We start from the raw sequence: 55450 nt of genomic DNA, 5'->3' as shown, positions 1-55450 counted from the left end.
GGGCCACAGGGCGGCCTCCCACCGCTCGCGGACGTCCTCCGCCAGCTCCACCGCGTCCAGCAGGCCGACCGCGCCGATCCCCGCGGCGGCCAGCGCCCGCAGCTGCGCGGGCGCGCTGCTCTCGCCCGCCTCCGCCTCGGCCAGCGACCGCTCGGCGCGCGCCACCGCGCCCCGCGCCATCCCGAACTCCTGCTGCGCCTCGTCGCGGCGCGCCTCGGCGTGGGCCAGCTCCGCGCGCGCGGTCTCGCCGTCGCGTCCGTCCGCCTCCCGCCGCCGCTCCTCCAGCGCCGACACCCGCCGGCGCAGCTCGTCGAGGCGGTTGCGGGCCACCGCCTTGTCCGCGCCCAGCTCGTCCGCCTGGCCCTTGAGGTCGGCGAGCGCCGCGTCCGCCTCGCCGACACGGGCGTCCAGGGCGCCGCCGGTGAGCTGCTCGATCTCCCGGTCGGCCGCCTTCGCCGCGGCCGCCAGCTCCTCGCCCTCGGCGCGCAGCCGCTCCTGCGCGGCGGCGTGCGCGGCGTCGGCGTCCGCCGCGTCCACCAGCAGCCGCGCCTGCCGCGTCCGCCAGTGCCGCAGCGCCGCCGCGACCTCGTCGCGGGCCCGGTCGCGCCGGTCGAACGTCTTCAGCAGCGCCGCCGCCTCGCGCTCCCACCCCGCCAGCCGCTCGGCGGCCTCCACCGCCTTGGCCCGCTCGCGGTGCTCCTCCGCGCGGGACCTGCGCTCGGCCTCCAGCTCCCGGTCCAGCCCGGTCAGCGCCGCGATGGCACTGAAGATCCGCTCGGGGCCGATCTCGTTCAGCGGCTGGGACAGCAGGTTCGTCGCGACCTTGGACCGCACCGACGTCGACAGGAACGACACGCACCGCACCTGCCCCCCGTACAGGACGCGGCCGAGGTCCTTGGCGACCAGGTCCCTGCGTCCCGCGCTGCGCGGCAGTCCCGCCCACAGCCGGTCGGCGAGCGCGACCCGTCCAGCCTCGGACGGGGCGGACGCCAGCCACACGCCCTGCCGCCACCGGATCTCCAGGTGCGGCGCGTCCACGTTCACCCGGAGCCACACCGTGACGGCGGTGTCGCCGTCCTCCCCGGTGTCGGCCTCGCCGTCCTGGGGCTCGTGCTCGGCATCGGAGCCCTCTTTTTCGGGGCCCGCCTTCTCCGGGTCCTTGTCAGCGCCCTTCTCCAGGCGGTCCTCGCCGTTGGGCTCGGCGTAGTCGAAGACGCCGACGATGTAGCCGTGGTCGGCGCTCGCCCACCGGCTGTCCCCCTGCGCCGCCAGCTCGGCGTTGAACAGCAGCTCCGCCACGGCCCGCGCGCCGGACGCGAACCGCCACTGCTCGTCACCGAGGAGCGCGGTGATGGCCGCGATGAACGACGACTTGCCCGCGCCGTTGGAGTCCTTCGGGCCCTGCCCGGCGACCACGATCAGCGTCCCCGGCACGGTCGGCACCGGATGCGTGGACAACCGCGAGATGTTCACCGCCTGGACGGCCACGAGCGTCCGGCCGCCGACGATGTTCTCCGCGTCGCGCGCGGGACCCGGCACCAGCGGTTCGAGGACGGCCGTCATCTGTTCTCCCCCTGATCGCGTTCCCGTCCCCGGCGGCGCGCCCGGATCGCCGCGGCCAGCGGCGAGTCCGGTCCCGCGGCGAGGATCAGCTCCTCCTGCAGGCGGCGCCGCGCCCCGGCCGTCAGCCGGTGGAACTGCGGCCCCGGGACGAACCCGCCCGCGTCGTCGGCACCCGCCTTGACCTGCGACACCAGGCCCGCCAGCCGCAGCCGCCGCAGCGCCGCCTCCAGCTCCCCGACCGGCAGCTGCGTGCGGCGGCGCAGCTCGTCCAGCGGTGTCGGATGCGGCGACAGCCACGAGTCGTCCGCCAGCAGGCCCGCCGCGCGCGGGATCGCCACCGAGTGGATCAGCACCAGGGCCAGCACCGCCCGCTCCCGGACCGGCGGGACGCACCCGGGCTCGCGGGCCAGCTCCGCCGCGACGTCGTCGCGGTAGCCGGAGATCCACCGCGTCTGGTCCGAGCGGACGAGGGTCCGCCCTCCGAGCGCGAGCATCTCCTCGACGGCGCGCCTCAGCGCGGGCTCGCGCAGCGCCGCGAACCGCACCTCCGGAACCGGCTCGGCGGCGTGCTCCACCGCCATGTAGGCGGCGACGACCTCCGCCCGCCGCCGCTCGTCGAAGGACCGCAGCAGGGGCTCGAACACCTCACTCATCCAGCGCCTCCGGCGGGTTATCCACAGGTGCCGAAGTCGGGGCGGCGGGTGCGGGGAGGGCGGCAGACTCGTCTTCGGAAGCGGGATCCGATACCGGGGGAGGCGTCGATGCGGGTGGTTCGGGAAGACGGCGGAGCAGGTCGCGCAGAGACGCGAGCGACTGGTCGGCCCACAGGGCGACACGGGGTCCGGCGCGCAGCGTGCCCGACGGCTCGTCCAAAAGCAGCCAGCCGGTGTCGGCGAGGCGGCGGAGCTCGCCGGTGGCCCATCGGCGGGCGAGATCGGCGTCACCGCGCGACATGCCCGCGTAGACCTCCAGGACGTCTGCGACCCTGGCCGGCGTTCCCGGCCAGGGCGCGTCGTCCAGACGCGTCCAGCAGCAGCGGAGCGCGGCGGCGAGAACGCGGCGGGCCTGTCCTGCGCGGTCCAGCGGCATCGGCGCCGTCTCGTACTCCTCCAGGAGGGCCGGGGTGGCGCCGTCCGGCCAGATGGGCAGCAGCCATACGCGCGTGCCGTCCGACACGCCGTTGGCACCGGCGGGGACGGGCTCCGACACCGCCATCACCGGCGTTCCCAGAACCCGGGCGCGGGCACGGGCCAGAACCTGCGGGTCAACGCTCACGGGGCCGTCCTCTCGAACCAGCCGGGCGACATCCACGTGGGCGAGCCTCCCGGCCGGACGGCCAGGCCGTCCGACCAGACGAGCCTGTACGGCAGCTCGGGATGCAGGTGCGCGGACGCCAGGTCCGCCAGCACGCGGCGCGCCGTCTCCCAGTCCCGCTCAAGGACGTCCTCCACCGCGATCCGGTCACGGCCGCGGAGGACCTGCTCGGCGATCTCGCGGAGCCGTTCCATGGCGGCGCCGTCCGAGCCGGCGTCGTCCGACAGCCCCGAGTCGGGGACGGACGGACGCGGCGGTGCGGGCCGGGCAGGGGTGGCGCGCGGGCCGTCCTCGACGGCCGTCACCACCGCCGACGGCTCGTGCCAGGGCGCCGCCGCGTCGAACACGAACCCCTCCAGCACGGCCGCGAGGTCCTCGCGGGAGGCGGTGCGCGCGAACGTGCGCCACGTCTCCGGCGGCAGGAGGGTCAGGTTGCGGGTCGTGCCCGCCGAGTCCGACAGCCGCGCCGCCGCCCTGCGGGACGCGTCGCCGTAGGAGTAGATCGCGGCGCGCAGATCGGTGCAGGTGCGGTCGAGCTGCGGCCAGCGGCGCAGGATCGCGCCGTGCAGCCGCTCGGCGCGCACCAGGATCTCCTCGGTGCCCCACAGCTTCGGCGCCTGCTCGCGCAGCTCCTCGATCGTCCCGTTGGCCAGGGTGACCAGCTCGACGCTCCACAGCCGGAACGCGCGGGCGAGGCCGTCCGCCCCGTCGCGCGCCTGCTCCGGCGTCATGCGCGGGTCGGCCACGTTGAGCTGCTCCAGCGCCAGGAGCCGGTGCATCTCGCTCTGCCCGCCGTCCAGCATCATCCGCCGGACGAACATGAGCCCGACCACGCTGGTGAACGACGCCCGGTAGCGCAGCTGGTTCGGCTTCGGGAACACCTCGCGGACCGCGCCGAGCCCCTTCAGCACCCGCAGCCGGTTCTCGAACACCTCGGGTGGATAGCGGCGGCACACGTACCGCATCTGCTCGCGGCCCAGCCCCTCCTCGCCCGCGTCCGCGAACGCGGCGAGCAGCGTCTCGGCGACGTCCACCAGCTCGGGATCGTCCACGACGGCGCCGCTGTCGCGGGCCAGCGCCGCGAACATCTGCCGGTACACGCCCAGCACCGCCTCGCCGACCAGCGCGTCGTCCAGGCTGGCGGCCGCACCGGAGCCGTTCTCGGAGGTGGGGGACACGGCGCACTACGGTACGGCCCCGTGGCCGCCGGAGGGGAATCGGCGGGCGCGGACCGGCGACCGAACACCGCCAAACGGCGGACGCGACACGCACAGCGATGCGACACTCACGCTCGAGAGCCATACGGGACGTCGCAGGCCCCGCGAGGTGCACCCGGATACGAACGCACCAGGCCGGGCCCTTCGGACACGGCAGGGAGCATGACGACGCTGAACACTCCCGCGAGGACCAACCTCCCGGCCGAACCCAACGCGTTCGTCGGCCGCGACCGCGACGTGGGCGACCTCCGCCGTCTGCTGGAGGACATGCGGGCCGTCACCCTCTGCGGCCCCGGCGGCATCGGCAAGACCAGGCTGGCGCTGCACGTCGCCCACGCGATGGTCTCCGTCCACCCCGAGGGCGTGTGGTTCGTGGAGCTGGCCGACGTCCGTCCCGACGGGACGCCCGAGCCGATCGCCCGGCGCGTCGCCGCCGTCCTGGACATCGCCGAGGAGGACGACCGCCCGCTCGCGGAGACGCTCATGGACGCCCTGGACGGGCCGTCGGTGCTGCTCGTCCTGGACAACTGCGAGCACGTCGTCGACGAGTGCGCCGCCCTGACCGGGATGCTGCTCGCGCGCTGCCGCCGGCTCCGCGTCCTCGCCACCAGCCGCGAGCCGCTGCGGCTGCCCTGCGAGAACGTCTGGCGGGTGCCGCCCCTGGAACCGGACGAGGCGGCCCGCCTGTTCGTCGAGCGGGCCCGGGCCGCGCGCCCGGGATTCGACCGCACGCGCGCCGTCGAGGAGGTCACCCGGGCCCTGGACGGCGTGCCGCTGGCTCTGGAGCTGGCAGCCGCCCGCGTGCGCGTCCTGTCGGTCGAGCAGATCGCGCGGCGCCTCGCCGACCGTTTCCGGCTGCTGAGCGCGGGCGACCGGTCGGCCCCGATCCGCCAGCGCACGCTGCGCGCCGCGATCGACTGGAGCCACGACCTCCTCGACGGCCCGGAGAGGACGCTGCTGCGCCGCCTGTCGGTCTTCGCGGGCTGGACCCTCGACCAGGCCGAGCAGGTCTGCGGCGACGACGTCCTCGACACCGGCGAGGTCCTCGACCTCCTCACCGCCCTGGTCGACAAGTCCCTCGTCACCGTCACGGGGGAGGCCGCGGGCGAGGTCCGGTTCCGGCTGCTCGACAGCATCCGCGAGTACGCGGCCGAGCGGCTGGAAGCGGCGGGGGAGGACGCGCAATTCCGGCTCCGGCACCGCGACGCGGTCCTGGAGGCCGCCGAACGGCACGGCGAGATCGCCGTCGCGGAGATCCCCGGATCCTGGCAGGAGCGGGTCGCGCTCTTCCGCCTGTACGACGCGGAGCTCGGCAACGTCCGCGCCGCGCTCTCCTGGTCGCTGGAACGCGGCGACATCGAGGAAGGCCTGCGGATCTGCACCGCGCTGCGGTCGTACTGGATCGTCCGGGGCCGGGTCGCCGAATGGGCCGAGTGGACCGACAGGTTCCTGGCCCGGGGCCCGGCGCTCCCCGCCGGCGTCCTCGGCGCCGGACTCGCCGGGCGGGCGCAGCTCGCCGCCGGCGTCCGCGACTTCACGCAGGCGCAGCGGTACGCCGAGGAGGCGCTCGGCCCCTGCCGCGCGTCCGGCGACGACTTCATGACCGCGTCCTCGCTGATCACGATCGCCGAGGCGCTCACCCGCGCGGGCCGCACGGCCGACGCCGTCGCCCGGCTCGACGAGGCCGACGCCATCGCCGCCGCACCCGGCCAGGAATGGAACCGCGCCTACGCCCTCGCCACCCGCGGCTACCTGCTGATCCGCGGGTCGCGCCTCCGCGAGGCCCGCGACCGCCTCGCCGCGGCCGCCGCGATCATGCGGGACATCGGTCAGCTCTGGGGCGCCTCGCACGCCATGATCGGCCTCGGCCGCCTGGCGGAGCTGCGCGGCGACCACGACGCCGCCCGCGGCCACTACGCCGAGGTCCTCCCGATCCTCGCCGAGATCGGCGCCCGCCCGGAGATGGCCCGCGCCCTGGCGGGCCTCGGCCGCGTCGCCCTGGAACGCGGGGACGCCCCGGGCGCGCGCGAAGCCCTGGCGCAGAGCCTCACGCTGAGCCGCTCGTCCGGCATCCGGCTGGACGTGGCCCGCGCACTGGACGCGTTCACCGGCCTCCTCGCCCACGAGGGCGACGCCCGCGGCGCGGTCCTGCTGGCCGGAGCCGCGTCCGCCCTCCGCGAGGCCGCCGGCCGCCACCCCGGCGCGGGCGCCCGCCAGGAACGCACCCTCGCCCCGATCCGCCGCACGCTGGGCGATCCCCTAGTCACCCAGTTCTGGGCCGAAGGCCGCGCCATGCCCGCCGACGACGCGGCCGCCTACGCCCTCAACCCCGCCCCCCAACAAAGTCCGGGAGGCCAGTTGCCCCCCGCAAGCGACACCACCCTCCCGCCAGGAACACCACCGACCCGACCCACCACAGACGCCACCCTCCCGCGCGGGGCGCCACCGCCCGAGCCCGCGGGTGACGCTGCCTTCCCGCCTGGGGGGCCACCGGCCCGGCCCAGCACCGACGCCGCTTCCAGTGCCCCGAAGGTGCCGCCTCCACGCGAGCCGACCCCGTCCAAGCAACCCCCCTCCGTGCCACCGGCCAGGCCGGGAACGGGATTCCTCACCCCCCGCGAGCAGGAGGTCGTCGCACTGGTGGCGCGGGGTCTTAGCAATCGCGGGATCGCGGATGAGCTGGTGATCAGTCCTGCGACCGTCGCGCGGCATGTCACGAATATTCTCACCAAGCTGGGTTTCGCCTCGCGCGCTCAGATAGCCGTTTGGGCTGTTGGGAACGACCGGGCGAGCGACTCCTGAGACGCCGCCCCACCCACGCCGGGAACGGGGTTCTCATCCCTCGCGAGTGGCAGGTTGTCAGGCTGGTGGCGCGGGGTCTTAGCAATCGCGGGATCGCGGACGAGCTGGTGATCAGTCCTGCGACCGTCGCGCGGCATGTCACGAATATTCTCACCAAGCTGGGTTTCGCCTCGCGCGCTCAGATAGCCGTCTGGGCGGTGGGCAACGACCGGGCGAACGACTCCTGAGACGCCGCCCCACCCTCGCCGGGGCTGATCTGGTGTGTACGCAGGGGGCGGGTCGCGGATACGACGTTGGTTGCTTGGTTCGGAGCATGTCTTGAACGGGTGGCGGATCTAGCGTCAGCGCAATGATCTCTCACGATTCCGGTGCGGCCTATCCCGCGGTGACGGTGACGGAGGCGGTTCTGCGTCCCGGACGCGCTGTTCACGGAAAGCGGCGCGCGGTGGTGGACGCGGTGTCCGGGCGTTCCATCACCCATGCGGCGCTCGCCGCGGAGGTGGCGCCGGCGTCGGCGGCGCTGGCGGGGGAGGGGGTCGAGCCGGGTGATGTGGTGGGACTGCACCTGGCGGACGGCCCCGAGTTCGCCATCGCCCTGCACGCGGTGCTGGCGGCGGGTGCGGTGCCGCTGCCGCTTCGCGCCTCGGATCCGGCCGGGCTGCTGGACGCCGCGCGGGTGCGGACGGTGATCGCGGGGGCGGCGCCAAGCGGCCGGTTCCTGAGGGCGGTCAAGGCGGCGGGGGTGGAGAGGGTGCTCGGGCTCGGCGGCCGGGCGGGCGGCCGGGCCGCCGCGCCGGAGGTGCGGGCCGATCCCGCACGCGACACCGCCCTGGCCGTCGGCGTGGGGGGCGGGCCCCCGCGTCTGGTGCGGCTGACGCACGCGGAGGTCGTCGCGGGGCTGGTCCGCGTGGCCGACGCGGGGCTGATCGGTGGCGCCGACACCGTGCTGACCGCGCTGCCGTTCACAGGCGCGCTCGGGTTGAACGGCGTCCTCAACCCGGTGCTGCGGCTCGGTGCCACCGTCGTCGCCCTGCCGGACGCGGGCCGCCACGACCTGCTGCGCGCCGTCCAGGACCATCGGGCGACGGTGGCCGTGCTGCCGCCGGCGCTTGTCGAGGCGCTCGCCCGTGAACGCGGCGCCACCCACTTCGACCTGGGTTCCCTGCGCACGGTCGTCGCCGCCGGGGGGCCGCTCGCCGCCGACGACGCCCGCGCGGCGGCGGCGCGGGTCGGGTGCCCCGTCCGCAGGGCGTACGGGATGGCCGAGGCCGCCGGGCTCACCCACCTCAACCTGTGGGCCGCCGAGGAGGGCGCGCTGGACTCGGTCGGGCGCGGGCTGCCCGGGGTGTCCTGGCGGATCGTCCACCCGCGGACGCGTGCCGTCCAGGCGTCCTACCATCGGGGCGAGCTGTGCGTGCGGGTCCCGGATACGGCGCGGTGGATTCCCACCGGTGACGCGGCCTTCGCCGACGACCACGGCCGCGTGTTCATCCTCGGGCGACTCGGTCCGCGGCCGTGAGCTGCACACGTACGTACACACTTCTTCGGATGTGGCGCGCCGGGCGCGGGGCGTACCGTCTGCGCATGCCCGACGGAGACACCGCCGCCCCGCCGACCGTTTCCGGGACCACGGTGACCCGCGCAGTGCTGGGCGCCGCGGCCGACAACGCCGCCCGGTACGGCGACCGGCGCGCCCTCGCCGACCCGGAGCGGGAGATCGGCTACGCGCGGTTCGCCGCGTCGGTCCCGGCCGCCGCGTGCGGCCTGCGGCGCCACGGCGTCCGGCCCGGCGACGTCGGCGCCGTCCACGTGACCGGCGTCTGCGACCTCGCCCTGGCCGTCCACGCCGTCACCGCCGCAGGGGCCGTGCCCGCCCCGCTGCGGGCCGGCGCGCCCGTCGCCGAGCTCGCCGCGATGATGAACGAGTGCGGCGCCCGGTTCCTGCTGGTCGGCGCGGAGGGCGCCCCGCCTGCCATGGCCGCCGCGGAGCGCTCCTACGTCCGGCAGGTCTTCGCGTTCGGGGACGTGCCGGGTGCGACGGCGTTCGGCCGCCTCATGGACGGGGGTTCCGGCGAGCCGTTCCCCGTCCCGCCTCCCGACCCGCTCCGCGACCCCGCGCTGCGGCTGTGGGGGCCGTCCGAGGAGATGTCCCACGCCGACCGGCTCGCCGACCTGGACCGGCTGGCGGGCGTGGCCGGGGTCGGTGACGGCGACGTGCTGGCCGTGTGCGGGCGGGACGTCCCCATGCCGACGTGGATCGGGCTCGCCGACCTGTGTCTCACCCAGGGAGCGTTGCTGGTCGGTGTCCCCGGCGGCGGCGCCCGCGCGCTGCTCGACGCGATCCTGCGGCATCGTGCGACGGCCGCGGTGGTGACACCCGCCGACCTCCGCGCCATCGCGTTCGACCACGACGCGGTGCCGGTGCCGGGCGTCCGCCTGCTGGTCACGGGCGCCGCGTCCGCGGAGGCGGTGCGAGGCTGCCGCGACCGCCACGGCTGGACGGTGTCGCCGCTGCGCTGACCCCGGCCGGGGGAGTCCGGGGCATCCCGGCGGGAGCCTGCCGCAATCCTGTGTTCGGGGTTGGACGGCGATCTTTTGGGGCGGGCTTGCGGGCGGTTCCGGCTTGCGGGGTGGTGGGGAGAACCACCCCGGTCGCAGCGAGGGCCGGTGGTCAGAGCAGGTGGGTGTTGGGTTCGCGGGCGCGGTCGGCGAGCTCCGGCAGCTCGACCGCCTCGACGCCCGCCGCGGTGAGGATCTCCGCGCCCGTACCCGACGTGAACAGGGCCGGTTCCCGCCAGGCGAACACGACGCGGGCGGCGCCGGACGCGACGATCAGTTCCGCGCACGGGCGGGGGCGTGAGGCGCGGTCACCGCACGGTTCCAGCGAGCTGTAGACGGTCGCGCCCTCCAGGTCCCCGCGGCCCCCGGCGAGGGCGCCCGCCTTGGCGAGCGCGGCCTCCTCGGCGTGGTCGTGGGGGTCGCCCTCGCGGGAGAAGCCCCGCGCGAGCTCCCGCCCGTCCGCGTCCACGATGACGGCGCCGACCGAGAACGCCGTCGCCGACGGCGGGCACAGGCGCGCCAGGTCACAGGCCAGGGCGAGCCAGCCGAGGTCATCCACGACCGGCCCCGGTGAGGAAGCGCAGCAGCGCCAGGTTGCCGATGCGGGTGATCTCCTCCAGGCGCATCGGGCGGTCCGGGGACTGGGGGAACACGCCGGAGCCGACGAACCTCGGCGCGGACGGGTCGCCGATGAAGAACGGCGCCACGACGAGCTGGAGCTCGTCCACCGCCCCGGCGGTCAGGAACAGCGTGTGGATCCCGCCGCCGCCCTCCACCATCAGCCGCCGGACGCCGCGCGCCGCGAGGTCGCCGAGGACGGTGTCGAGGGTGAGCGGCTCGCCCGCGTCGATGACCTCGGCGAGGCCGTCCAGCCGCCCGGCGAGGCCGCCCGCGGTGTCCGCCGGGGCGTAGACGAGCTTCGGGGAGGCGCCCGTGGTGAAGAACCGCGCGGCCGGGTCCAGGTCCCCGCTCCAGGTCAGCGTCACCTTCGTCAGGTCGGGCGGCATCCCGCGCGCCGCGCGCTGCTCCTTGCGCGCGGGCGAGCGGATCAGGAGCTGGGGGTCGTCGGCGCGGACCGTGCCCGCCCCCACCAGGATCGCGTCGCAGCCGGCGCGCACCGCGTCGACCCGGTCGAAGTCCGCCGGGCTCGACAACCGCAGCCGCTCGGGCGTCGCGTCGTCGATGTACCCGTCGACGGACATCGCACAGCTCAGCAGCACATAGGGACGCTCGCTCACGTCGCAAGCCTAGGGCCGCTCCCCGGTTCCGTGGACCGGTTCAACTTCATGATGTCCTCAGGCTTCACGGAGCGCCCGCCGCGCCGGTGGCGGGGCGACGACGCGCCCGCCCGGTCACGGCCCGGGAGACGGGCCGTCAGGTGGGTCTCTTGGGCCGAGATTGAAGCAACACGGCGTTTCTGCGCCGGATGTGTCGGTGGGGGTGCCTATGGTTGCCGGGACATGCGAATCCTGCACACCTCCGACTGGCACCTCGGGAGATCGTTCCACCGCGAGGACCTCATGGCGGCCCAGCAGAGCTTCGTCGACCATCTGGTCGAGACCGTCCGCGCGGAGCGGGTCGACTGCGTGCTGATCTCCGGTGACGTCTACGACCGGGCGCTGCCCCCCGTGGACGCCGTGCGGCTCTTCGACGACACGCTCGGGCGGCTGAAGGGCCTCGCGCGGGTCGTGCTGATCGCGGGCAACCACGACTCGACGCGCCGCCTCGGCTTCGGGTCGGCGCTGATGGACGACGCGGGGGTGCACGTCCGCACCGACTTCGCGCGGGTGGGGGAGCCGGTCATGGTCGGGGACGCGGCCGTCTACGGCATCCCCTACCTGGAGCCGGAGCTCGTCCGGCAGCCGTGGGGGCTCGACGAGCGCGGTCACGCCGCGACGCTGGCGGAGGCGATGCGCCGCGTCCGGGCCGATGCCGCGCGGCGGGGGCCCGGGGTGCCGACGGTCGTGCTGGCGCACGCGTTCGTGACCGGCGGCGAGGCCAGCGAGAGCGAACGGGACATCTCCGTCGGCGGTTCCTCGCACGTCCCCGCGTCGGTGTTCGAGGGCGTCGGCTACGCGGCGCTCGGCCACCTGCACGGCGCCTGGGCCGTCACCCCCCGGGTCCGCTACTCGGGTTCCCCGCTGGCCTACTCCTTCTCCGAGGAGCGTCACGTCAAGGGGTCGTGGCTGGTCGACCTGCGCGCGGACGGCGTCGCCGCGGAGTTCGTGGAGGCCCCAGTCCCGCGCCGGATCGCCCGGATCCGCGGGCGCATCGACGACCTGCTCTCCGACGGCTCGTTCGACGGCTACGAGGACCGCTGGCTGCAGATCACGCTGACCGACCCGCGCCGCCCGTCCGCCGCGATGGAGCGGCTGCGCCGCCGGTTCCCGCACGCGCTGGTCCTCGGCTTCGAGCCGGGCGCCGGTGCGGCGGATGCCGGGCGCACCTGGTCCGAGCGGGTGCGCGAGCGGTCCGAGCTGGACGTCGCGGGCGACTTCGTCGCCGAGGTGACCGACGGCCCGGCGAGCGCGGCCGAGCGCGGCCTGCTGCACGAGGCGTTCGAGCACTGCCGCCGCAAGGAGGCCCTCGCGTGAGGTTGCACCGGCTGACGGTCACCGCGTTCGGTCCCTTCTCCGGGACGGAGGAGATCGACTTCGACGCGCTGTCGGACGCCGGGCTGTTCCTCATCCAGGGCCGGACGGGCGCGGGCAAGACCAGCGTGCTCGACGCGGTGTGCTTCGCGCTGTACGGCCGCGTCCCCGGCGCGCGCAAGGCGGTCAAGGGCCTGCGCAGCGACCACGCGCCGCCGGGCGCCGCGCCCCGCGTCGTCCTGGAGACGACGATCCGGGGCCGCCGCCTCCGCCTCACCCGGTCCCCCGAGTGGGAGCGGCCGAAGCTCCGGGGCGACGGCGTCAAGAAGGAGCACCACAAGGTCCTGCTGGAAGAGTTCGCGGACGGCGCGTGGGCGGGGCACTCCACGCGGATCGACGAGACCGCGGACCTGGTCAAGAGCCTGCTCGGCATGGACGCCGACCAGTTCTGCCAGGTCGCGATGCTGCCGCAGGGGGAGTTCGCCGGGTTCCTGCGCGCGGGGGCCGACGACCGCCGCAAGGTGCTGGAGCGGCTGTTCGCGGCCGAGGTGTTCGCGCAGGTGGAGAAGTGGCTGGCCGAGCGCCGCGCCGCCACCGGCAGGGAGGCCGCCGAGCTGGCCGCGGCCGCGGCCTCGGTCGCCGACCGCATCGCCGGGACGACCGGCGCCGCCGCGCCCCGCGCGGAGCGTCCCGCCGTCCCGCGGCCGCGGCGCGGGGAGCCGGCGCCGGAGACGCCCGCCGACGTGGCCGGGCTGCCCGCGTGGGCGGCGGAGGCGGCCGGTGTCCACGAGGACGTCCGCGCCGTCACCGGCGGGCTGCGCGCCGGTGCCGCCGAGGCGCTGGACGCCGCCCGCGACGCGCTGCGGGCGGCGGAGGACCTCGCCGACCGGCAGGCGCGGCACGCCGGGGCCGTCCGCCGCCGCGACCTCCTCGCCGAACGTGCGGAGGAACGCTCCCGGACCGCCTCGCGGCTGGACGCCGCGATCCGCGCCGACCGCGTCGTGCCGCTGGTGCGCGCGGTCGCCGACCGGCACGAGCGGGCCCGGCACGCGCGCCGCTGGGCGGGGGAGACGCGCTCGGCGGTCGCGGCGCTGCTCCCGCCGAACGCGCCGGAGGACGTCCTCGCCAAGGCCGAGCGGCAGCGCCGCGACGAGATCGCGACCCTGGAGGGCAAGCGCGCCACCGCCGTGCGGCTCGACGAGGTCGAGGACGAGCGCCGCAGGCTGGCCGCCGAGCTGGCACGCCTGGAACCCGAGGAGGCCCGTGTCGCGGCCGCCCTCGCCGAGCTGCCCGGCCGCGTCGAGGCGGGCCGCGCCGCGCTGGACGAGGCGCTCGCCGCCGCCGCGGGGAGGGCCGGGGCGGCCGCCGCCGTCGACGCCGCCCGGCACCGGCTCGACGCGGCGCGGCGCCGTGACCAGGTCGGGCACCTGCTCGCCGCCGCCGAGGCCGCGCGCAGCGCCGCGGTCGACGCCGCCCAGGTCGCCCTCCAGCACGTCCTCGGCCTGCGGCAGGCGCGGCTGGACGGGATGGCCGCCGTCCTCGCCGGGGACCTCCGGGACGGGGAGCCCTGCCGGGTCTGCGGCGCGACGGGGCATCCCGACCCCGCCACGTCGCACACGCGGGTCCCGGCCGAGGAGGAGGTCGACGAGGCGCAGGCGGCCGCCGACGCCGCCCAGGCCGCGCGGGAGTCGGCCACGGCCGAGGTGGAGGCGCGGCGCGCCGAGCGCGACGGCCTCCTGGAGACCGCGGGCGAGCTGGCCGCCGAGGAGCTCGCCGCCGAGCTGGACGAGGCCGAGCGGGCGCTCGCCGCCGTGGACGCGGTGGCGGCCGAGGCCGGGCCGCTGGAGGCCGCGCTGCACCGCGACGAGCGGGAGCTGGACGGCGCCCGCGACGAGCACGCCGGGATCGGCCAGGCGCTCGCCGAGAACCGCACCCTCGACGGGCGGCTGTCGGCAGAGCGGGAGCGGCTGCGCGCCGAGCTGGCGGAGGCGGTCGGCGGCGACGGCACCGTGGAGGCCCGCGTCGCCCGGCTGGGCCGCGAGGCCGACGCGCTCGCCGCGGCCGCCGACGCGCTCCGCGCCGCCGCCGTGGCCGACGAGGAGCTGGCCGCGGCCCGCGCCGCCGCGAAGGCCGCCGCCGGGCAGGAGGGCTTCCGGACCCCCGAGGAGGTCCTCGGCGCCGCGATGGCTGACGAGGACCAGGCCGGCCTGCGCGACCGGCTCCGCGACCTCGACGCCGAGGAGGCCGCCGTCCGCGACCTGCTCGCCGACCCGGCGCTGCGGTCCGCCGCCGCCGGGCCCGCCCCGGACCTGCCCGCCCTGGAGGCGGCCGTCGCCGCCGCGGAGGCGGCCCACGACGGCGCCGCGGCCGCCGCCGACCGCGCCCGCCGCCGCTGCTACCGCATCGCCGAGCTACGCGCCGAACTGGACGGGGCCGTCGCGGCGTGGCGTCCGGCCGCGGAGCGGCACGCGGTCGCCGAGCGGCTCGCGGGGCTGGCCTCCGGGAAGTCCGCCGCGAACCGGCACTCGATGTCGCTGTCGGCGTACGTGCTGGCCGCGCGGCTGGAGCAGGTGGTCGCCGCCGCGAACGAGCGGCTCGCCCGCATGTCCGGGACCCGCTACGCGCTCGTCCACACCACGGCCGGGACGCTGGGCGACCGCAGCAGGAGCGCGGGCGGCCTCGGGCTGCGCGTCGCCGACGCCTGGACGGGACTGGAGCGCGACCCCGTGACGCTGTCGGGCGGCGAGTCGTTCATCACCTCGCTGTCGCTCGCGCTCGGGCTCGCCGACGTGGTCACCGCCGAGGCGGGCGGCACCGAGATCGGCACGCTGTTCGTCGACGAGGGCTTCGGCACCCTCGACGAGGAGACGCTCGACGAGGTCATGGACGTCCTGGACGGGCTGCGCGACGGCGGCCGGGCGGTCGGCATCGTCAGCCACGTCGCCGAGCTGCGCGCCCGGATCCCCGCGCAGCTCCGCATCACCAAGGACCGCGTCGGCTCCACGGCCCGGATCGTCGTCTGACGGCGGGCCCGCCGGTGGTCCCGGCACGTCCGCGGCGGCCCGGTCACGGTTTGCGGCCGACGCCCGCCAGCAGCCACCCGGACGGCGGCTCGTAGGGGCGGTCGGGCCGCCAGTCGGGCGCGGGCACCAGCCCCGGCTCGACGAGGTCGAGGCCGTCGAACAGGCCCGCCAGCCGCTCGGACGAGCGGAACGCCAAATGGATCCCGATCTGCTCGGTGAGCTTGCGGTGCGCGGCCCAGTCGTCGTCGGTGAGGTTGTCGGAGAGCAGGTCGCAGACGACCAGGTGGCTGCCGGGCGCCATCACGTCGCGGAACGCCCGGACCGCCGACTCCGGGTCGTCCTCGTCGCGGAGGTGGCCCAGCACCGAGACCATCAGCACGCCGACCGGCCGGTCGAAGTCGATGAGCGCGGTCACCTCGGGATGCCCGATGATCTCGTGCGGGCGGCGGGCGTCGCCGTGCACCGCCGTCGCGCCGGGGACCGAGTGCAGCAGCGCCTGGTAGTGGACGACGGCGACGCGGTCGTGGTCGACGTAGACGACCCGCGCGTCCGGGGCGGCCCGCGCCGCGAGCTCGTGGACGTTGCCCCGGGCGGGCAGGCCGCAGCCGACGTCGATGAACTGCCGCACGCCCGCCTCCAGCAGATGGCGGACGGCGCGGCGCATGAACTTGCGGTTCTCCCGCGGGAGCAGGTGGGCGACGCGGTGCGCGGCGAGCGCCGCCGCCGCGGCGGCGCGGTCGGGACCGTAGTTGTCCTTGCCGCCGAGGGAGTAGTCGTAGACGCGCGCGCTGGCGGCGCCCGCGAAACCGAGGTCGGACGGGTCGCTGTCGATCATCGTGTCCCCTCGACTGGGAGCGGGGGTGGGGTCGAGGAAGGCCCAGCTTAGTGGATCACGATCACGGTGTGCAGGGCCGGGGTCGCGGAAAGTGGCGGCGGGTTTCCGGCCGCGGGCGGCGTCCAGCGTGAGAGCGGAGGATCACGGCGTGGACGTGGCGGCTCAGCCGTCGCGGCCCGGGCGGGCCTGGTCGAGGAAGCCGACGCAGCGGCCCAGCAGCTCGATCAGCGCGGCGCGCTCGTCCTCGGTGAACTGCGCGGCGAGCCCCCGCTCGACGCGCACCGCGCGGACGTCGGCGTCCGCCAGCGCCGTCTCGCCCTCGGCGGTGAGGCGGGTCTCCAGGATGTTGCGGTGCCACGCGTGCGGGGTCCGCTCGATCAGCCCGCGCTCCTGGAGGTTCTTCAGGACGGTGTTCATCGTCGGCGGGGTCACCGCGCACGCCCGGGCCAGCGCCGCCGCCGACATGCCGGGGTTGTCGGCGAGGTGCAGCAGGGCGGCGTACTGCGGAACCGTGAGCCCGCTCGGCCTCACCGCGGCCTGCTTGGCCCCGTTGAGCGCCTGCTCGGCGCGCTTGAGGTGGGAGCCGATCCGCTCCGTGACGGGCATCGAGGTCATCTCCGCATGGTATCGGGCCTGAGAAGGAAAAGAGGTTGACGTTGAATTAGAACTCTAACTATCGTTCGTATGCGTTCTGATCTTGCACTGCGAATGGAGAACCATGTCCCGTCTCGCCCGTTCCGCCGCGGCCGGCGCCGCGGCCCTCGCGACCGCCCTCCTGCCCGCGTCCGTCTCGCTCGCGCCGCCGTCCGCCGCGGCGGTCCGGGCGGCGCCCGTGCCGTCCCGGCTCCAGATCACCACGGCGTTCGAGCTGCCCGGCGACCGCGTCTACCCGGAGGGCATCGCCGCCGACCCCCGCACCGGCGTCTTCTACGCCGGGTCCTTCGAGGACGGCACCGTCTACGCGATGACGCCCGGACGCCGCGCCGCCGAGGTGTTCCTCCCCGCGGGCGCGGACGGCCGCCGCACCGCCAACGGCCTGAAGGCAGACCGGGCCGGGCGGCTCTGGGTGTGCGACTCCTCGTCCGGAGTCGCGGTGTACGACACGCGGACCCGCCGTCTCCTGGCGCGTTTCGTCGTCCCCGGCGACGGGGCCAGGTTCGTCAACGACCTGGCCATCGCCCCCGACGGCACGGCCTACATCACCGACAGCGTCCGCGCCGTCGTCTACCGGGCGACCCCGCGGGACGTCGCGAAGGGAGGCCGCATCACCCTCGCGCCGCGTTTCGATCTCGGCGGCGTCCTGGAAGCGCACGAGCCGGGCGCGTTCACCCTGAACGGGATCGTCGCCGACCCGGCGGGACGCCATCTGCTGGTCGCCGACATGACCGGCGGTGACCTGTACCGCCTCGACGTCGCCTCGGGGGCCGTCGCGAAGGTGGCGCTGAGCGGCGGCGACATGCGCAACGCCGACGGCCTGGAGCTCCAGGGAGGCCGCCTGTGGGTGGTGCACAACCTCGACAACGCGATCAGCCGCTGGCGGGTCGGGCACGGCGGTGCCACGGCCCGGCAGGAGCGCCGGGCGGCCGACACGGACCTGCTGCTCCCGACGACGCTCGCCCGCGGCGGCGGGACGCTCTACGTCGTCCGTTCCCAGTTCGACAAGGGCGGGCCGCTCGGGCCGGGCACGCCTGAGACGCCGTTCACGATCGCCGCCGTCCGCGGGCTTTAGCCCGGGAGCGGGCCGGAGCCGCCGAACGCGTGCGTCTCCCCCCGGCCGACACAGGTGACGTGTCCTGCCAGGCCCCGGCGCTCGACCTCCTCGCGGAAGTCGTCGAGCGTCGAGGTGAACACGGTGTAGTCGTCGTAGTGGACCGGCACGGCGCTGGACGGGCGCAGCAGCTCCACCATGTCGGCCCCCTGGACGGCGTCCATCGTGACGAGGAGCCCGCCGGGCAGCCTGGTGCCGCCCAGATGCAGGACCGCCAGGTCGATGCCGGGATGCCGGCGGGCGATCTCGTCGATGCCGTCGAACATCAGCGTGTCGCCGGTGATGTAGAGACGGAACCATGTCCCGCCGGTGACCGGGCCGAACTCCAGGAGGCTGCCCATGACCGGGGGGAGGAGCGCCTGGGCCGGGCCGGGCGCATGCCGCCCGGGCAGCGACGTGACGCGCAGCAGCGTCCCGTCCTTGACCAGGGTCTGCGACTCCCAGGTGCGCAGGCCGACCGCGTGGCGGAACCGGTGGCGGCCCTGGAGGCGGCGGGCCGCCTTCGGCGTGGTGATGATCGGCAGCCCGCGGTCGAGCCTGGCGTTGGCGACTCGGTCCCAGTGGTCGCCGTGCAGGTGGGACAGCACGACCGCGTCCAGGCGGGGCAGGTCCTCGATCCGCAGGGCGGGTTCGGTCAGCCGCCGGGTGGACAGCCCGTGCCCGAGGTAGGCGCGCTGGCCCCGGTGCAGGAAGTTCGGGTCGGTGAGCAGCGTGAACGGCCCGCAGCGCAGCAGCGTCGTCGCGTTGCCGATGAACGTCAGCGAGCACTGCCGCCGCGCGAGCTGCGGCGCGGCCGTGACGGTCTCCATGACGGCCTCCTTCCGCCGGGCGGATCGGCACCCGATCACCACGGTCGTGCCCGCGGGGAGCCGTCCGAACCCGCGGCACCGGGAAGGGAGGCGCTACAGGTAGAGGCCGGTGCCGTGCTCGGGACGCTCGCTGGCGATGGCGTGCAGGTCGCGCTCGCGCATGATCAGGTAGTTCTCGCCCTGGATCTCGACCTCGTACTGGTCGCCGGGATGGAACAGCACGCGGTCGCCCGGCTTGACGATCCGGACGTGGTGGCCGACGCCGCAGACCTCGCCCCACACCAGGCGGTTGGCCTGCTCGACCGTCGCGGGGATCACGATCCCGCCGGTGCTGCGGCGCTCGCCGCTGTCCTTCTCCACCTTGATCATGACACGGTCGTGCAACATCTGGACTTCGAACTTCGGCTCGGGCACGCGGGGAGTTTAGCCGTCCGCGCGGGTCAGGGCGTCCCACGAGCCCGCGATGATCTCCGGCAGGGACGAGCGGGCCGGCCGCCAGCCGAGCCCGCCGGTGATCGCGGTGGCGTCGCAGAGCAGCACCGGCGGCTCGGGACGCGGCGGGCGGCTCAGGGTGGGGACGGGCCGCCCGGTGACCTCCCGCACGGCCGCGACGACCTCGTGGACGGCCGCGCCCGCGCCGCTGCCGACGTTGTAGACGCGGTCCTCGCCGGGGCGGACGGCCTCCAGCGCGCTGACGTGGGCGGCGGCGAGGTCGTCCACGTGCAGGTACTCGCGGACGGCGGCGCCGTCGCCGTTGATCTCCAGGTGCGGCGCGCGGCCGGCGGCGACCGCGAGCGCCTTCGGGATCAGCCGGGTCTCGTCGGGGTCGGGGCGCCCGTCCACCGAGCCGGCGACGTTGAACGTCCGCAGCACCACGGCGCCGATCTCGCCGGTGCGGGCGTGGAAGCGGACGGCCTGCTCGGCCGCCAGCTTCGACGCCCCGTACGGGCTGGTCGGCGCGGTGCCCTCCGTCTCGGGGATCGGCTGCCGGTCGGGCGTGCCGTACACGGCGGCGGTCGAGGCGTACACGACGCGGGTGCCGCCCACGGCCCGGAGGAGGTTGACCGTCCCCTGCACGTTGGCGGCGAAGAACCGCAGCGGCTCGGCGAACGACTCGCGGACGCGGGTGAGCGCGGCCAGGTGGCACACGCCGTCATAGGGGCCCCGCGGCAGCCCGCCGGGGTCGAGCAGGTCGCCGTGGACGGGGCGCACCCCGTCCGGGAGGCGGGCGTCCGGGCGGCGGACCAGCCCGTCCACCTCGTGCCCGGCGGCGGCGAGACGCCGCCCGACCGCGTATCCGACGAACCCCGCCGCACCCGTCACCAGTACCCGCATGCCCCAAGCATCCCGGAACCGGGACGGGGACACGCCGCCGGATCAGGTGTACTTGCGGCCCCTGTCGGACGACAGCCGGGCGACCAGCCCGCGGGGGAGGAGCCGGGTGACGCCCACGATCGTCTTGTACTGCGCCCCCGGGACGCTGATCCGCGCGCCGCGCCGCAGGTCGCGCAGCGCCGCGTCCACGACGGCCTCGTCCTCCAGCCACATGAAGTCCGGAACGCCGGACATGTCCATCCGGGCGCGGTCGTGGAACTCGGTGTGCACGAAGCCGGGGCACAGCGCCATCACGTGGACCCGGCCGCGCGAGCGTCCCGCGATGTCGGCGGCCACGCCCTCGCTGAAGGCCACCACCCACGCCTTGGACGCGCCGTAGGTGCCGCGCGCCGTGAACGCCGCCACCGACGCGACGTTGACGACGGCGCCCCGGCCCCGGTCCAGCATCGGGGGCAGCGCGGCGTGCGTGAGGCGCAGGACGGCCTCGCAGTGCACCCTCAGCATGGTCGTCTCGTCCGAGACGGGCACGTCCAGGAACTTGCCCTTGTTGCCGAAGCCGGCGTTGTTGACGAGCAGGTCGACGTCCCCCCGGGCGCGCTCCTCCGCCGCGGCCAGGCCCTCCTCGGTGGACAGGTCGGCGCGCAGCGTCTCGGCCCGGACGGCGTACCTGTCGCGGAGGCCGGCGGCGGCGCGTTCGAGGCGCTCGCCGTCGCGGGCGAGGAGGACCAGGTCGAGCCCGTCGGAGGCGAGGCGGCGGGCGAACGCGGCGCCGAGGCCCGCGGTCGCTCCCGTGATGAAGGCGGTCGGCATGGCATCGAGCTTAGGGCGGCGCGCCGCCGCACGGTGGGCCGTCCGCCCGGCGGTGTCAGCCGAGCAGCCCGAGCTCGTGCGCGCGCAGGCCCGCCTGGAACCGGGACTCGGCGTCCAGCAGCGTGAGGATCTCCGCGACGCGGCGCCGGTAGGTGCGCAGCGACAGGCCGAGGCGCCGCGCGGCCGCCTCGTCCTTCAGGCCGCCGCCGAGCAGCAGCAGGATGCGGCGGCTCTCCTCGGTCAGCGCGGGCGGGCGGCCGCGGCGGTAGTCGGCGAGGTCGGCGGCCGTCTCCCAGGTCGCCCAGAACAGCGAGATCACGCCCTTCACCACGCCCGGCGACCGGACGACGGTGTACTCGCGGACCCCGGCCCGCGGCGGGCCCGCGAGGATCGCGACCCGCCGGTCGATGACGATCGTCTCGTGCGGCAGCGGCGTCGCGCAGATCCGGACGCGCGGGCCGTGCCGGGCGATCTCCACGAGCCGCCGCTCGGAGTCCTCGTCGGCCAGCGCCACCGGATTGTGCAGCTTGAAGGCGGCGGGCCCGCCCGCCCCGGCGCCGCCGCGGCGCAGGCGCCTCGCGATGATCTCCTCGCGGACCCCCGGCAGCGCCCAGGTCCGCAGGTCACGCGCCGCGCAGACGAACTCCTCGCGGGCGTCGAACAGGTGCCCGGCGCGCTCGGCCAGCTCGGCCTCGCCGCGCAGGACCACGTTCCGGTCGAGGTCGGCGCCCATCGCCGTCCAGTGTGCCAGCACGTCCGGGACCGGCGGAATGGCAGCAAGCTGCCAGCGGGCCGTCCCGGGACGGCCCGCCCGGCACAGTGAGGCCCATGACCACCGAGATCACCGCACAACGGCACTTCGACCTGGGCGGGGACCTGCGGGTCGCCCGGATGGGTTTCGGCGCGATGCGCCTGGCCGCCTCGACGCGGAACGGCCCCGCCAACGACCGCGACACCGTCCTCGGCGTCCTGCGGCGCGCCGTCGAGCTGGGCGTGGACCACATCGACACCGCCGCGTTCTACCACCGGCACGGGCTCGCCGCGAACGAGCTGATCCGCACGGCGCTGGGCCCCTACCCGCCGGGCCTGGTGATCGCCACGAAGGTCGGGCCGTCCCGGGGCCCGGACGACCCGGCGCCCACCGGCCAGCTCCCGGCCTCGGGACTGCGCGCCGAGGTGGAGCGCAACCTGCGAGAACTGGGCCTCGACCGGCTCGACCTCGTCTACCTGCGGCCCGGCGGCCTGGAGCCTCCGGCGGACGAGCCGATCGGGGAGCGCTTCGCCGTCCTGGCCGGGCTCCGCGAGGAGGGCCTCATCCGGCACCTCGGCATCAGCCACGTGAGCCTCGCGCAGCTGGAGGAGGCGCGGGCCATCGCCCCGGTCGCCGCCGTCCAGAACCGGTTCGACGTGACACGGCCCGAGGACGCCGGGCTCCTCGCGGTGTGCGAGCGCGACGGCATCGCCTACGCCCCCTACTTCCCCCTCGGCGGCTTCGGCATCCCCGACGACGAGCGCGTCCGGGCGGTCGCGGCCCGCCACGGCGCGACGGTGCCGCAGATCCTGCTCGCGGGGCTGCTCGCCCTGTCGCCCGTCATGCTGGCCATCCCCGGCACCGGTTCCCCCGCGCACCTGGAGGAGAACATGGCCGCCGCCGGGCTCCGGCTGACCGCCGCGGACGTGGACCTGCTGAGGAACCGGCCGTGATCGCACGGGGTCGGGGGGCCGCGGCCGCTCCGACGCTCTAGCCTGATCCCGGCGCGGTCAGCGGAGCGCGCCGGGTGAACGGGGGAAGGATGTCGACGACGCGGCTGCTGGTCCTCGGAGGGGTTCGGCGGTTCGGGCGCGCGCACGGGTACGAGGTGCGGCGCGAGCTGATCTCGTGGGGGTCCGACGAGTGGGCCCATGTGAACCCCGGCTCGATCTACCACGCGCTCAAGCAGCTCGCCAAGGAGGGCCTGCTGCGCGCACACGACGTGGAGGAGAGCGACGCCGGGCCGCCGCACACCGACTACGAGATCACCGAGGCGGGCCGGGAGGAGTTCCTGCGGCTGCTGCGGTGCGCCCTCGCCACGGTCGACGTCCGGCACCCCGAGATGCTGACGGCCGGGCTCGGGTTCCTCACCGAGCTGACGCGCGAGGAGGCCGTCCGGCTGCTGCGCGAGCGGCTGGACGGCCTGGCGGAGTGGCGCGGGTCCGTGGCCCCGCACCTGGAGGAGCAGGACGCCGGCGACCACCTCCGCGAGCTGCTCGGCTGGTGGGTCCACTCCGCCGAGTCCGCGGCGACGTGGACCCGCGGGCTGATCGAGCGCCTGGAGGCCGGCGCCTACACCATGGCCGGGGACCCGCGATGACCCGCGGCGGGCCGTCGTCCCCCCACGCGGGACGGCGGTCCGCCGCGGTGGCCCGCGGTCAGTCGTCCTCGGCGCCCTTGAGGTGCCAGCCGCCCCGGCGGCGCAGGACGAGCGCGAAGTAGGCCGCGGACACCGCGATCACGCCCAGCGTGACGAACAGGCTGGGACGGCCGACCTCGGTGTCCTTGGCGTTCTGGTAGATGACGTAGACGAGCGCGCAGAGCGCCGCGACCGGCGCCAGCGGGAACAGCGGCATCCGGTACCCGGCGTGGGCGGTGCTCCCGTTCCGGCGCCCCGCGATCACCGCGAGGCACAGCGCCGCGTACACGGCGACGAGGGACGTCCCGGTGACGACGAGGAGGAACTTCTCGTCCAGGAAGCACGCCGCGGTGCCGAGGGCGCCGGCGATGATCGTCGCGATCCAGGGGGTGCCGAAGCGCGGGTGGAGCGCGGTGAGGGCGCCGTCGACCTTCGGCGTCCAGGTGCCGTCCCGGCCCGAGCTGAAGACCAGCCGGGCGGTGAGCAGCATGATCGCGATGACCGCGTTGAGGATGGCGAGCGCGATGGCGAGGCTGATCACGGTGTTGAGGGTGTCGCCGCCGCGCTCGGTGATGAAGTACTCCAGCATGTTCTCCGAGTGCAGCAGCTTGTCCAGGTCGGGGGCGCCGAGCAGGACGGCGGTGATCGGGATCAGCTCCGCCGCCACCGTGATGCCGAGGGCCCACAGGATCGTCCGGGCGATGGCCTTCTTCGCGTCGTGGGTCTCCTCGCCGAAGTACACGGCCGAGCCGTAGCCGTTGTAGGAGAAGATCGCGACCGCGGTGGCGGCGGCGATCAGCCCGGCGGACGCCGCGGTCACGCCGGAGCCCTCACCGGCCACGACCGGGTTCGTCACCAGGTCGGTGAAGGGGCGCTCGACGTGCAGGAACCCGAGCGCGGACAGCACGACCAGTGCGATCATCTCGATCGCCAGGAAGATCCCGGTGACCACCGCGTTGACCTTGATGTCGAAGATCGCGACGACGGTCGCGAGGACCACCGTGACGGCCGCGACGACCGGCCCGTTCAGGCCGTCGATGAGGACGCCCAGGTAGGTGCCGACGCCGAGCGCGATCACCGCGAGGATCAGCAGCTGGCTGATGAGGATCAGGCCCAGCACGACGAAGCCGGGCATCCGGCCGAGGGTCCGGCCGACGATCGCGTACTCGCCGCCGGTCAGGGGGTAGGCCGACGACAGCTCGGCGTACACGAACGCCATGAAGATGCCGACGACGCCTGCCGCGGCGAAGCTCAGGAACGCTCCAGTGCCCGCCTGCGAGATCACCCCCGGCGCGATGATGAAGACGGAGGACGCGGGCGTCACCGCCGACAGGACGATGAGCAGCGCGCCGACCGTGCGCAGGCCGCGGTGCAGCGCGGGCGGCCGGTCGGCGGCGGCCGGAGGACGGACCTCGGGTGCGGCCATGGGGCACCTCCTCGACAAAGAATTCTTCGAACGAGTATCAAAGAACACCCGCCTCCCAGGTCAAGGATGGTCCGTGTAACATTCTGGTCTCGTCTTACTTGATCTCAGCTCTGACTTGAATTGTCTGAAAGATCTTCAGAGAATGTCGGGCATGGCACGACCGAGCAGGGCCCACGAGCGGCGCGCCGCCCTCGTCGCCGCCGCACGCCGCGCGGTGATCGAGCGCGGCGTGCTCGACCTGCGGCTGCGCGATGTGGCCGAGCAGGCGGAGATGTCGTCCGGCGCCGTCCTGTACTACTTCCCGACCCTGATCGACCTGCTGAGGGAGGTGCAGCGCGAGGCCGTCGACCGGTTCTGCTCCGCCCGGGAGGCGGCCGTGCGCGACGAGCCCGACCCGCGGCGCAGGCTGGCGGCGATGGTCCGCAGCGGCCTGCCGACCGGCCCGGACGACGAGCTGTGCGTGCTGCTGTACGAGCTCGGCACCATCGCCCGCCGGGAGAGCTCGTACGCCGCCGAGCACATCCGCCTGTACGAGCGGCAGGTCGGCATCTACACCGGGATCCTGGAGTCGGGCGCGGCCACCGGCGCGTTCACGCTGACCCGCGACGCCACCACGATCGCCCGCAACCTCGTCGCCCTGGAGGACGGGTACGGGCTGCACATCGTCATGGCCGTGCCCACCCTCGACACCGCGCGGGCCGCGCGCCTGCTGCTCGCCGCCGCCGCCGACGCCACCGGCTGCGCACTCCATGACCTGGAAGGGGACCGATGACCCGCGCCCGCCCGTTCGGCCTGCCGCTGCCCGGAGCGCCCGGCCCGCACAACGCCATCACCGACGTCCCGGGGGTGGAGGTCGGCTACACCACGCTGATCTCCGGCGACGGGCCGCTGACCGCCGGGGGCGGCCCGGTCCGCACCGGCGTGACGGCGCTGCTGCCGCGCGGCAGGTCCGGCTTCGCCGACCCCTGCGCCGCCGGCATCCACGCCCTCAACGGCAACGGCGAGATGACGGGGTCGCACTGGATCGCCGAGACCGGCGCGCTGACCCTGCCGGTGCTGATCACCAACACGCACGCGGTCGGGCCGTGCCACCGCGGCGCGATCCAGTGGGCGCTGCGCGAGCGGCCGTCCGCCCGCGAGTGGATGCTGCCCGTGGTCGCCGAGACCTGGGACGGCTACCTCAACGACATCCACGGCGACCACGTCCGCCCCGAGCACGCCGTCGCCGCGATCGACGCGGCGCGCGGCGGACCCGTCCAGGAGGGCTCCGTCGGCGGCGGGACGGGCATGAACTGCTATGGCTACAAGGGCGGCAGCGGCACGTCCTCGCGGATCGTGGAGCACGGGCCGGACGCCTACACGGTCGGCGTGTTCGTCCAGGCCAACTTCGGGGGCCGCGAGCAGCTCACGGTATGCGGGGTGCCGGTCGGCGCGGACATGGCCGACGACAACCCGATGCAGGACACCGACTGGCTCGGGCTGTCCGGGGCGGGCTCGGTCATCGTGGTCGTCGGCACCGACGCGCCGCTCCTGCCCGGCCAGTGCACCGCCCTGGCCCGCCGTGTCCCGATGGGCCTCGCCCGTACGGGCACCTACGGGCAGCACTCGTCCGGCGACATCTTCCTGGCGTTCTCCACCGCCAACCCGGGCGCGATCAGCGGCGGCTTCCCGGAGGGGGACCCGGGCTACGACACGCTCCGGTTCGTCCCGTGGAACCGGATCGACCCGTTCTACGAGGCGGTCGTCCAGGCGGTCGAGGAGGCCGTGCTGAACGTCCTCCTCGGCGCCGAGACCATGATCGGACGGGACGGGCACCGCTCCCCGGCCCTCCCGCACGGCCGCCTGAAGGAACTGCTCTCCGCCCGGGGCGTGCTCTAGCCGGAGCCGGAGCCAGGGCCAGGGCCGGAGCCAGGGCCGGGAGCCCGGATCCGTGAGCCGGGGCCGCTCGGGCGGGGACGGCTCAGGTGTCGTCGAAGCCCTGCGGGACGATGACCCGCAGGGCGTTGCCGCGCAGCCGGATCGTCACGGGGGTGCGGCCGCGGACCTCGCCGTCCACGTCCACCCGCAGCGGCGGGTCGGTCTCGATCTCCACGTGCGCGGTGGTGAGGAAGGCGTCCTCGTCCAGCGACCGCCACGGCCCGGTCAGCACGTGCCGGGCGGTGGCCGACGCCAGCCGCAGCCGCCGCTCGTCGCCCAGCCGGTAGACGGCGAGGAGCCGGTCGTCGGGGCTGGCGTCGCGGGCGATGCGCTGACCGCTGTGGTGGGCACCGTTGGCGACGTTGAGCTGGTGCGTCATCAGCTCGCGGGTCTCGCCGCCGATCGTGACGCGCGCGGTGAACGCCTCGTGACGGGGGAGCAGCGCCGCGGCCGTGAGCGCGTAGGCGGGACGGCCGAGGACGCGCTTGAGCGTGTGCGGGACGCTCCCGGCGACCTTCACCGACAGCCCGATGCTGATCATGTTCGCGAAGATGTGCTCGCGGTCGCCGCCGGCCCCGCCGTCCTGCGGGTCGCCGGTGCTGGCGAACCAGCCGACGTCCACGTCGGCGACCTTGCCGCCGCCGGGGCGGGCGACGGCGAGCGTGCGGACGGCGCCGGGCAGGTCCAGCGGCAGCTCCAGGCTCCGCGCGAAGTTGTTGGTGGTGCCGAGCGGCAGCACGCCGAGGGCGATGTCGCGGTGCGCCAGGTGCCCGACCGCCTCGGCGACCGTCCCGTCCCCGCCGCCGACGACGACGAGGTCGGGGCGCAGGGCGAGGACGTCGGCGAACAGCTCGCGCAGCCGCCCCGGCTCGGTCACGGGGAAGACGTGGACGAACTCCAGCCCCGCCTCGCGCAGCAGCCGCCGCGCCGTCCCGTAGAGGCGGCGGCCGCGCCGGGAGCGGGAGTTGACCACCAGCACGGCGCGGCCGCCGGCCCCGATCGCCTCCTCAAGCTCCCCCTTGCTCCGCACCCGCGCCACACTACCCGGCGCCGGGCGCCGGCCCGGATCGCCTAGGGTCTGGGACGTGGTGGAACCGCGTTCCGACTCGGCCGTCCCGGCGTTCTGGCAGGCGCTGGGGCTGCCCGGCCTGATCGACGTGCACGTCCATTTCATGCCGCCGCGGCTGATGAGCGCGGTCTGGGAGTACTTCGACGAGGGTGGCCCGCTGCTCGGGGCGCCGTGGCCGCCCATCCGCTACCGGCACCCGGAGGACCGGCGGCTCGCGTTCCTGCGGGGGATCGGCGTCCGGGCGTTCACCTCGCTCGTCTACCCGCACCGCCCGGGCATGGCGGCGTCGCTGAACGAGTGGGCCGCCGCGTTCGCCTCCCGCGTCCCCGAGTGCCTGCCGACCGCGACGTTCTACCCGGAGCCGGGCGCCGCCGGGTACGTCCGGCGCGCGCTGGAGGAGGGGGCGCGCGTGTTCAAGGTGCACCTCCAGGTCGGAGGCTTCGACCCGCGCGCCGGGGAGCTGGACGAGGTGTGGGGCCTGCTCGCCGAGGCCGGGACCCCCGCGGTCGTGCACGCCGGGTCGGGTCCGGTCCACAACGGCTTCACCGGCCCGGGCCCGTTCGGCGAGGTCCTCGCCCGCCACCCGTCCCTTCCCGCGATCATCGCGCACCTGGGCGCCCCGGAGTACGAGGGCTTCTTCGCCCTGGCGGACCGCTACGACCGCGTGCGCCTGGACACCACGATGACGTTCACCCGCTTCGACGAGCTGGGGTCGTTCCCGGGCGCGCTGGTGCCGCGTCTCCGCGACCTCGGGCTGGAGGGCCGGATCCTGCTCGGCACCGACTTCCCGAACATCCCCTACGCCTACGCCCACCAGCTGGAGGCGCTGGCCGCGCTGGACCTGGGCGACGACTGGCTCCGGGCCGTCTGCCACGACTCGGCGGCGGCGCTGTTCGGCCGGTGACGGGCCGTCCGGCGGTCAGTGCTCGCAGGCGGCCCGGCCCGCGTGCTCGTGCGGCGCGGCGCCGGAGACGTGGCGGGGGCCGTGCGGGTTCTCGCAGTGGCCGTGGCCGCCCTCGGGCTGGGCGGTCTCGTCGACGTGGTCGACCTCCAGCGTCGTGTGCGTGATCCCGTACGCGCTGCGCAGCAGCCGCTGCAGGTCGCGCCGGACGGCGTGGCAGTCGCCCTTGGCGTCCACGAGCACGTGCGCCGACAGCGCGGGGTAGCCGGAGCTGACCTCCCACACGTGCAGGTCGTGGACCTCCTCCACGCACGGCCGCCGGGCCAGCCGCCCGCCGAGCTCGGACGGGTCGATGCCGGCGGGCGCGGCCTCCATCAGCACGCGGCCCGCGTCGCGCAGCAGCCCGTACCCGGCCTTGAGCATCAGCGCGGCCACCAGCAGGGAGGCGAGCGCGTCGGCGCGGGCGAAGCCGGTCGTCCACACCACGAGGCCCGCGACGGCCGTGGCGATGAACGCGTACAGGTCGTTCAGGATGTGCTGGAAGGCGCCCTCGACGTTGAGGCTGGACCGGTTCGCCCGGCTGATCAGCCAGGACGCCGCCACGTTCACCACGATCCCGGCGAGGGAGGTCCAGAACACCAGATGGCCCTCGACGTCGGGCGGGTCGATCAGCCGCTGCGCGCCCTCGTAGACGAAGAACACCGCGAGCAGGATCAGCGTCAGCCCGTTGAGCTGCGCCGACAGGATCTCCGTGCGGCGCAGCCCGTAGGTGTAGCCGCCCTTCGGCGGGCGCGCCGCGATCCGCATCGCGACCAGCGCCAGCGCGATGGCGAACGCGTCGGTCATCATGTGCGCGGCGTCGGAGATCAGGGCCAGCGACCGGGCGAGGAGGCCGATCACGACCTCGCCGGTCATGTAGACGATGATCAGCGCGAGGGCGCCGCCCAGGTAGCGGCGGTCGGCGTCGGCGGAGACGCCGTGCCCGTGCCCGTGCCCGTGTCCCTGCCCGTGTCCGTGTCCGTGCCCCTGGTCGTGTCCCGGCCCGTGGCCGTTCGCCGCCGAGGCGTGCCGTCCGGTCATGTCTCCTCCTCGCCATGTCCGACGTGGGCGAGCGCGAGGTCGAGCAGCAGCCGCACGTGGGAGTCGTCCAGCCGGTAGTACGCCATCCGCCCCGCCCGCCGGACACGGACGACCCGGTTGGCGCGCAGCAGGCGCAGCGCGTGCGAGACCGCCGACTCCGAGGTGCGGCAGGACGCGGCGATGTCGCAGACGCACATCTCGCCGCCTTCGAGGAGCGCGGTGATCACCCGCAGCCGCCCGGGGTCGGACAGCAGCGCGAACACCTGGGCGAGCTCGGCGATCGTCTCGGCGTCGGGCAGCGAGGCCGAGACGACGGCGACCTTCTCGGCGTCGATCACGCGGACGGCGCACGCTTCGGCGGGGGTCACATATGAAGCACTGCTCATATGAGCAAATGTACCCCATGGCCCTTACCAGGTGGCAGGGGCCTCCGGCTCGCGGGACGGCTCCATGGAGATCGGGACGTCCGGCCCGCCCGGGGACGGCTCGGAGGCCCCCGGGTCGATGCCCGTGCCACCGTAGTTCGGGTCGCCCGAGACCTCCGGCGACGGCTCCCCGCCGGTCGGCCCGGGGTCGGTGGGCTCGGTCGGCCCGGTGGACTCGGTGGGGCCGGTGGGCCCGGTCGAGAGGTCGGGGCCGGGCGTGCCCGGCTCCCCGGTCGGCGCGTCCGTCTCCGGCGAGGCGCCGCCGGAGTCGGTGGGCGACGGCTCACCGGACGTCACCGCCAGCTCCGTCTCGGGCAGGTCGGTGGGCGGGCCGTCCACCGGCCCGGTGGTCGCGCGGGGCCGCTCGAAGCCCATCGTGGCGCCCGGGTCGACGAGCACGAAGGTCTCGATCGTCCCCTTCCGGGAATCCCTCGGCCGCACCTTGGTCACTTTCGCCTTCTCGAAGCCCGGCCAGGACCGGCCACGGTAGGACGCCTTCCCCGCGGAGATCTTCTTCTCCGGCTGGGTGAGCGGATTGCCGCAATTGCACTTCACCGTGGGGACCCCGTAGCCATTGACGAGGACGCCCATTCCGGCCTGCAGGACGGCGGGCCCGCTGGTCGCCCTCCCGCCGTCCCAGCCGTGGTTGGTCACCAGCGTGTCCGTGCGCAGCAGGACCGGGGTGAGCCGCGAGACGTAGCGCGGGATGTCGGTCACCGGGATCCCCTGGACCCCGGCCCACGCCTTCGCCTTCGCCGGATTGGCCTGCAGGAACGCGATCAGCTTGTTCTGGTCGCAGCTCGCCGCGTGGCGCGTCCCGCCGTACAGCCCGGGGGAGTCGCCCTCCCGCGTCCCGCCCGCCTGCGGGCGGTTCGCGACCTTCATCTGGTCGGTGCCCGACATCAGCGTGTACGGCTCGGGACCCGGCGACCCCACGGTCAGGCGGGTGATCGTCGCCCCCGCGTCGCCGCAGCCCGCGAGCGTCCCCGCGGCCACGCACAGTGCCGTGAAGGACACCGCCGCGGCTCTGCGCCGGGCAATTCTCGAATGGATCTCGCGCATGCGTCGTCTCCCGCTCCGGGCCGGCCGAACCTATACTCTTTGATGCCGGGCGGAGCGGTTTTGTGCCCGGTGAAAGGCTTCTTTTTTCGGGGACCCACGGGGGTGCGAATGTCGGGTCCGCTTCCCCTCGACGCCACCGACCCCACCCACCTCGGCGGCTGCGAGCTGCTCGGCCGGATCGGCACCGGCGGGCAGGGCGTGGTTTTCCTCGGCCGCCCGGTCGAGCCGGGCGCCCTGCCGCCGCTCGTCGCGGTCAAGCTCCTGCACACCCAGCTCATGGGGAACGCCGCGGCCCGCGCCCGGTTCGTCCGGGAGCTGGCCCTGCTCCAGCGCGTCGCCGGGTTCTGCACCGCGCAGATGCTCGCCGCCGACATGGCGGGCGACCGCCCCTACATCGTCAGCGAGTACGTGCAGGGCCGGTCGCTGCGCGACCTCGTCCTGGAGGACGGCCCGCGCGCCGGCGCCGACCTCGACCGGCTCGCGATCAGCTCGGTGACCGCGCTCACCGCCATCCACCGCGCCGGGATCGTGCACCGCGACTTCAAGCCGCAGAACGTCCTGATGGGACGGGACGGCCCCCGCGTGATCGACTTCGGGATCGCCCGCGCGTTCGACGCGGGCGCCACGCTGACCAGCCAGGTCGTCGGGACGCCCGCCTACATGGCGCCCGAGCAGTTCGCCGGCCGGGTCAGCCCCGCCACCGACCTGTTCGCCTGGGCGGCGACGCTGCTGTTCGCCGCCACCGGCCGCGACCCGTTCGCCGGGGGCCCGCTGCCCGCCGTGATGTACCGGATCATGCACGAGACGCCCGACCTCGGCGCCCTGCCCGGCCCGATCGCCGAGGTCGCCGCCGCGTGCCTGGCGCGCGACCCGGCGGACCGCCCCACCTCCGGGGACGTCCTCCTCCGCCTCCTGGGCGAGAACGGCGCCCCGCAGACCCCCCGCGATTTCTCGCCGTCCTCCACCACCGTCCACGGGGGCGCGGGCGCCGGGGCCGCGCCGGTCCACGGCGGCACCGCCCCCTACGGCGGGACCGCCCCCTATGGCGGCACCGTCCCTTACGGCGGTCCGGGGGCCTCCGGGGCAGGCGCTGCGCCGGGTGCCACCGGGCAGGGGGCCACCGAGCAGTACCAGGCGCCGCCCGCCGGTACCTGGGGCGCCGCGCCGCCGCCCGTCCCGGCGGGCACCGCGCCGGGGTGGACGCCCGCCGCCGGAATCACACGCGGCGCCGAACCGCCGACCCTGCACCAACCCGCTCCCGGGCCGTACGCCCCCGGCCCCGGCCCCGGCCCCGGCAGCGTCCACGCCCCCGCCCCTGGCACCGGCGCGGGCCTCAATCGTCCGCAGGACCCGGTGCCCGCGGCGGGGCGGCCGCACCGGGTCCTGCGGCGCGGCCCCGCGACGGTGACCGGCCTGATCCTGGCCGGGCTGCTGGCCGCGCTGGACGTCGCGTCCCTCGCGATCCTCATCGCCCGCCCGTCGCTGACCGAGGGCGCGCGCGGCGGCCTGCTGCCCGTGGTCGCCACGTCGTTCACCCTGCTGGCGGCCGTCACGCTCGTCGCGGTGATCATGGCGTGGCGGGGCAGCAGGGGCGGCGCCTGGACGGTGATGGCCGCCCGCGTCGCCCGGGTCGCGCTGTGGGGCGCCTGGGGCGCGCTCGTCGACGTCGACGCCCCGGCCCTCGCCGGGCACGCCGCCGTCACCGCGCTGGTGGTCGTCCTGCTGGCGGCGGGCCTCAGGTCCTCACCGGCCCCCCGCTGAGCGCTCCGACCACTCCTTCAGGTCGCGATGTTCGATCGCGGCCGCCATCAGACCGGGGAACGCGTCGGGCGTGCACGCGAACGCGGGGACGCCGAGGGCGGCCAGCGCCGCCGCGTTGTCGTGGTCGTAGGCGGGGGCGCCCTCGTCCGACAGCGCCAGCAGCACCACGACCCGCACGCCGGACGCGGCCATCGCGGCCACCCGCCGCAGCATCGCCTCCCTGTTCCCGCCCTCGTACAGGTCGCTGACCAGCACGAAGATCGTCTCGTTGGGGCGGGTGACGAGGCCCTGGCAGTACGCGACCGCGCGGTCGATGTCGGTGCCGCCGCCCAGCCTCGTGCCGAACAGCACCTCCACCGGGTCGTGCAGCCGGTCGGTGAGGTCGGCGACCGCGGTGTCGAACACCACCAGCGACGTCCGCAGCGACGGCGTCGAGGCCAGCGCCGCGCCGAACACGCTCGCGTACACCACCGACGCCGCCATCGAGCCGCTCTGGTCGATCGCGAGGACCACGTCCCGCTCGACGGCCCGCCGCCGCCTCCCGTACCCGACCAGCCGCTCGGGGACGAGCGTGCGGTGCTCGGGCAGGTAATGCCGCAGGTTCGCGCGGATCGTCCGGTCCCAGTCGACGTCGGCGGGCCGCCGGGGCCGGTGGACGCGGGCCGACCGGTCGAGCGCCCCGCCGACCGCCGACCGGGTCCGCTGCGCGAGCCGCCGCTCCAGGTCGGCGACGACGGTCCGCACCACCGCCCGCGCCGACTCCCGCGCCCGGTCGGGCATCACCCGGTTGAGCGCCAGCAGCGTGCCGACCAGGTGGACGTCCGGCTCGACGGCCTCCAGCATCTCCGGCTCCATCAGCAGCCGGGTGAGGTCGAGCCGCTCGATCGCGTCCCGCTGCATGACCTGGACGACCGTGGACGGGAAGTAGGCGCGGATGTCGCCCAGCCACCGCGCGACCGACGGCGCCGAGTCGCCGAGCCCGGCGCCGCGCCGCCCCGGCCGCGACCGGCCCGCGTCCCGGTCGCCCGCGCCGTAGAGCCGCTCCAGCGCCCCGTCCATCCGGGCGTCGTCGCCGGTCAGCGCCACGCCGGTGCCGTCCGCGCGCTCGCCGCCGAGCACGAGGCGCCACCGCCGCAGCCGCTCGCCGTCGTCGTCGCTCATGAGGACTCCTTCCAGCCGAGGATCGCCAGGGCCGTGGCGGCGGCGGGGGCGGCGCGGTCGGCGTCCAGGCCGTCCCCGGCGGGACGGGGCGCCTCCGCGCCGCCGCCGAGGCGGCGGACCCGCTCGCCGACCGCGCGCCGCTCCGCCGCCCCGAACGCGCCGAACGTGCGGCGCAGCAGGGGGAGGACGTCGGTGAACGAGCCCGCGGGCAGCCCGGAGATCCAGCCGTCCACGAGGCGCAGCAGCGCCTCGTCGTGCACGAGCAGCAGGCCGCCGCCGGACAGGAACCCCTCGACCCAGGCGGCGGCGCGGCCGGGCGCGGCGCCCACGGACACGGCGCGGGCCATCCGGTCGGGGACGTCGCCGAGCCGCCCCGCGTCGTGCAGGAGGCGGGTGAGGCGGCCCTCGACGAGGCCGTGCAGGGCGGCCGGGCGGGCGAGGACGCCCTCCAGCGTCCGGCGCCACCGTTCGACGTGCCCCTCGTCGCCGAGCAGGGCGAGCGCGCCGTGGACGGCGTCGATGTGGCCGAGCAGGTCGCGGGCGGCGTCGTCGTCCAGGCCGGTGAGCGCCGGCGGCAGGCCCACGCAGACGCGCACGACGAGGCCGTCCACGACGGTGCGGAGCGGGCCGGTGGACGTGCCCCGCACGTCCCCGTACCGCAGCGCCCGGACCAGCGCGGGCATCGCCGCCATCAGCCGCGCGACGTCGGTGTCCACGGCGGCGCGGTCGGCGAGGGCGCCCATCACCGCGGGCAGCGCGCCGCCGAGGTCGGCGAGCAGGCACCGCTCGGCGACGGAGGTGAGGTCGGCGAGCGCCTCCGCGGACGCGGCCAGCGCCTCCGCCCGGGCGGTGGCGGCGCCGCGCACGGTGGTGCCCCAGGCGCTCGCCTCGATCAGCTCGACGTCGAACTCCGGCCGCCATTCGAGCGTCCACGTCTCGCGGAACGTCCCCTTCGACCGGCTCTCGGACGGCACGCCCCAGTCGACCTCCAGCAGGCGCAGGCGGTGCAGCAGCCGGCTGCGGTCCAGGTCGGTCGGCTTGCGCAGGTCGAGGTCCTGTTCCTTGCCGGACGCGGACGGCCTGAGCCGCAGCCGCCGCTGCTCGGCCTGCAGGTCGCGCTGGAGCGGCACCATCGGGGTCCGCTCCGGCACGGCGCCGAGCCGCTCGCCGACGACCAGCCGCCGCCGGATCAGCCCGACCGGCAGCTCGGCGCCCTCGCACAGCACCGCCCTGGCCGCCTCGGTGACCTCGTCCAGCCCGGCGAGGGGACGGCCGCGCAGCGCGGCGAGCGCCTCGGCGAGCCGGACCGCCTCGATCACGTGCGCGGACGAGACGTGCAGGCCCTCCTCCCGCAGCACCCGGGCGGCGGCGGTGAGCCAGCGCTCGACCGGCCGGTCGGGCGCCGTGAACAGGTGCTGGTACCAGCCGGGGGACCGCACGCCCGCGCCGTACCCGGACCGCCCGGCGAGCCGCCCGTGCGTCCAGGGGACCCAGGTCGTGGCGACCTTCACCTTCGGCAGCCCGCGCAGCGTCCGGTCGTCGCGGGCGGCGGGGACCTTCGCCAGCAGGGCGGGGACGTGCCAGGCGCCGCACACCACGGCGACCCGCCCGTACCCGTCCTTCAGGGCGCGGCGCAGCGTCCGGCGCATGTGGGCCTCGCGCTGCTCCTCGCGCCGCCGGTACCCCGGCGGCGCGCCCGCGGCGTCCTCCGGCGGCGCGGTCACGCGCTCCCGCAGTTCCGTCATGGCCTCCGCGATGGCGGGGAACGGCGACGGGCCGTCGTGGCGGTGCTCGACGACGTCGTCCCACCAGCGTTCGGTGTCGTCGTAGCCCGCGGCCTCCGCGAGCAGGCCCAGCGGGTCGAGCCGCATCGCGTCCTCGCCGGAGGCTTCCGCCCCGGCCGGCGCGTCCTGGGGTCCGTCCGCCGCGGGGACGAGCTGGTTCGCCGCCGGGAGGTCACAGAACCGGACGGCGGCGCCCGCCGCGAGCGCATGCCGCACGGCCTGCCATTCCGGGCTGAACTCGGCGAACGGCCAGAACGCGGCTTTGCGGTCGTCGCCGTCGGCGGCGGGGGAGTAGGCCAGCAGCGCGACCGGCGGCACCATCCCGGGGTCGGCGGCCAGCCCCACGATCGGGTCGGCCTCCGGCGGCCCCTCGATCAGCACCGCGTCGGGCCCGTAGTCCTCCAGCGCGGCCCGCAGCGCGCGCGCCGACCCCGGGCCGTGGTGCCGGACGCCGTAGACCTCGACCCGGGGCCCCGTCAAGAGACCTCCCGGCAGGCGCGGTAGAAGTCGAGCCATTCGGGGCGGTCCCGCACGACCGTCTCCAGGTACTCCTGCCACACCACGCGGTCCGACACCGGGTCCTGGACGACGGCGCCGACGATGCCGCCGGCCACGTCCGCCGCGCGCAGGACCCCGTCGCCGAAGTGCGCGGCCAGCGCCAGCCCGCTGGTGACCACCGAGATCGCCTCGGCGGTGCCGAGCGTCCCGCTGGGCGACTTGAGCTTGGTGCGGCCGTCGCCGGTGACCCCGGAGCGCAGCTCACGGAACACGGTGACGACCCGGCGGATCTCCTCCAGCCCCGCCGGGCCCTCCGGGAGCTCCAGCGCCGCGCCGATCTCGCCGACCCGGCGCGCCACGATCTCCACCTCGTCCTCGGCGGACGCGGGCAGCGGCAGGACCACGGTGTTGAACCGCCGGCGCAGCGCGCTGGACAGCTCGTTGACGCCCCGGTCACGGTCGTTCGCGGTCGCGATCACCGTGAAGCCCTTGCGCGCCTGCACCTCGGTGCCGAGCTCGGGGACGGGCAGCGTCTTCTCCGACAGGACGGTGATCAGCGTGTCCTGCACGTCGGACGGCATCCGGGTGAGCTCCTCGATCCGCGCGACGGACCCGGTCCGCATCGCGCGCATCAGCGGCCCCTCCACCAGCGCCTTCTCCGAGGGCCCCTCCGCGAGCAGCCGCGCGTAGTTCCACCCGTACCGGACGGCCTCCTCGGAGGTCCCCGCCGTGCTCTGCACGAGCAGCGTCGAGTCGCCGCTGACGGCGGCGGCCAGGTGCTCGGACATCCACGTCTTGGCCGTGCCGGGGACGCCGAGCAGCAGCAGCGCCCGGTCGGTGGCGAGCGTCGCGACCGCGACCTCCACCAGACGGCGCGGGCCCACGTACTTCGGGCCGATCACCGTGCCGTCGGGGAGCCCGCCGCCGAGCAGGTACAGGGTGACCGCCCACGGCGACAGCCGCCAGCCCGGCGGGCGGGGCCGGTCGTCGTGCTCGGCCAGCCGCGCCAGCTCGCCGGCGTACTCCTGCTCGGCGTGCGGCCGCAGCACCGCCCCCGCGGGGGGACGGCCCCCCGTCGGCCCGGGCTCGTCGATCGTCACAGGGCAAGCTCCTTCAGCATCTCGTCGCGGAAGCGCAGGGTCGTGACCAGGTCGTGGACGGCGCGCGGCGCGGCCGCGCCGGCGGCCTCCAGCCGGGACGCGGCGGACGGGTCGAGCCGCTGGTCGGCGAGCCGGCACAGCCGGGTGAGCGCGTGCTCGTCGCGGTGCGCGGGCCGCTCGGCGGCGGAGGCCAGCGTCGCGACCACGGCCGCGCCGAGCGCGCCCGTCCAGGGGCCCGGCACGCGTTCGAGGACGCGCAGCAGGTCGGGATGGCCGTCCACCCACCGGATCAGGTCCGCCGCCGCGGGCTCCCGCTCGCCGGGCGGCAGGACGGCCAGCAGGTCGGCGAGCGCCTCCGGCTCGTCCACCACGACACCGCCTTTGAGCAGCGCGCGCGCCCATTCGGCGTCGCGCTGCCTGAGCGCCGCCCGCGCCCACCCGATGTGCACGTCCCGCGCTATCCGCCCGTCGGCGTCGCCGGACGCCGCCGTGCCGTCGTCCCGGGCGCCGTCCGGGGCGCCGCGCGGGGCCGGGCCACCTAGGGGCAGGCAGACGATCTCCATCGGGGGCAGGCCGAACGTCTCCGTCCAGGTGCCGAGGGGCGTGCGCGCGAGGATCTCCCGGAGCCAGGCGGCCCGGGCGCCGATGGGACCGTTCGGGCCGCCGGGGGCGAACGACCCGCTGGGGTGGAACGGGACGCCGTCGCGGGCCAGGTCCTCGTCGTGCTCGCGCGGCGGCTCGACCGCGACGCACGTCTGCTCGCGCCCGCGGACGGTCCGGGTCCGCGGCGCCACGCACGCGCGGGCGCGCGCCGCCATGCGCCGCCCGTACGCCGAGCCCGGCAGGCGGGCGAGCAGGTCGGAGGCGAGCTGCCGGACGTCCTTGCCGCGGTCCTCCAGGGCCGCCTCCAGGAACTCCTCGTCGTCCGGCGACAGCCCTTGCCCGAACGTCGCGAGGAACGCCGCGCGGTCGGGGGCGGGCTCGGCCGCCCACGTCCCGGTGAGCAGCTCGCGGGCGCGGCCCGGGTCGCCGCCGCGCAGGGCCGTCAGGAAGGCGACGCGCTGGTTGCGCGTCCCGGTCTCCCACACCTCCGCGCCGCCGCCGGGGTCGTCGCCCGCCCCGACGAGGTAGGCCCAGTCGGTGTTCTGCAAGGCCAGCCACACCCCGCGGCGTCCCGCGGACCGGGCGATCGACGGACGCAGCATCCGGTCGCCGCGGCCCCGCTCCATCAGCTCGGGCAGCAGCCGGGCGGGCACCCGCCACCCGTGCGCGGCCGCCGCGTCCAGCCACTCGGGCAGCACCCTGATCTGCTCCCCGGCGAGGATCCGCCCCAGCCGCCCGGCGGCCGCCGGGGGGACGACGGGGGCGGTCTCGGCCGGGGCCGCCGCGATCACCTCGGCGCCGGCGGCGGGGAGGCGTCCCGCGCGGCGGCGGACGGTCAGCACGGCGGCCTGGTCGAGCAGGCGCGCCGCCTTGTCGCCGGGATCCCCGGGCGCCTCCGGGAGGACGGGCGGGTCGCGGCGCTCGGTGCCGAGCAGGGCGGCCGTGACGTGGTCGGACCAGGCGCTCACAGGGTCACGGCCCCCTCGTCGGCGTGCCAGGCGGCCAGCGGGCGCAGGCCCCGGGCGGTCCACTCGCCGGAGAGGGCGACCGGGCCGCCGCCGGAGACCGCGAGGAGCCGCCAGGGGTCGTCTAGGCGGAGCGGCAGCGCGTCCCCCGCGTCGTCGACGGCGTGCAGGCCGCCCCCTTCGGCGCGGGCGAGCCGCACCGCCGCGAGCGTGGCGGGCCACCGGTCCAGCCATGGGTCCCGCGCGAGGGCCTCGGCGTGCTCGCCGAGGAAGCCCCGGACGCCGGTGCCTGCGGGCGTGCCCGGCCTGGCCGGGCCGTGCCGCCCGGCGACCAGCGCGCGCAGCGGCTGGGCGCCGGGGTAGAACGCCAGCTCCGCGTCGACCTCGGTGCCCACGGCGAGGGACGCGTCGAGCGTGCCGCCGGGCGGGGCGAACGACAGCACGAGCGCGGGACGTCCCGTCCGCCGCCCGCGCAGCCACACCCGCCGCGTGGTGAGCTGCTCCTGGGGCACGTCGCGCGCCCCGGTCACCGACCAGAGGTCGCGGACGCGCTCGCCCCCGGACAGGACGTCGTCCTGCGGCACGGTGAACCCGATCCTCGCGCGGACGGTGTCGCGCAGCCCCGGGGGCAGCTCCGACCGCCGCTGGTACGCCCGGACGAGCAGCCGCAGCAGCGCGTACTCCTCCAGGAGCCGGTCGGGCCAGCCGGGCCGCCGCGGGACCGCCGCCAGGCCCCGGACGGGACCGGAGAGCCCGCCCGCCTGCGCGTCGACGAGCCGCCGCGCCGCGTCGTCCCACAGCCGGTAGGGCGCCTTCTCGGCCTGCGCGAGCCCGTGCGCGACCTGGTCGCGCAGCCACTGGTCGAGCTCGGCGAGCCCGTCGCCGACGCGCCGCTCGCGCCGCTCGGCGGTCTTCGGGTCGCGGGCCTTGGCGGCGGTCGCCGCGCGCCGCTCACGCGACCGGCCGGCCCTCTCGCGCCGCTCCTCCACCCATTCGGCGGCCCACCCGGGGCGGGGGCCCGGCCCGACGGCCCCGTCGCTCCAGAGCAGCAGCAGCGCGAGCGCGTGCTTGCAGGGGAACTTGCGGCTCGGGCACGAGCAGCGGAACGCGGGCCCGGCCAGGTCGGCGCACGTCCGGTAGGCGCCCTTGCCGCTGCCCTGGCACTCGCCCCAGACGGCCTCGCCGTCGCAGCCCGCGCCCGACCAGGCGGCCGGCCGGGCGGCCGCCCCCGCGGCCTTGGCCGCCGCCGCGTCCGGTGCCAGCCCGAGGACCTGGGCACGGTCCCATCGATCGCTCACACTCCGAAACTATCGCCCCCCTCGGACAGTGCCCGCCGCGATCCCGGGCCAGGTCGCCCGCCCGGCGGCCCGTGCCCGGGCGCTCCTCAGAAGCCCGGCGGGCGGGGGAGGTGGGGGACCGACACGGCGTCGGGGAACAGCAGGGCCGCCCCGGCGACGAGCGCGGCGAGGGCGACGGCGCCGAAGAGGCTCACCCACGCCAGCCCGGGGACGCCGGTGAGGTGCGCGAGCTGGTCGGCGTCCGAGCTCGGCGCCATGTGCCGGGCGCGCATGCGCTGCAGCTCGATCACCGGGCGGGTGGCCGCCAGCAGCAGGAACCAGGCCGCGAGGTAGGCGAACCCCGCCTGCACCTTCGCGCCGCCCAGCCACGACACCCCGAAGACGACGGCGCCGGTGACGATCACCGACAGCGCGCCGTAGGCGTTGCGGATCATGACGAGCATCCCCGCGAGCAGGGCCAGCGAGAACCACAGCATCAGCGTGATGCGCCCGCCCGCCAGCAGCGCCGCGAACAGCAGCCCGAGCAGCGGGGGCGTGAGGTACCCGGCCATCGCGGTGAAGACCATGCCCGGACCGTGCGGCTTGCCGCGCGAGACGGTGACGCCGGAGGTGTCGGAGTGCAGCTTGATGCCGTCGAGCTTGCGGCCGGTGACGAGCGCGATCAGGGCGTGCCCGCCCTCGTGCGCGATCGTCACGGTGTTGCGCGCGACCCGCCAGGTGGGGCCGTGGACGACCGAGCCGAGGGCCACCAGCCCGACGAGGACGACCAGCCACCACGGCGGGTCGGGCTGCGTCCCTGTCACGCGGTCCCACAGGTCGGCGATGCTTGCGTTCTCCACGTCCACCCCGGTGTCGTCGTTCGCGATGCCCCACGTTTCGCGATGCCCCACATTAGGACGTCAGGGACGACGTTCGCGTTCGGTTCGCAGTGGATCAGAAGCCGCGAAAGGGCAAATGTGATTCACCTCACATGTACCGGCCCGTACATCGCCGGGCGCGGTGGTTCCCCCAGGTGGCGGAGACTCCCCGAGGGGCCGCTGCCTCGCATGATCGCTACTGTGAGGGGATGCGATGGGGGACGGCGCCTTGTGCGGCGCCCGCGCGGTCTGCGGGGCGCGTGTGAACGTCCGCGCCGTCCGCACGCCAGGGCCGGGTGACCTGGAGCACGCGTGGCGGGCGGTGTCCGCGGTGCTCCCGCCGACGCCGGTCGTCGCGTCCGGGCTGGCGCCGGGCGCGCTGCTGAAGCTGGAGACGTTCCAGCCGACCGGGTCCTTCAAGGTGCGGGGCGCGCTGGCGGCGCTGGCCGCGCTGCCGGACGGCGGGCCCGCCGTCACCGCGAGCGCCGGGAACCACGGCCTCGGCATGGGCTTCGCCGCGTCCCGGGCCCGCCGCGGCGCGGGCGTAGAGGTGACCGTGGTCGTGCCCACGGGCGCGTCCCAGGCCAAGCTCGACGGGATCGGCGCGTTCCCGGTCCGGCTCGTCCGGCACGGGACGACCTACGAGGAAGCCGAGGCGCACGCCATGGGCCTTCCCGGAACGTACGTCTCGCCCTACAACGATCCCGCCGTCATCGCCGGGCAGGGCACCATCGGCCGGGAGCTCGACGGCCAGGCGGACGGCCCGCTGACCGTCGTGGCGCCGGTGGGCGGCGGCGGCCTCGTCGCCGGCCTGTGCCTGTGGGCCGGCCTGCGGGGCGGGGTGCGCGTCGTCGGCGTGGAGTCGGCGCGGTCGCGCGGGGTGTCGGCGTCCGTCGCCGCCGGGCGGGTCGTCGAGGTCCCGGTCGGCGACACGATCGCGGACGGGCTCGCCGGCAACCTGGAGGCCGGCAGCGTCACGCCCGGGATGCTGGCGGGCACCGCCCGGCTGACCTCCGTCACCGACGCCGAGATCCGCGCCGCGCTGCGCCGGCTGTTCCGCGAGCACGGCCTGGTCGCCGAGGGATCGGGCGCCGCCGGGGTCGCCGCCGTCCTCGCGGGGAAGGTCGAGGCCGAGGGGCGGCTGGCCGTCATCGTCTCCGGACGGAACATCACCGCCTCCGCGTATGCGCGGGCGCTGTCCGGAGGCTGACGCGGACGGCGGGCCCGGCGGCGCGGGACGGAACAATTCGACCGGCCTTTGTAATGGTTGCCCCAATTCCGCTTCCGCCCCGCGTCCTGCTGCCTAGCCTCGGGTTTCGCGACCGAGGAGTAGCCCAGAGGGAGTGGCCGCCGTGGCGGAAGAGGTCATCACGAACCAGGCGACGGAATCGCCTTACAGTGAACTTGTCCGAATGGCGTATTTTGTTCTTCCGGGACGGGGAAAGCGCGTCTACCGGCTGGCGATCGCGCGGCGGATCGTGGACGGCACCGCCCGCCGCGATCGCACGCCCTCCGCGCTCGCCCGGCGCCGCACCCGCGTCCTGCGCCGGGCGATGCGCCCCTCCCGGCGGCTCCAGATCGGGCTCGGCCCGTGGCTGCGCTCCCTGCCGGCCCGGCTGCCCGACCCCGCGCTCACCGGGGCGCTGTCGAGGCTGGAGCCGCCGGTCCGGGTGGCGTACGTGCTGCGCCATATCGAGGGCATGCCGCGGTACGCGGTCCGCGACCAGCTCATCGAGCTGCGCGTGCGGGACCCGTGGCCGGTGATCGACGCCGCCGACGCGCTGGAGGTCCCGTCCGGCCGGGGCCCCGAGCGGTTCGAGACCGCGCTGCTGCGGCCGGTCCGCAACCGCTCGCTGCTGCCGCTCGCCACCGCCGCCGCGCTCACCGCGGGCCTCGTCGGCGCGCTCGTGATGACCGAGGGCGGCGGCTCGTTCGCCGGCGGGCGGTCCGCGTCGACGCACGGGCTGCGCATGTTCACCGCCGTCCCCGGCGCGTGGGCGCGCGGCCCCCGCACGCTCGACGCCTGGCCCGCGCGCGGCGACCTCGTCCACGACAAGGCGCTCGCGCGGCGCGCGATGGACGCATGGGAGGACGCCACGGGCACCCGGCGCGCGCGCGGTGGCACGGCACAGCTCATGTACGCGGGCCACTCGGGCTCGGCAGCGCTCGTCCTGCTGCGCAGCGGCGACCGGCTCGCCCGCTACGCGCCGTCCGGGCTGGAGGTGGATACCGCGGGCGCCGACCCGTCCGCCCCGATCCATCTCGGCGGGGGGCGCTACCTGCTCGCGCCGTGGGACTCCCGTCCCGAGACCCTCGCCGGGGACCCCCTCGGCGTGCGGGACGGCGTGACCGCGCCCGCCCTCGCCCGCACCCGCTGCGGCCGCGGCCCGGCGTTCCACGTCGACGGGCCCGGCGGCCCCCGCACCGTCGGCGACCTCGGCGGGCCGCGCGCCGCCGTCCTGACCTACCACTCGCCCGGCTACCGGGCGCCCGCCGGGGGAGCCGCGGAACCGGCGGCGCGGCTCGGGCCCGGGGGCCTGCGCTTCTGGGAGCGCCTCGCCTGCGCGGCGCCCCGCCCGGAACGCCCCGTCTCCGAGGCGATGGCGTGGGACTTCTGGTCGGGGACGCTGCCGCACGGGGGCGGCGCCGCCGACTGGGCGTGCACCCGGCTGTCGTTCGCGGACGGCGGCGGCGCGTCCCGGGCGACGCTGTTCGGCGCGGACGGGACCCGGCAGGGCTGGCAGCGCGCGACCGGCCCCTGCGACGCCCGGCGGCCGGTGAGCGGCACCTGGTGGCGCGCCCCGTCCGGGCGCTGGTACTACCTGGCCGCCGCGGGCGCCGGGCTGCTCCCGCGCGCCGAGGGCCGGGTCCGGCCGTCCGGCCCGCGGAACCGGCTCCTGGTCGCCACCGGCCGCCCCGGTACCCCGGTCACCCTCACGGCCCGCTGACCGCGCCCGCGCCCCGTGCACACTAGGCTGCACCGAACGAGGTTCGAGAGGGGGCGCAGATGGGCAAGGGGCCGCTCGCCGGGGTCCGCGTGGTCGAGCTGGCGGGGATCGGGCCGGGGCCGTTCGCCGCGATGCTGCTGGCCGACCTCGGCGCCGACGTCGTCCGGGTCGACCGCGCCTCCGCCGTGGGCGGCGCCGCCACCGGCGGGACCGACTTCACCAACCGGGGCAAGCGATCGATCGCGGTCGACCTGAAGAGCGGACGGGGCCGGGAGGTGGTGCTCCGCATCGCGGAGAGGTCCGACGTCCTCCTGGAGGGCTTCCGCCCCGGCGTCACCGAGCGCCTCGGCGTCGGCCCGGACGACTGCCTTGCCCGCAACCCGGCGCTCGTCTACGGGCGGATGACCGGGTGGGGCCAGAAGGGGCCGCTCGCCCTGAGCGCGGGACACGACATCGGCTATATCGCCGTCACCGGCGCCCTGCACGCCATCGGCCGCGCCGGCGGACCGCCCCAGGTCCCGCTCAACCTGCTCGGCGACTTCGCCGGGGGCAGCATGTACCTGGCCGTCGGCGTCCTCGCGGCCCTCCTGGAGTCCAGGACGAGCGGACGCGGCCAGGTCGTGGACGCCGCGATCGTGGACGGCACCGCGCACCTGACCACCTTCGTGCACGCCTTCCTCGCGGGCGGCCTGTGGCAGGACCGGCGCGGCGTCAACGTGCTCGACACCGGCGCCCCCTGGTACGACGTCTACGAGACCGCCGACGGCCGCCACATGGCGGTCGGCGCGATCGAGCCCCGGTTCTACGCGGAGTTCCTGCGCGTCCTCGGCCTCGACGCCGCGGACCTCCCCGGCCAGCACGACCGGGAAGGCTGGCCGGAACTCCGCGACCGCATCGGCGCCGCCTTCAAGGCCCGCGCCCGCGACGAGTGGGCGGAGCGGTTCCTGCCCGGCGACGCGTGCGTGGCGCCCGTGCTGTCCCTGGAGGAGGCGCGGGAGCACCCCTACAACACGGCCAGGGACGTCTTCCCCGAGCTGTCGGGGCACCGGCAGCCCGCCCCCGCACCCCGCTTCTCCCGCACCGTCCCCGAGACCGACGGGCTTCCCGTCCTGCCGGGCGGGCAGAGCCGCGCCGTCCTGGAGGACCTCGGGTTCACCGACGCCGAGGAACTCTTGGCGGAGGGCGTGGTTGTCCAGGCATGAGACCCCCCGGACGCGCGGCGGCGCGCCGGGCCGATGGCCGTCAGGTGCCGTCCCGCCGTTCCAGCCGGGTGCCCCGGCGGAGGGTGATGGACATGATGTCGCTGGGGCCGTCCAGTTCCAGGCGGTGCCAGCGCCCCCGCGGGACGATCACCGCGCCGCCCGCGGGCAGCGCGACCGTCTCCTCCTCGCCGCCGGGCTCCTCGGGGCGGAAGTGCACGCGGATCCCGCCGGACAGGCAGCAGACCGCCTCCTCGGCCGCCGGGTGCATCTCCCAGTGGTCGGCGTGGACGTCGGCGTCGGTCTCCACGTGGAACGCCGCGACCTGCCAGCCGCCGGAGTCGGCGTCCATGCGCCGTTCGGCCGCTTCGACCGCGCCGTCCGGGTGGAAGGTGAGGGCGCGGGCGAACATGTCGATCGGGTGGGTCATGACGGTGTTCCTTCCAGATGGGGCTTCACGGGAGCGGGGGCCGCCGGGGACGCCGCGGGACGGTGGCGGGGCAGCACCGCCAGGGCCACCACGGCGGCGGCGAGCAGGAGCCCGGCGGCGACGGCGAGGCCGAGCGCGTAGCCGGAGGCGAGGTCGGACGGGCCCGTGCCGGAGCCGGTGCGGCCCGCGGCGAGGGTGGCGAGGGCCGCGAGGCCGAGGCAGCCGCCGAGCTGCCGCGAGCTGTTCAGCAGGCCCGCCGCCATCCCGGCCTCGCCGCGGGCGACGCCGGTCGTCGCGGCGGCGGCGACCGGCGCCAGGCACAGGCCGAGGCCGAGGCTGGTGACCACCGACGGGCCCAGCACGTCGGTGAGGAACCCGCCGCCGGGGCCCATCAGCGCGAACCAGCCGAGGCCCGCGGCGGCGAGGAGGGCGCCCGGGACCAGCGACGCGCGGGGCGAGCGGGCCGCGGTGATCCGCGTCGCCGCGACGCTGCCGGCGACGACCCCGGCGGAGAAGGGGACGAACGCCGCGCCGGTCGCGGCGGCGCCCATGCCGAGGACGCCCTGCATGTGGAGGGACACGAAGTAGAACGCGGCGAACTGGCCCGCCGCCGCGAGGAAGACGAACACGTTGGCCCCGGCGACCCACCGGCTTCGCAGCAGCCCGAGGCGGACGAGCGGCGCCGGGACGCGCGACTCGGTGACCACGAACGCCACCAGGAGCACGGCGGCCGCACCGAGCGTCGCGAGGGTCGCGGCGGACGTCCAGCCACGCGTGTCGGTGCGGGCGACGCCGAGGACCAGCAGGCCCGTCCCGGCGGTCGCGAGGACGGCGCCCGGCAGGTCCAGGCGCGGGCGCCCGGCGGCGCGGGCCCCGGCGGGCACGCCCGCGGGGACGAGTGCCAGCGCCCCGGCGACGATGGGCAGGTTGACCAGCATCACCCAGCGCCAGCCCGCGTACTCGGTGAGCAGCCCGCCCGCGAGCACGCCGAGCGCGCCGCCCGCCGCGTTCACCGCGCTCCAGACGCCGAGCGCGCGGACGCGCTCGCGGCCCTCCGGGAACGTCGTGGTGAGCAGGGCCAGGGCCGCCGGAGCGACCGCGGCGGCGGCGAGGCCCTGGCCGGCGCGGGCGGCGACCAGCTGCCATGGCGCCTGGGCGAGGCCGCCCGCGAGCGAGAACAGCCCGAACGCCGCGAGCCCGGCGGCGAACAGGCGCCGCCGCCCGAACAGGTCGCAGGCCCGTCCGCCGAGCAGCAGGAACCCGCCGAAGGTCAGCGCGTAGACGTGCACGACCCAGGCCAGGCCGGCCGGCGCGAAACCGAGGGACGCGCGGACGGCGGGCAGGGCGACGTTCACCACGGCCATGTCCAGGGCGACGACGAACTGGGCGGTCGCGGCGGCCGCGAGCACCACGCCGGGCCGCCCCCGTGAGTTTCTATACATGTAAAGAAAATAACCCGGAGCCGTCCGCGCTGTCGAGCCGGGCCCGTGCGGCGGACTCGTGCGGGAGGGTGCATGCGGGAGGATGGGGGGATGCCGCGACAGCCTGAGCAGCGCAGGGGCCGGCCGCCCCGGATCTCCCGCGAGGAGATCGTCGGGGCCGCCGGGCGGATCGTGGAGGCCGAGGGCCCCGGCCGGCTGACGATGCGCCGGCTCGCCACCGAGGTCGGCAGCACCCCGATGGCGCTCTACCACCACGTCCGCGACAAGGAGGAGCTGCTCGTCCTGCTGCTGGACGACTACGCGGCCCGGATGGCGCGCCGCCCCGAGCTGCCGGACGACCCCCGCGAGCGGGTCGTCGTCGTCGCGTCCGCGATGCGGGACACGCTCGCGGACGTCCCATGGGTCGTCGAGGTGCTCACCGCCGACGACCTGCTGGCGGAGTCGGCGCTGTGGTACGCCGAGCACATCGTGGACGGCCTCGTCGGATGCGGCCTGACACCGGAGCGGGCCGTCCACGGCTACCGGGCGATCTGGTACTACACCGCGGGGGAGCTGCTCGTCCGCGCGGCGGCCGGGCGGCGCCGCGCCCGCGACGACCGGCCGACCTACCGGGAGCGGGTCTTCGCCGCCCTCGACCCGGCGGAGCTGCCCCGCCTGGCCGCGCTGGCCGGGCGGTGGGCGCCGCTCACCGCCGAGGACACCTACCTCGACGGCCTGCGGGCCCTCGTGGGCGGCCTCGTCGAGGCCGCCCGCTGAGGCGGTCTCAGCCCACGGCGTCGGCCACGGCCGCCGACCACAGCGCCAGGGCGTCGTCCACCTGGGCGTCGTCGACGATCAGCGGCGGGATCATCCGGACGACGTTGCCGAACGCGCCGCAGGTCAGCAGCAGCAGCCCGTGCCCGGCGGCGGCCTTGTGGGCGCGCTGCGCGGCCGCGGCGTCGGGCCCGCCGTCCGGCGCGGTGAACTCGCAGGCCTGCATGAGCCCGAGGCCCCGGACGTCCCCGATCACCGGGTGGTCGGCGGCGACCTTGCGCAGGCCGTCGTGCAGCCGGACGCCCTGGCGCCGGGCGTTGCCGACGAGGTCCTCGTCGCGGATGACCTCCAGGGTCGCGAGGGCGGCCGCGCACGCGACCGCGTTGCCGCCGTACGTGCCGCCCTGCGAGCCCGGCCACGCCTTCTCCATCAGCGCGGCCGGCGCCGCGATGGCCGACAGCGGGAACCCGCTGGCCAGGCCCTTGGCGGTGATGAGCACGTCGGGGCGGGCGGCCGAGTGCTCGTGGCCCCAGAAGCGGCCCGTCCGGCCGAACCCGGTCTGGACCTCGTCCACGACGAGCAGGACGCCGTGCCGGTCGGCGCGCTCCCGCAGCCCCTCCAGGAACGCGGGCGGGGCGGGGATGTAGCCGCCCTCGCCGAGGACGGGCTCGACGACGAACGCGGCGGTGTCGGCGGGGGAGCTGGTGGTGGCGAGGAGGTAGTCCAGCTCGCGGAGCGCGAAGCGGGTCGCCTCGTCCTCGTCCCAGCCGTACCGGTAGGACTGCGGGAAGGGGGCGACGGCGACGCCCGGCATCAGCGGGCCGATCCCGGCGCGGAACTTGGTGCCCGCCGTGGTGAGCGCGGCGGCGCCCATCGTCCGGCCGTGGAAGGAGCCCTGGAAGACGACGATGTTCTGCCGCCCGGTGGCGTGCCGCGCCAGGCGGATCGACGCCTCGACGGCCTCGCTGCCGCTGTTGAGGAAGAACAGCGAGTCCAGGGACGCGGGCAGCACCTCGCCGAGGGCCTCGGTCAGCCGCAGCAGCGGCTCGTGCATGACCGTCGTGTACTGCCCGTGGATCAGCGTCGCCACCTGCCTCTGCGCGGCCTCGACCACGCGCGGGTGGCAGTGGCCGGTGCCGGTGACGCCGATGCCCGCGGTGAAGTCGAGGTGCCGGCGGCCGGCGGTGTCGTAGAGGTACACGCCTTCACCGCGCGCGGCGAGGACGGGGGTGGCCTGCTTGAGCAGGGGGGACAGCGTCGCCATGGGCACTCCCGAACGAAGATTGCAGATTGTCGACAATTCATGCCATCACGTGTCCCGCCCTCCTGTCCAGGGCGGGACGGGACCGGGCTCAGGGAGGCCGGAGCCGCTCGATGGAGTCGGTCATGTGCTCCTCGATGAGCCGCAGCAGCCGTCCCTCCTCGCCGTCGCCGATGGCGTCCACGAGGCGGCGGTGCTCGTCGACGAGCACGGACGGCTCGGGGTAGGTGTCCTGGAGCGCGTTCAGGCACATGCGCGTCTCGACGAGCAGCGTGTGCGCCATCCGCTCCAGCCGGGGGCTGCCGGACGAGCTGACCAGCACCTCGTGGAAGGCCTGGTCGGCGTCGCTCATCGCGACGCGGTCCCGCTCGCGCGCGGCCTCGACGAGGGCCTCCAGCGCCTCGGTCAGCCGCACGACGGCCTCGCCCCGGTTCCGGTCCATGATCAGCCGGCACGCCTCCCGCTCGATCGCGAGCCGCGCCAGGTAGACGTCCTCGACGTCGCCCTGGTCCAGCGTGATCACGAACAGGCCGCGGTGCGGCTCGCTGACGAGCAGTCCCTCCTGGACGAGCCGCTGCATGGCCTCGCGCAGCGGGCCGCGGCTGATGCCGAGCCGCGCGGCCAGCTCCGCCTCGCCGAGCTGCGCGCCCGGCTCCAGCGAGCCGTACATGATCGCCGACCGTAGCTCGTCGGAGACGATCTCCACTGTCGACTTGCGGGGGACGGGTTCGAGCTCACCCAATCGGCCCATCCGCGGGCCCCTTTCGTCTGTCCATCAGGTGGGTCGCGCCGGCAGCGGCCCGGGAGCGGCCGCCGCGGCGGCGGTGGGGGTGGCGGGCGTCGCGAACAGCCTGCCGAAGCCGGCGCGCGGGGACGGCGCGTCCACGCCGGCCGCGAGCCGCAGGCCCTCCCAGACGCTCACCTGGTTGGCGGTGAGGACGGGCTTGCCGACCCGTGCCTCCAGCTCGCCGAGCCAGGACACGGTGTGCAGTGCGGTGTCGGGGACGAGCACCGCCTCGGCGCCGGGGTGGTCGTTGGCCGCGACGAAGTCCAGGACCTCCGCGCGGCCGAGCGTGCCGACCTCGGCGGCGGTGACGATGCCGCGCGCGGACAGCGCCACCACCTCGATCCCGGCGTGGCCGAGGAACGCGCCGAACAGCTCCGCGACGTCGGCCGGGTAGGTCGCGGCGACCGCCACCCGCCGCACGCCCAGGTGCCGCGCCGCGTTCACGAACGCGAAGGAGGTGCTGGACGCGGGCACGCCCGCGGCCTCGCGGACGCCCTCGACCTGCGCCGCCGCCCCGTCCCAGCCGAACACGAAGCTCCCGCTGGTGCACGCCCACACGGCGGCCTGGACGCCGAGGCCCCGCAGCGCGCGGGCCCCCTCGGCGAGCACGCCGGCGCCGCCGATGTCCAGCAGCGCGTCCACCCGGTGGGCGTCCTCGCGCATGAGGGTGTGCACGACCGGCAGCCTCACGCCGCCGAGGGCGCGCTCCATCGCGGGGTAGTCGTCCTCGGCGCTGTGGCCGGGGTAGAGGAACCCGGCGCGGGGTCGCTGGTGCGGCATGTCGTCGACAAACCTACCTTCCTCGATCATGGTTCAGGCGGCGGTCGGGCGGGAGAGCTGGACCAGCGACTGGTCCGGGCCGATCGGAGCGCGGCCCATCGCCCGCAGCGACGAGCACATCGTCACCTGGTTGGCGGTGAGGACCGGCTTGGCGATCATCTGCTCCAGCGGCGCGATGATGTCGTAGGTCGGCACGTTCGTGCAGCTGATGAACACGGCCTCGGCGTCCGCCCGGTCCACGGCGGAGACGGCGCTGACGATCTCGCCGTACCCGACCTTCCAGATGTGGCTGAGCAGGCCCATGCCGACGGACGCGACCACGGTGATGCCGTGCTCGTCGAGGAAGGAGACGAGCCGCTCGGTGACGGCGTCGATGTAGGGGGTGACCACGGCGATCCGCGACGCGCCCAGCAGCCCCAGCGACTCCACGAGCGCGCCCGACGTGGTCGCCACCGCCGGGGCGCCCGCCGACCGCATCGTCTGGTGCAGCTCCCGCTCGCCCGTCGCGCCGCGGATGAAGCTGCCCGACGCGCACGCGTACGCCACGGCCAGCGGCTCGGGCGCGAGGACGTCCCGGGTCGCCTGCCGGACGATGGAGTGGTCCGACAGCGCGTTGGCCATCTCCACCGTCACCGGCACCGGCACGTACGGCAGCCGGGTCATGAACAGCGACACGTCATCGGGCGTCCACCGCCACAGCTCGCGGTCCAGGGCGAAGTCGAACGGGGCGACGACGCCGACGCCGTGCTGGGCGAGCAGCTCGGGGCCGACGACCAGCGTGGGGTCGAAGGTCATCGGGGGGCCGCCGCTCAGGACCCGGCGCGGCGGTAGACCAGGCGTTCCCCGACGGCGCCCGAGCGCCACACGTCGTTGCACGCCTCGGCCATGCGGTCCAGGCCCTCCACGATCGTGGCGTACACGTTCCCGGGCACCCAGCCGACGTCGCCGTTCAGCAGCAGGTTGTTGCGGCCGTAGAAGATCGCCAGGTCGATGACGCCGGGCAGCCCGTGGATGCCCTTCTCCTCCTTGAACGCCCGGTCGAGCATCCCGCCGGGGAAGGAGAAGTACACGACGTCGCCGGGGATCGGCGTGACGGTCGGGTTCTCCAGCCCGACCTCCTCGTCGGCGAACCGCTCCACCATGGTGTACACCTCGTTGCGGGCGTACTTGGCGTGGTAGGCGTCGCCTTCCAGGGGCAGGGCGCGCCACACCGCCTCACAGGTGCGCGGCGCGTCCTTCTCCAGCAGTTCGGCGACGCACGAGACGCCGCGCCGCTCGAGTGAGATGGTCATGAGCTTCGACATGCCGGACCTCCCCGCGGACAGGGGTGTGCGAGAGCGTCGCCACCCGAAAGGACTCTGGACTCTTCCGTTAGAGCGCTCTGGGATCCGTCCTGGCCCTGGACAGCGGTTGCGACGGTCTTGCAGCACGGTCTTGCAGCGTGGTCACCGCGGCACGGCCGGTGCTCATCGAGCCGCGTTGATTGTTGACAATCCTACGAACGCTTCCTAGCGTGTCAATGCCTACGCGAGTTGCCTTCTTGTCAATTCGCGCACTTCGGAAGGGACGCCGATGGACCAGGTGCCGCCCGCGGCCGGGAGGCCGCCCTCCGTGGTGGTCCTGATCAGGGACGACGAACCGCCCGGCATGGCCGCCGTGGAGGCGGCGGGGACGCCGGTGCGCTACGTGCGCGAGCCGGACCTGGCCGCCGCGCTGCCCGGCGCCGACGTCCTGTTCATGTGGGACTTCTGGTCCGGCGCGCTCCCCGCGGCCTGGCCGGCGTCCGGCGGGCCGCGCTGGGTGCACATCGCGAGCGCGGGCGTCGACCGGCTGCTGTTCCCCGCGCTGGTCGAGGCCGACACCGTCGTCACCAACTCGCGGGGCGTGTTCGACGAGCCGATCGCCGAGTACGTCCTCGGCCTGGTGCTGGCCTTCGCCAAGGACCTGCCCGCCACCCTCCGGCTCCAGGACGCCCGCCGGTGGCGGCACCGCGAGACCGAGCGGATCACCGGTGCCCGCGCGCTGGTCGTCGGCACCGGCCCGATCGGCCGCGCCATCGGCCGCCGGCTCACCGCGGCGGGCCTCGCCGTTTCCGGGGCGGGGCGCACCGGCCGCGCCGCCGACCCCGACCTCGGCACCGTCCACCCCATGGAGCGGCTGGACGCGGCGCTGGCCGAGGCCGACTACGTGGTCCTCGCCGCCCCGCTCACCGAGCGCACCCGCGACATGATCGACGCCGCCGCGCTCGCCCGGATGAAGCCCACCGCCCGCCTGGTCAACGTCGGCCGCGGGCAGCTCGTCGTCGAGGACGACCTGATCGCGGCCCTGCGCGCCGGGCGGATCGCGGGCGCCGCCCTCGACGTCTTCCGGGACGAGCCGCTCCCGCCCGCCTCCCCGCTGTGGGGCATGCCGAACGTGATCGTGTCCCCGCACATGTCGGGCGACGCGACCGGCTGGCGGGAGGACCTCGTCCGGGTGTTCGCCGAGAACCTCCGGCGCTGGACCGAGGGCCGCCCGCTGCGCAACGTCGTCGACAAGGACCTGGGCTACGTCGGCTCGAACAGGGGGCGGGGATGACCGATCCGGCGGAGATGACCGCGGCGGAGCTGCTGGAGGGCTACCGGGCCGGGACGCTGTCGCCGGTCGAGGCGACCGAGGCCGTCCTCGCGCGGATCGGGCGCGAGGACCCGGCGCTCAACGCGTTCTGCCTGGTCGCGGGCGACTCGGCGATGGCCGCCGCGCGCGCCTCGGCCGACCGGTGGCGGCGCGGCGCGACCCTCGGCGCCCTCGACGGCGTGCCCGTCTCGATCAAGGACGTGCTGCTCACCCGCGGCTGGCCCACGCTGCGCGGTTCGAGGTCCATCGACCCGTCCGGCCCCTGGGAGGAGGACGCGCCGTCCGTGGCGCGGCTCCGCGAGCAGGGCGCGGTGCTGGTCGGCAAGACCACCACCCCCGAGTACGCCTGGAAGGGCGTCACCGACTCGCCGCTCACCGGGATCACCCGCAACCCCTGGGACCCCGCCCGCACGCCCGGCGGGTCCAGCGGCGGCGCGGCAGCGGCGGTCGCCGCGGGCATGGCGCCGCTCGCGCTCGGCACCGACGGCGGCGGCTCGGTCCGCATCCCCGCCGCGTTCACCGGCACGTTCACCCTCAAGCCGACCTACGGCCGCGTCCCGCACTACCCGGCCAGCCCCTTCGGCACGCTCGCCCACATCGGGCCCATGACCCGCAGCGTGGGGGACGCGGCGCTGCTGCTCGACGCGATCTGCGGAGCGGACGGCAGGGACTGGTCGTCGCTGCCCCCGCCCACCGCCCCGTTCTCGGGCGGGCCTGACGGCGGTGCCCTGCGCGGGGCGCGCATCGCCTTCAGCCCCGACCTCGGCTACGCCTCCGTCGACCCGGACGTGGCCGCGCTCGTCGCCGCCGCGGCCGAGGTCTTCACCGAGCTCGGCGCCAAGGTCGAGCAGGCCGACCCGGGCTTCGCCGACCCGGTCGGGGACTTCGAGGTGCTGTGGTTCGCCGGCGCCGCCAAGGTCGTCGAGAACCTGCCGGCGCAGGCCCGCACGCGGCTCGACCCGGGGCTGCGCGAGATCTGCGACCGGGGCGCCGCGTACACGGCCGGGGACTACCTCGGCGCCACCGCCCGCCGGATGGACCTCGGCCGGATCATGGGCCGGTTCCACGAGCGCTACGACCTGCTGCTCACCCCGACGGTGCCGATCGCCGCGTTCGAGGCCGGCCGGGAGGCCCCCGCGGGCGCCCCGTCCCGCCGGTGGACGGGCTGGACCCCGTTCACCTACCCGTTCAACATGACGCAGCAGCCCGCCGCGAGCCTGCCGTGCGGCCTCACCTCCGAGGGGCTGCCCGCCGGGCTCCAGGTGATCGGCGCCCGCCACGCCGACGCCCTGGTCATGGCCGCGTGCGCGGCCTACGAGCAGGCCCGGCCCTGGCGGGACGCCCGGCCCCCGTCCGCCTAGGCGTGCTCCACGGTCACGGTCCCCGGGCGCCGCGTCCGTTCAGGGCGGGTCGGTGCCCTCGATCTCGGCGGCCTCGCGGCGCCGCGCCTCCTTGCGCAGCCGCTTGTCCTGCTTGCGCGCCCGGCGCCTGACGTTGACCCCGCCCCAGAACGCGAACCCGCGCACCACGACCTTGGGGGAACCGGGGGCGCCCGGGCCGCTCGCCCGCTGGTCGAACCCGCCCATGATCCCGATGCCCTTGACGTGCACGGTGAGGTCGTCCGGCACGATCACCTCGACACCGCCCATGACGGCCAGCGCGTGGATCGTCGTCCCGCCCTCGGCGAACCGCGCCTCACGCAGGTCGATCTTCCCGCCGCCCCAGAACGTGAACGCCGTGAACCGGCGGGGGACGTTCCACACCCCGCCGCGCCGGAACCCGCTCATGATCCCGATGCCGCCCCGCCAGGACGGGGCGCCGTCGACCGGCCGGAAGTCCGTCCCCGGCGGGCGCGCAGGCGAGGCCGCCGCCCCCGGATCGGGCAGGTCGCGGGTGATCGGCTCCAGCTCCGCGTAGGTCCGGGCCGCGTACACCGCGTCCAGCCGCTCGTCGAGCTCCTCCAGGGTCAGCCGCCCCTCGCCCGCCGCCTCCCGCAGCACGTGGGCGATCCGCTCCCGGTCGGCGTCGGAGGCCCGCATCTCCGGCCTCCCGGACGGACCGGCGGGCTCAGGCAGGTTCGTCATGCGCCGAGCCTAGACCGGCGGGCGGGCCCGGGGGCAGGGGACGGGGCGCCGGCTCATTCCAGCCGGATGACGATCGACTTGGACGTGGGGGTGTTGCTGACGTCCGCGGTGCTGTCGAGGGGGACCAGGACGTTGGTCTCGGGGAAGTACGCCGCCGCGCAGCCGCGCGCGGTGGGATAGGAGACCACGCGGAAGGACGGCGCGCGGCGCTCGACCCCGTCCTCCCA

The 55450-nt window shown here is 75.9% G+C and carries 52 protein-coding genes (2 of these 52 running past the window's edge); 19 read left to right on the top strand and 33 right to left on the bottom strand.

Annotated features, from left to right (window positions below):
* The 4 genes in view from AGRA3207_RS06020 to AGRA3207_RS06005 are tightly spaced (each overlapping or abutting the next) and all read right to left on the bottom strand, a layout consistent with a single transcriptional unit that may run on beyond the window.
* A protein-coding gene (locus AGRA3207_RS06020) for a coiled-coil domain-containing protein (protein WP_231333554.1) crosses the window boundary here: on the bottom strand, positions 1 to 1563 show its beginning. It extends 1806 nt beyond the left edge of the window; the window shows 1563 of its 3369 coding nt (coding positions 1-1563); it begins with the start codon at positions 1561 to 1563; its stop codon lies beyond the left edge, outside the window.
* Entirely contained in the window at positions 1560 to 2216 is a 657-nt protein-coding gene (locus tag AGRA3207_RS06015) for a DprA-like winged helix domain-containing protein (RefSeq protein WP_231333553.1), read from the bottom strand. The genes AGRA3207_RS06020 and AGRA3207_RS06015 overlap by 4 nt, the downstream gene beginning before the upstream one ends.
* On the bottom strand, positions 2209 to 2838 hold the full coding sequence (locus AGRA3207_RS06010) for a hypothetical protein (protein ID WP_231333552.1): 630 nt from the start codon (positions 2836 to 2838) through the stop codon (positions 2209 to 2211). Before AGRA3207_RS06010 ends, AGRA3207_RS06015 begins: the two co-directional genes overlap by 8 nt.
* Positions 2835 to 4055, bottom strand: a complete 1221-nt coding sequence (locus AGRA3207_RS06005; RefSeq protein ID WP_231333551.1) for a hypothetical protein — start codon at positions 4053 to 4055, stop codon at positions 2835 to 2837. Before AGRA3207_RS06005 ends, AGRA3207_RS06010 begins: the two co-directional genes overlap by 4 nt.
* 201 nt (positions 4056 to 4256) lie before the next feature.
* On the opposite strand from AGRA3207_RS06005, the gene AGRA3207_RS06000 reads away from it, so the two are divergent.
* The 4 genes from AGRA3207_RS06000 to AGRA3207_RS05990 all read left to right on the top strand — a co-directional run bounded on the left by AGRA3207_RS06000 (position 4257) and on the right by AGRA3207_RS05990 (position 9416).
* Positions 4257 to 6896 (top strand): LuxR C-terminal-related transcriptional regulator, encoded by a 2640-nt coding sequence (locus AGRA3207_RS06000; protein WP_231333550.1) that lies wholly within the window; start codon positions 4257 to 4259, stop codon positions 6894 to 6896.
* 65 nt (positions 6897 to 6961) lie between these two features.
* The gene (locus AGRA3207_RS40210; RefSeq protein ID WP_420830873.1) at positions 6962 to 7123 is read left to right on the top strand and encodes a response regulator transcription factor; all 162 of its coding nucleotides are present in this window, start codon (positions 6962 to 6964) and stop codon (positions 7121 to 7123) included.
* 122 nt (positions 7124 to 7245) lie between these two features.
* Positions 7246 to 8415, top strand: a complete 1170-nt coding sequence (locus AGRA3207_RS05995) for a class I adenylate-forming enzyme family protein (protein WP_231333549.1) — start codon at positions 7246 to 7248, stop codon at positions 8413 to 8415.
* A 65-nt stretch (positions 8416 to 8480) separates the two neighbouring features.
* Positions 8481 to 9416: an AMP-binding protein gene (locus AGRA3207_RS05990; protein WP_231333548.1), complete on the top strand. Its 936-nt coding sequence runs from the start codon at positions 8481 to 8483 to the stop codon at positions 9414 to 9416.
* A 151-nt stretch (positions 9417 to 9567) separates the two neighbouring features.
* On the opposite strand, the gene AGRA3207_RS05985 is transcribed toward AGRA3207_RS05990, so the two are convergent.
* On the bottom strand, positions 9568 to 10014 hold the full coding sequence (locus AGRA3207_RS05985) for a cytidine/deoxycytidylate deaminase family protein (RefSeq protein WP_231333547.1): 447 nt from the start codon (positions 10012 to 10014) through the stop codon (positions 9568 to 9570).
* Entirely contained in the window at positions 10007 to 10693 is a 687-nt protein-coding gene (locus AGRA3207_RS05980; protein ID WP_231333546.1) for a RibD family protein, read from the bottom strand. The genes AGRA3207_RS05985 and AGRA3207_RS05980 overlap by 8 nt, the downstream gene beginning before the upstream one ends.
* Before the next feature lie 222 nt (positions 10694 to 10915).
* Between AGRA3207_RS05980 and AGRA3207_RS05975 the strand changes: the two genes are divergently transcribed.
* Together AGRA3207_RS05975 and AGRA3207_RS05970 are read left to right on the top strand one after the other, a co-directional pair.
* On the top strand, positions 10916 to 12049 hold the full coding sequence (locus AGRA3207_RS05975) for an exonuclease SbcCD subunit D (RefSeq protein ID WP_231333545.1): 1134 nt from the start codon (positions 10916 to 10918) through the stop codon (positions 12047 to 12049).
* Positions 12046 to 15069 carry an AAA family ATPase gene (locus AGRA3207_RS05970; RefSeq protein WP_231333544.1) on the top strand — a complete coding sequence of 1008 codons (3024 nt, stop codon included), beginning with the start codon at positions 12046 to 12048 and terminating at the stop codon, positions 15067 to 15069. The genes AGRA3207_RS05975 and AGRA3207_RS05970 overlap by 4 nt, the downstream gene beginning before the upstream one ends.
* Before the next feature lie 43 nt (positions 15070 to 15112).
* Here AGRA3207_RS05970 and AGRA3207_RS05965 read toward each other — a convergent pair whose 3' ends face one another.
* Positions 15113 to 15904: an SAM-dependent methyltransferase gene (locus AGRA3207_RS05965; RefSeq protein WP_231333543.1), complete on the bottom strand. Its 792-nt coding sequence runs from the start codon at positions 15902 to 15904 to the stop codon at positions 15113 to 15115.
* A gap of 162 nt (positions 15905 to 16066) precedes the next feature.
* On the bottom strand, positions 16067 to 16519 hold the full coding sequence (locus AGRA3207_RS05960; protein WP_231333542.1) for a MarR family winged helix-turn-helix transcriptional regulator: 453 nt from the start codon (positions 16517 to 16519) through the stop codon (positions 16067 to 16069).
* A gap of 103 nt (positions 16520 to 16622) precedes the next feature.
* On the opposite strand from AGRA3207_RS05960, the gene AGRA3207_RS05955 reads away from it, so the two are divergent.
* Positions 16623 to 17633 (top strand): SMP-30/gluconolactonase/LRE family protein, encoded by a 1011-nt coding sequence (locus tag AGRA3207_RS05955; RefSeq protein WP_231333541.1) that lies wholly within the window; start codon positions 16623 to 16625, stop codon positions 17631 to 17633.
* Here AGRA3207_RS05955 and AGRA3207_RS05950 read toward each other — a convergent pair.
* The 5 genes from AGRA3207_RS05950 to AGRA3207_RS05930 all read right to left on the bottom strand — a co-directional run bounded on the left by AGRA3207_RS05950 (position 17630) and on the right by AGRA3207_RS05930 (position 21380).
* A complete protein-coding gene (locus tag AGRA3207_RS05950; protein ID WP_231333540.1) occupies positions 17630 to 18481 on the bottom strand; it encodes an MBL fold metallo-hydrolase in 852 nt (283 codons plus the stop codon). The genes AGRA3207_RS05955 and AGRA3207_RS05950 overlap by 4 nt on opposite strands.
* 93 nt (positions 18482 to 18574) lie before the next feature.
* Positions 18575 to 18895: a GroES family chaperonin gene (locus AGRA3207_RS05945; protein WP_231333539.1), complete on the bottom strand. Its 321-nt coding sequence runs from the start codon at positions 18893 to 18895 to the stop codon at positions 18575 to 18577.
* Positions 18896 to 18904: 9 nt separating this feature from the next.
* Positions 18905 to 19816, bottom strand: a complete 912-nt coding sequence (locus tag AGRA3207_RS05940; protein WP_231333538.1) for an NAD-dependent epimerase/dehydratase family protein — start codon at positions 19814 to 19816, stop codon at positions 18905 to 18907.
* Positions 19817 to 19858: 42 nt separating this feature from the next.
* Entirely contained in the window at positions 19859 to 20626 is a 768-nt protein-coding gene (locus tag AGRA3207_RS05935; protein WP_231333537.1) for an SDR family NAD(P)-dependent oxidoreductase, read from the bottom strand.
* Between the two features lie 55 nt (positions 20627 to 20681).
* On the bottom strand, positions 20682 to 21380 hold the full coding sequence (locus AGRA3207_RS05930) for a DNA-binding response regulator (RefSeq protein WP_231333536.1): 699 nt from the start codon (positions 21378 to 21380) through the stop codon (positions 20682 to 20684).
* A 74-nt stretch (positions 21381 to 21454) separates the two neighbouring features.
* On the opposite strand from AGRA3207_RS05930, the gene AGRA3207_RS05925 reads away from it, so the two are divergent.
* Both AGRA3207_RS05925 and AGRA3207_RS05920 read left to right on the top strand, forming a co-directional pair.
* Positions 21455 to 22330, top strand: a complete 876-nt coding sequence (locus AGRA3207_RS05925) for an aldo/keto reductase (protein WP_231333535.1) — start codon at positions 21455 to 21457, stop codon at positions 22328 to 22330.
* 89 nt (positions 22331 to 22419) lie between these two features.
* A complete protein-coding gene (locus AGRA3207_RS05920) occupies positions 22420 to 22977 on the top strand; it encodes a PadR family transcriptional regulator (RefSeq protein ID WP_231333534.1) in 558 nt (185 codons plus the stop codon).
* 58 nt (positions 22978 to 23035) lie between these two features.
* Here AGRA3207_RS05920 and AGRA3207_RS05915 read toward each other — a convergent pair whose 3' ends face one another.
* Positions 23036 to 24442, bottom strand: a complete 1407-nt coding sequence (locus AGRA3207_RS05915) for an APC family permease (protein WP_231333533.1) — start codon at positions 24440 to 24442, stop codon at positions 23036 to 23038.
* Between the two features lie 151 nt (positions 24443 to 24593).
* On the opposite strand from AGRA3207_RS05915, the gene AGRA3207_RS05910 reads away from it, so the two are divergent.
* Together AGRA3207_RS05910 and AGRA3207_RS05905 are read left to right on the top strand one after the other, a co-directional pair.
* Complete coding sequence (locus AGRA3207_RS05910; RefSeq protein WP_231333532.1) at positions 24594 to 25214, top strand: TetR/AcrR family transcriptional regulator; 621 nt, start codon at positions 24594 to 24596, stop codon at positions 25212 to 25214.
* Positions 25211 to 26320 carry a DmpA family aminopeptidase gene (locus tag AGRA3207_RS05905; protein WP_231333531.1) on the top strand — a complete coding sequence of 370 codons (1110 nt, stop codon included), beginning with the start codon at positions 25211 to 25213 and terminating at the stop codon, positions 26318 to 26320. Before AGRA3207_RS05910 ends, AGRA3207_RS05905 begins: the two co-directional genes overlap by 4 nt.
* Positions 26321 to 26402: 82 nt before the next feature.
* Here AGRA3207_RS05905 and AGRA3207_RS05900 read toward each other — a convergent pair whose 3' ends face one another.
* Complete coding sequence (locus AGRA3207_RS05900; protein WP_231333530.1) at positions 26403 to 27389, bottom strand: diacylglycerol/lipid kinase family protein; 987 nt, start codon at positions 27387 to 27389, stop codon at positions 26403 to 26405.
* 55 nt (positions 27390 to 27444) lie between these two features.
* Here AGRA3207_RS05900 and AGRA3207_RS05895 point away from each other — a divergent pair, with 55 nt between their 5' ends.
* Complete coding sequence (locus tag AGRA3207_RS05895; protein ID WP_231333529.1) at positions 27445 to 28332, top strand: amidohydrolase family protein; 888 nt, start codon at positions 27445 to 27447, stop codon at positions 28330 to 28332.
* A gap of 15 nt (positions 28333 to 28347) precedes the next feature.
* Here AGRA3207_RS05895 and AGRA3207_RS05890 read toward each other — a convergent pair whose 3' ends face one another.
* From AGRA3207_RS05890 to AGRA3207_RS05880, 3 genes are read right to left on the bottom strand one after another with little or no spacing between them, the layout of a single operon-like run.
* Positions 28348 to 29409 (bottom strand): cation diffusion facilitator family transporter, encoded by a 1062-nt coding sequence (locus AGRA3207_RS05890; RefSeq protein ID WP_231333528.1) that lies wholly within the window; start codon positions 29407 to 29409, stop codon positions 28348 to 28350.
* A complete protein-coding gene (locus tag AGRA3207_RS05885) occupies positions 29406 to 29795 on the bottom strand; it encodes an ArsR/SmtB family transcription factor (RefSeq protein WP_231333527.1) in 390 nt (129 codons plus the stop codon). The genes AGRA3207_RS05890 and AGRA3207_RS05885 overlap by 4 nt, the downstream gene beginning before the upstream one ends.
* A 24-nt stretch (positions 29796 to 29819) precedes the next feature.
* A complete protein-coding gene (locus AGRA3207_RS05880; protein ID WP_231336548.1) occupies positions 29820 to 30896 on the bottom strand; it encodes a DUF6777 domain-containing protein in 1077 nt (358 codons plus the stop codon).
* Positions 30897 to 31004: 108 nt separating this feature from the next.
* Between AGRA3207_RS05880 and AGRA3207_RS39760 the strand changes: the two genes are divergently transcribed.
* On the top strand, positions 31005 to 32657 hold the full coding sequence (locus AGRA3207_RS39760; protein ID WP_273700011.1) for a serine/threonine-protein kinase: 1653 nt from the start codon (positions 31005 to 31007) through the stop codon (positions 32655 to 32657).
* Here AGRA3207_RS39760 and AGRA3207_RS05870 read toward each other — a convergent pair.
* The 6 genes from AGRA3207_RS05870 to AGRA3207_RS05845 form a co-directional block, all read right to left on the bottom strand.
* Positions 32640 to 33818 (bottom strand): VWA domain-containing protein, encoded by a 1179-nt coding sequence (locus tag AGRA3207_RS05870; RefSeq protein WP_231333526.1) that lies wholly within the window; start codon positions 33816 to 33818, stop codon positions 32640 to 32642. The genes AGRA3207_RS39760 and AGRA3207_RS05870 overlap by 18 nt on opposite strands.
* Positions 33815 to 36082, bottom strand: coding sequence for a DUF5682 family protein (locus AGRA3207_RS05865; protein WP_420830872.1), 2268 nt, complete (start codon positions 36080 to 36082; stop codon positions 33815 to 33817). The genes AGRA3207_RS05870 and AGRA3207_RS05865 overlap by 4 nt, the downstream gene beginning before the upstream one ends.
* Positions 36079 to 37200 carry an ATP-binding protein gene (locus AGRA3207_RS05860; protein WP_231333524.1) on the bottom strand — a complete coding sequence of 374 codons (1122 nt, stop codon included), beginning with the start codon at positions 37198 to 37200 and terminating at the stop codon, positions 36079 to 36081. The genes AGRA3207_RS05865 and AGRA3207_RS05860 overlap by 4 nt, the downstream gene beginning before the upstream one ends.
* Positions 37197 to 38771 (bottom strand): DUF5691 domain-containing protein, encoded by a 1575-nt coding sequence (locus AGRA3207_RS05855; protein ID WP_231333523.1) that lies wholly within the window; start codon positions 38769 to 38771, stop codon positions 37197 to 37199. Before AGRA3207_RS05855 ends, AGRA3207_RS05860 begins: the two co-directional genes overlap by 4 nt.
* Entirely contained in the window at positions 38768 to 40066 is a 1299-nt protein-coding gene (locus tag AGRA3207_RS05850) for an SWIM zinc finger family protein (protein ID WP_231333522.1), read from the bottom strand. The genes AGRA3207_RS05855 and AGRA3207_RS05850 overlap by 4 nt, the downstream gene beginning before the upstream one ends.
* An 86-nt stretch (positions 40067 to 40152) precedes the next feature.
* A complete protein-coding gene (locus AGRA3207_RS05845) occupies positions 40153 to 40905 on the bottom strand; it encodes a M50 family metallopeptidase (RefSeq protein WP_420830905.1) in 753 nt (250 codons plus the stop codon).
* A gap of 232 nt (positions 40906 to 41137) precedes the next feature.
* Between AGRA3207_RS05845 and AGRA3207_RS05840 the strand changes: the two genes are divergently transcribed.
* The 3 genes from AGRA3207_RS05840 (at position 41138) to AGRA3207_RS05830 (ending at position 45073) form a co-directional block, all read left to right on the top strand.
* The gene (locus tag AGRA3207_RS05840) at positions 41138 to 42133 is read left to right on the top strand and encodes a threonine ammonia-lyase (RefSeq protein ID WP_231333521.1); all 996 of its coding nucleotides are present in this window, start codon (positions 41138 to 41140) and stop codon (positions 42131 to 42133) included.
* A 202-nt stretch (positions 42134 to 42335) separates the two neighbouring features.
* Entirely contained in the window at positions 42336 to 43871 is a 1536-nt protein-coding gene (locus AGRA3207_RS05835) for a hypothetical protein (protein ID WP_231333520.1), read from the top strand.
* Between the two features lie 59 nt (positions 43872 to 43930).
* Positions 43931 to 45073 carry a CaiB/BaiF CoA transferase family protein gene (locus tag AGRA3207_RS05830; protein ID WP_231333519.1) on the top strand — a complete coding sequence of 381 codons (1143 nt, stop codon included), beginning with the start codon at positions 43931 to 43933 and terminating at the stop codon, positions 45071 to 45073.
* A 40-nt stretch (positions 45074 to 45113) separates the two neighbouring features.
* Here the strand turns inward: AGRA3207_RS05830 and AGRA3207_RS05825 are convergent, their stop codons facing one another.
* Positions 45114 to 45500, bottom strand: a complete 387-nt coding sequence (locus tag AGRA3207_RS05825) for a cupin domain-containing protein (RefSeq protein ID WP_231333518.1) — start codon at positions 45498 to 45500, stop codon at positions 45114 to 45116.
* Positions 45497 to 46942 carry an MFS transporter gene (locus tag AGRA3207_RS05820; RefSeq protein ID WP_231333517.1) on the bottom strand — a complete coding sequence of 482 codons (1446 nt, stop codon included), beginning with the start codon at positions 46940 to 46942 and terminating at the stop codon, positions 45497 to 45499. Before AGRA3207_RS05820 ends, AGRA3207_RS05825 begins: the two co-directional genes overlap by 4 nt.
* 90 nt (positions 46943 to 47032) lie before the next feature.
* Between AGRA3207_RS05820 and AGRA3207_RS05815 the strand changes: the two genes are divergently transcribed.
* Positions 47033 to 47698: a TetR/AcrR family transcriptional regulator gene (locus AGRA3207_RS05815; protein ID WP_231333516.1), complete on the top strand. Its 666-nt coding sequence runs from the start codon at positions 47033 to 47035 to the stop codon at positions 47696 to 47698.
* Between the two features lie 7 nt (positions 47699 to 47705).
* Here AGRA3207_RS05815 and AGRA3207_RS05810 read toward each other — a convergent pair whose 3' ends face one another.
* The 5 genes from AGRA3207_RS05810 to AGRA3207_RS05790 all read right to left on the bottom strand — a co-directional run bounded on the left by AGRA3207_RS05810 (position 47706) and on the right by AGRA3207_RS05790 (position 51815).
* The gene (locus tag AGRA3207_RS05810; protein WP_231333515.1) at positions 47706 to 48959 is read right to left on the bottom strand and encodes an aspartate aminotransferase family protein; all 1254 of its coding nucleotides are present in this window, start codon (positions 48957 to 48959) and stop codon (positions 47706 to 47708) included.
* Between the two features lie 88 nt (positions 48960 to 49047).
* Positions 49048 to 49707, bottom strand: a complete 660-nt coding sequence (locus AGRA3207_RS05805) for a GntR family transcriptional regulator (protein WP_231333514.1) — start codon at positions 49705 to 49707, stop codon at positions 49048 to 49050.
* Positions 49708 to 49731: 24 nt separating this feature from the next.
* Positions 49732 to 50523, bottom strand: a complete 792-nt coding sequence (locus AGRA3207_RS05800; protein ID WP_231333513.1) for a maleate cis-trans isomerase family protein — start codon at positions 50521 to 50523, stop codon at positions 49732 to 49734.
* Between the two features lie 33 nt (positions 50524 to 50556).
* Entirely contained in the window at positions 50557 to 51318 is a 762-nt protein-coding gene (locus AGRA3207_RS05795) for a maleate cis-trans isomerase family protein (protein WP_231333512.1), read from the bottom strand.
* Positions 51319 to 51332: 14 nt separating this feature from the next.
* Positions 51333 to 51815 (bottom strand): DUF3830 family protein, encoded by a 483-nt coding sequence (locus AGRA3207_RS05790; protein WP_231333511.1) that lies wholly within the window; start codon positions 51813 to 51815, stop codon positions 51333 to 51335.
* Positions 51816 to 52095: 280 nt separating this feature from the next.
* Here AGRA3207_RS05790 and AGRA3207_RS05785 point away from each other — a divergent pair, with 280 nt between their 5' ends.
* On the top strand, positions 52096 to 53100 hold the full coding sequence (locus tag AGRA3207_RS05785; protein ID WP_231333510.1) for a D-2-hydroxyacid dehydrogenase: 1005 nt from the start codon (positions 52096 to 52098) through the stop codon (positions 53098 to 53100).
* Positions 53097 to 54500 (top strand): amidase, encoded by a 1404-nt coding sequence (locus AGRA3207_RS05780; protein ID WP_231333509.1) that lies wholly within the window; start codon positions 53097 to 53099, stop codon positions 54498 to 54500. Before AGRA3207_RS05785 ends, AGRA3207_RS05780 begins: the two co-directional genes overlap by 4 nt.
* Before the next feature lie 39 nt (positions 54501 to 54539).
* Here the strand turns inward: AGRA3207_RS05780 and AGRA3207_RS05775 are convergent, their stop codons facing one another.
* Both AGRA3207_RS05775 and AGRA3207_RS05770 read right to left on the bottom strand, forming a co-directional pair.
* Positions 54540 to 55223, bottom strand: coding sequence for a DUF1707 SHOCT-like domain-containing protein (locus tag AGRA3207_RS05775; protein ID WP_231333508.1), 684 nt, complete (start codon positions 55221 to 55223; stop codon positions 54540 to 54542).
* 53 nt (positions 55224 to 55276) lie between these two features.
* Positions 55277 to 55450, bottom strand: the 3' portion of a protein-coding gene (locus tag AGRA3207_RS05770) for an FdhF/YdeP family oxidoreductase (protein WP_231333507.1). The gene runs 2109 nt beyond the window's last position; 174 of the gene's 2283 nt are visible here — the last part of the coding sequence; its start codon lies off the right edge, out of view; the stop codon is at positions 55277 to 55279.

The sequence above is a fragment of the Actinomadura graeca genome, assembly GCF_019175365.1.
Taxonomy (GTDB): Bacteria; Actinomycetota; Actinomycetes; order Streptosporangiales; family Streptosporangiaceae; genus Spirillospora; species Spirillospora graeca.
This window is presented reverse-complemented; position numbering and strand designations above follow the sequence as displayed.

Bases quoted from the DNA above. Each gene is read 5' to 3' on its own strand.
- AGRA3207_RS05825 (WP_231333518.1), bottom strand. From the start codon at position 45,500: ATGACCCACCCGATCGACATGTTCGCCCGCGCCCTCACCTTCCACCCG.
- AGRA3207_RS05785 (WP_231333510.1), top strand. From the start codon at position 52,096: ATGGACCAGGTGCCGCCCGCGGCCGGGAGGCCGCCCTCCGTGGTGGTC.
- AGRA3207_RS05990 (WP_231333548.1), top strand. From the start codon at position 8,481: ATGCCCGACGGAGACACCGCCGCCCCGCCGACCGTTTCCGGGACCACG.
- AGRA3207_RS05775 (WP_231333508.1), bottom strand. From the start codon at position 55,223: ATGACGAACCTGCCTGAGCCCGCCGGTCCGTCCGGGAGGCCGGAGATG.
- AGRA3207_RS39760 (WP_273700011.1), top strand. From the start codon at position 31,005: ATGTCGGGTCCGCTTCCCCTCGACGCCACCGACCCCACCCACCTCGGC.
- AGRA3207_RS06000 (WP_231333550.1), top strand. From the start codon at position 4,257: ATGACGACGCTGAACACTCCCGCGAGGACCAACCTCCCGGCCGAACCC.
- AGRA3207_RS05820 (WP_231333517.1), bottom strand. From the start codon at position 46,942: ATGTATAGAAACTCACGGGGGCGGCCCGGCGTGGTGCTCGCGGCCGCC.
- AGRA3207_RS05940 (WP_231333538.1), bottom strand. From the start codon at position 19,816: ATGCGGGTACTGGTGACGGGTGCGGCGGGGTTCGTCGGATACGCGGTC.
- AGRA3207_RS05975 (WP_231333545.1), top strand. From the start codon at position 10,916: ATGCGAATCCTGCACACCTCCGACTGGCACCTCGGGAGATCGTTCCAC.
- AGRA3207_RS05830 (WP_231333519.1), top strand. From the start codon at position 43,931: ATGGGCAAGGGGCCGCTCGCCGGGGTCCGCGTGGTCGAGCTGGCGGGG.
- AGRA3207_RS05905 (WP_231333531.1), top strand. From the start codon at position 25,211: ATGACCCGCGCCCGCCCGTTCGGCCTGCCGCTGCCCGGAGCGCCCGGC.
- AGRA3207_RS05995 (WP_231333549.1), top strand. From the start codon at position 7,246: ATGATCTCTCACGATTCCGGTGCGGCCTATCCCGCGGTGACGGTGACG.
- AGRA3207_RS06015 (WP_231333553.1), bottom strand. From the start codon at position 2,216: ATGAGTGAGGTGTTCGAGCCCCTGCTGCGGTCCTTCGACGAGCGGCGG.
- AGRA3207_RS05810 (WP_231333515.1), bottom strand. From the start codon at position 48,959: ATGGCGACGCTGTCCCCCCTGCTCAAGCAGGCCACCCCCGTCCTCGCC.
- AGRA3207_RS05795 (WP_231333512.1), bottom strand. From the start codon at position 51,318: ATGACCTTCGACCCCACGCTGGTCGTCGGCCCCGAGCTGCTCGCCCAG.
- AGRA3207_RS05925 (WP_231333535.1), top strand. From the start codon at position 21,455: ATGACCACCGAGATCACCGCACAACGGCACTTCGACCTGGGCGGGGAC.
- AGRA3207_RS05910 (WP_231333532.1), top strand. From the start codon at position 24,594: ATGGCACGACCGAGCAGGGCCCACGAGCGGCGCGCCGCCCTCGTCGCC.
- AGRA3207_RS05950 (WP_231333540.1), bottom strand. From the start codon at position 18,481: ATGGAGACCGTCACGGCCGCGCCGCAGCTCGCGCGGCGGCAGTGCTCG.
- AGRA3207_RS05780 (WP_231333509.1), top strand. From the start codon at position 53,097: ATGACCGATCCGGCGGAGATGACCGCGGCGGAGCTGCTGGAGGGCTAC.
- AGRA3207_RS05870 (WP_231333526.1), bottom strand. From the start codon at position 33,818: ATGAGCGACGACGACGGCGAGCGGCTGCGGCGGTGGCGCCTCGTGCTC.
- AGRA3207_RS05790 (WP_231333511.1), bottom strand. From the start codon at position 51,815: ATGACCATCTCACTCGAGCGGCGCGGCGTCTCGTGCGTCGCCGAACTG.
- AGRA3207_RS05920 (WP_231333534.1), top strand. From the start codon at position 22,420: ATGTCGACGACGCGGCTGCTGGTCCTCGGAGGGGTTCGGCGGTTCGGG.
- AGRA3207_RS05840 (WP_231333521.1), top strand. From the start codon at position 41,138: ATGGGGGACGGCGCCTTGTGCGGCGCCCGCGCGGTCTGCGGGGCGCGT.
- AGRA3207_RS05805 (WP_231333514.1), bottom strand. From the start codon at position 49,707: ATGGGCCGATTGGGTGAGCTCGAACCCGTCCCCCGCAAGTCGACAGTG.
- AGRA3207_RS05800 (WP_231333513.1), bottom strand. From the start codon at position 50,523: ATGCCGCACCAGCGACCCCGCGCCGGGTTCCTCTACCCCGGCCACAGC.
- AGRA3207_RS05955 (WP_231333541.1), top strand. From the start codon at position 16,623: ATGTCCCGTCTCGCCCGTTCCGCCGCGGCCGGCGCCGCGGCCCTCGCG.
- AGRA3207_RS05915 (WP_231333533.1), bottom strand. From the start codon at position 24,442: ATGGCCGCACCCGAGGTCCGTCCTCCGGCCGCCGCCGACCGGCCGCCC.
- AGRA3207_RS05880 (WP_231336548.1), bottom strand. From the start codon at position 30,896: ATGCGCGAGATCCATTCGAGAATTGCCCGGCGCAGAGCCGCGGCGGTG.
- AGRA3207_RS05885 (WP_231333527.1), bottom strand. From the start codon at position 29,795: ATGAGCAGTGCTTCATATGTGACCCCCGCCGAAGCGTGCGCCGTCCGC.
- AGRA3207_RS05965 (WP_231333543.1), bottom strand. From the start codon at position 15,904: ATGATCGACAGCGACCCGTCCGACCTCGGTTTCGCGGGCGCCGCCAGC.
- AGRA3207_RS05935 (WP_231333537.1), bottom strand. From the start codon at position 20,626: ATGCCGACCGCCTTCATCACGGGAGCGACCGCGGGCCTCGGCGCCGCG.
- AGRA3207_RS05890 (WP_231333528.1), bottom strand. From the start codon at position 29,409: ATGACCGGACGGCACGCCTCGGCGGCGAACGGCCACGGGCCGGGACAC.
- AGRA3207_RS05835 (WP_231333520.1), top strand. From the start codon at position 42,336: ATGGCGTATTTTGTTCTTCCGGGACGGGGAAAGCGCGTCTACCGGCTG.
- AGRA3207_RS05960 (WP_231333542.1), bottom strand. From the start codon at position 16,519: ATGACCTCGATGCCCGTCACGGAGCGGATCGGCTCCCACCTCAAGCGC.
- AGRA3207_RS05815 (WP_231333516.1), top strand. From the start codon at position 47,033: ATGCCGCGACAGCCTGAGCAGCGCAGGGGCCGGCCGCCCCGGATCTCC.